Below are 46959 nucleotides of genomic sequence, written 5' to 3' on the forward strand. Positions count from 1 at the left end.
ACCCGGCGGGGCGATCTCTTTTCTGTCGACCCGAGGGTCTGACTCCAACACGCCGCGAGACGGCTCGAGACGCCCCGCCCCACAAACCCCTAATTCAGCAAGCTCCTAGGCGTTGAGCACCCGCTCGCCGATTACCCGCCGGTGACGCAGGTCGGCCACCTCGGCCTCGGACAGGCCCAGCTCGCGCAGGATCTCGTCGTTGTGCTGGCCGAGCGTCGGCGGGGCGGTGCGGTGGTGGCGCTGCGGTCCGGGCGTGATCCGAAAGGGCCAGCCGGGATAGCGATGCGGTCCGGTGGTCGGGTGTGCGAGCTCCTCGTAGTATCCGCGGGCGTCGAGCTGGCCCCCGACGAGCTCCGGGTCATACATTTCGTCTCCGGTGATCACCCGCTCCGCAGCGATGCCCTGCGCCTGCAGGGTTGCGACGATCGTCGCGGCGGTCTGCGTGCACGTCCAGGCGGCGACGAGCTCGTCGAACACGTCATGATCGATCGGCTGATCCGGCACCGACAGCGCCACCCACACGTCGTCGTCGGTCGGGTAGACGCCCTGCAGCCGGCCGCGCCGCCGGTTGCCCTCCCGCGGGCGCACCACACCGTTCATCGAGTAGTCGATCACCGGTTCGGCGGTCACCGCGGCCGCCACCTCGATCTGCGCGATCTCGACGAGCTGACCGGCGCCGGTGCGGTGCCGGTGCTCGAGGGCGGCCAGCAGCGCTACCCCCGCATGCACACCGACGATCGGGTCGGCGGGGCCCTGCGGGTTGCACGGCGGCCCGTCGGCGTATCCGGTCACCGCCGACATGCCCGACGTCTGTTCGAAGCTCAGCGCCCAGCCGACATAGTCGCGCCACGGCCCCCGCAGCCCGTACCCGGGCATCCGGACCACGATCACGTCGGGGTTCAGCGACACCAGCGAGTCGTAGTCGAGGCCGAACTGCTCGACCACTCGCGGCGAGAAGTTCTCCACCACGACGTCGGCCTGCGCGGCCAGTCGCCGGGCGATGTCGAGGCCGCGCGCCGACGTGAGGTCGAGGGTGAGGTCGCGCTTGTTGAGGTTGGTGCCCTGCCAGACGGGGCTGCGCTCGTACCAGTCGTCGCCCTCGTAGGCGAAGGCGCCCGAATAGCGGTGCCCGTCGGGCCGCTGGATCGACTCGACCTTGACGACGTCGGCGCCGAACGCCCCGAGGTAGCAGGTCAGATACGCCCCGGCCCAGAACGTGGTCAGATCCAGCACCCGCAGACCGGTGAACGGCAGCGGCCCCGGCGTATGCCGCAGCGATCGGCCGGCACCGGCCCATGTTGCGGGCCGCCTTCCCAAGCCGGGCGCCGGACAGGGTTGCGCCGCAGTGGTTTTCGAGAACCGAAACGGCGCCCCTGGGCGCCGGAATGACCCGGTTTCGACGAAGAACCCCCGCGCGGCGTATTGGGGACAATCGAGCACGGTCGCGCCGTCGTTGACCGGCGCGGCCGGAATGCGCAGGGCCTGCGCGAGTTCCACGATCTCGGCGACGGTCTGACCGGCCAGCACGGGCTCGGCCTTGGCGAAGAAGTCGTCGCGCTCCGGCCCGCCCAACATGATTGCGATCTGATGCTCGCCGAACTCGGGCAGGCCGAGCATGGCGCAGACGTCGAGCCAGTGCTGACCCGTCAGGCAGTTGATCCCCACCCAGCCGTCCGCGGCCCGGACGACACCCAGCATGGGCGCCGAGCGCAGGTTGGCGGGCAGGCCCAGGCGCCGCATCCGCTCTGCCATCAACATCGGGTAGGGCAGCGTCGAAAGCAGCGATTCCAACTGTGCGACATCCACTTCCGTGACCCGTCCGACGGCCGGCCGGCGCAGCGCGGTCAACGCGCCCAGCGCGCCGTAGGCGCCCGCCACGTACTCGGCGATCCGCGCGCCGACCTGAACCGGCGGGCGCTGCGGATCCCGGGCGCTGACCCACCCCGATGTCGCCTGCAGGGTGAGCGCCGTCGCGGACCGATGGCGCCACGGACCGGACTGACCGAACGCAGAAATGCGCAGTACCACCAGGTTCGGGTTGATCCGCTGCAGATCCTCGATGCCCAGTCCCCAGCCCTCCAACGTTCCGGGCGGGAAGTCTTCGATCAGAAGGTGCGCCCGCGCGATGAGCTCGCGCGCGGTGGCCGCGTCGCGGCTCGCCGAGAGATCAAGGGTGGCACCGCGTTTGCCGGCGTTGAGGTATCCGAACAAGCCGCCGCGGTCCGGGTCGACAACGCCGCCGGGAAACGGGCCCCAGCGCCGCAGCGGGTCTCCGGTAGGCGGCTCGACCTTGATGACCTCGGCGCCCAGGTCGACCAGGAGCTTTGCCGCGTAGGGACCCGAGATTTCCCTTGCGATTTCGACGACGTGCAGCCCCGCAAGGGGTCCCGTCACGCGGGGACCCCGATGGCCATCGGTTCCATGTATTGATGCAACCCGCCGATCCCGCCGCCCTCGCGGCCGAGCCCGCTGAGTTTGAAGCCGCCGAACGGCGCGCCACCGGGGCTGACGCCGTTGACCGCGATCTGACCCGTGCGGATCCGCCGCGCCACCCCGACGGCGCGGTCCACGTCCCCGCCCCACACCGCCCCGGACAGCCCATACTGCGAGTTGTTCGCGATGGCGACCGCGTCGTCGTCGTCGCGGTAGCGCAGCACGGTCAGCACCGGACCGAACACTTCCTCTTGCGCGATAGTCGAATTCGGGTCAACTTCGGACAGGATCGTCGGTTCGAAGTAGAAGCCGACGTCCAGATCGGCCGGCCGGCGCCCACCCGTCACCAGCCGCGCTCCGTCCTTCAGCGCGCCGGCGACGTGCGCTTCGACCCGGTCGCGCTGCGCCGAACTGATCAGCGGACCCATCTGCACCTCGGGGTCGGTGGGGTCGCCCACCTTGACCTCGCGGGCCAAGGCGGCGAGCCGATCGACGACGTCGTCGTGCAGCGAGTCGGGAAGCAGCAGCCGGCTGTGCAGGATGCACGCCTGCCCCGCGTGCAGCGAACAGGATTCGAACAGCATCTGGCGCAGCGTGTCGTCGGTGAGCTGCGCGTCGTCGAGGACGATGCTGGCCGACTTGCCGCCCAGCTCCAACAGGATTCGCTTCATCGTGTCGCCGGCGGCGGACATCACCTGGCGGCCCACCGCCGAGCTGCCGGTGAAGCTGACCATGTCGATGCGCGGGTCGGTGGTCAGCAGCTTGGCCGCCTCGACGCCGGATGGCGTGACGACGTTGACCACCCCGGGCGGGATGTCGGTGTGCTCGTCGATGAGCCGCGCCAACGCCAGCCCGGCCAGCGGCGTCAGCGGGGACGGCTTGAGCACGACCGTATTGCCCGCTGCCAGAGCGTGATTCAACTTCATAACGTTGAGGCAGTGCGGGAAGTTCCAGGGCGTCAGCACCGACACGACACCCAGCGGCGCGCGCCGCAACACGGTGGTCCCGGCGCTGATGCCGGTGACCTCCTGGTCGACCAGCTGGGTGGCGAGCTGGGCGGCGTGCATGGACATGAACCCGGCGCCGTCGATCTGCATGACGCGCTCGTTGGCGATGCAGCCCCATTCCGCCTGGGACAGGGCGAAGAAGTCGTCGGCGTGCTTGGTCAGCGCCTCGCCCAACTGGTTCAGGCACCCGGCGCGCTGCTCGGCGGTCATGGTGCCCCACGGTCCGCTGTCGAAGGCGCGGCGGGCGGCCGTGATCGCGTCGCCGACCTGGGCGACGGTCGCGTCCGGGGCGGTGGCGATGACGGCCTCGGTGGACGGGGACAGGTCGTCGTAGCGGCCGTCCTGCGGCTCGACCCAGTTGCCATCGATGTAGAGCTGATAGGTCTGGACAAGAGCGGGCGAATCGGCCATGTGCTTCCTCCGGTCATCTGATCACTTGGTGTACACCCCCGCGTCGCCCTCGTCAATCATCAACCAGCCGAATTCCAAGCTCGCACAATATTTGCGTGTCGTATTGACAGCGCGCGATCGCGCGGAGTAGACACAATCCGCAGGACAGATTGCGTCAATCTGTCGGATCGGTGTCCTGCGAGAGGGGCTTGCCGTGCAGACTCATCCGCCGCTGCGCTCGCCGAGCTTCCCGCTGCACTCCCCCGACTTCTACGCCGGCGATCCCTACCCGGCCTATCGAGAGCTGCGCGCCACCGCGCCGGTGTGCTGGAACGACGTCACCAACTTCTGGGCGCTGCTGCGCTACGAGGACATCCGGTTCGTATCGAGCAATCCGGCGCTGTTCACCTCGACCCGGGGCATCACGATCCCCGATCCGCAGCTGCCCAACCCGGTGCAGCTGGGCAGTCTGATCTTCACCGATCCGCCGCGGCACCGGCAGATGCGCAAGCTGATCAATTCCGGATTCACCCGGCGGCGTGTTTCGGTGCTCGGGCCGAAGGTCCGCGAGATCGTGCGTGGCATCCTCGACGGCATCGAACCCGGCTCCGTGCACGAGTTCGCCGAACACATCGCCGCCCCCCTGCCCACCCGGATGATCGCCGAACTGATCGGCGCCCCGCCCGACGACTGGGAGCAGTTCCGGGCCTGGTCGGACGCGGCCACCGGAACGGCCGACCCGGAGATCGAACTCGACCCGATGGTGGCGGCCGGGCAGCTCTACGAGTACTTCCAGAAGCTGATCGCCGATCGACGGGTGCGCCCGCGGGACGACCTGCTCTCGATGCTGGCCGAAGCCGAGATCGACGGACACCGGCTGACCGACGAAGACCTGCTCAACTTCGCCTTCCTGCTGCTGGTCGCCGGCAACGAAACCACCCGCAACCTCATCGCGCTCGGCACGCTGGCGCTGATCGCGCATCCCGACCAATACCGCCTGCTGGCCGAGGATCCCGCCCGCATCCCGCTCGCCGTCGAAGAGATGTTGCGGTGGAACAGTCCGGTGGTGCACATGGCCCGCACCGCGACCGCCGATGTCGACATCCGCGGCCAGCGGATCCGCGCCGGCGAGGTGGTGGTGATGCTGTATGGTTCGGCCAACCGCGACGAAGACGTGTTCGGCCCCGACTCCGAGGAGTTCGACGTGACCCGTCACCCAAACCCGCACATCGCCTTCGGTTGCGGTGAACATTCCTGCGTCGGTGCGCAATTGGCACGCCTGGAGGCGACGGTGATGTTCGACGAGCTGCTGCGCCGCTTCCCGACCATGGAACTGGTGGGCGACGTGGACCGGATGCGGGCCACCATGGTGCCCGGGGTGAAACGCATGCCGGTGCGGATGGGGGTCTGATGGATCTGGAGTACACGCCGGAACAATGCAAGCTGCGCGCCGAGATCCGCGCGACCCTACAGGCCGTGATGACGCCGGAACGTGTGGCCGCGGTCAGCGAACAGATGGAGGGCGGGCCCGCCGTGCGCGAATGCGTCCGCGCCCTGGCCGCGGCCAAACTACTGGGCGTCGGCTGGACGAAAGAATATGGCGGACAAGGGTTCTCGGTCATCGAGCAGTTCATCTTCGCCGAGGAAGCCCGCCGGGTCGGCGCACCCATCCCGCTGGTGACACTGAACACCGTCGGGCCGACGCTGATGCACCACGGCACCGACGAGCAAAAGCGGCAGTTCCTGCCGGCGATCCTGGACGGCACCGTGGAGTTCGCCATCGGCTATTCCGAACCCGGCGCGGGCAGCGACCTCGCCTCGGTGCGGACGACGGCCGTCCGCGTCGGTGACGAGTACGTGATCAACGGCCAGAAGATGTTCACCAGCGGCGCGGCCTACGCCGACTACATCTGGTTGGCCGTGCGCACCGATCCGGATGTCAAGAAGCACAAGGGCATTTCCATTCTGATCGTGCCGACCTCCTCGCCCGGATTCTCCTGGCAGCCGTTGCACACCATGCCGGGCATCTCGACCTTCTACACGTTCTACGACGACGTGCGGGTGCCGGTCAGCGCGTTGGTGGGTGCGGAAAACCAGGGCTGGCAGTTGATCACCACGCAGCTGAACTTCGAACGCGCGGCGCTGGGCAATCTCGGCGCGCTCGAGCCACTGTTCGAGAAGACCCTGCACTGGGCCGTCAGCACCGAGCTCGACGGCGGCCGCGTCATCGACCGGCCCTGGGTGCAATCGGCGCTGGCCCGGGTTGAAGCCCAAGTCGCCGCATACAAACTCGTCAATACGCGGGTGAACGCGGCGATATCGAAGGGGGTAGGTCGCGATGGGCTGCAGATGGGGCAAGCGTCGGCGGCCAAGGTGTTCGGCACCGAGCTCACGCAGCAGGTCGCCCGGGAGCTGCTCGAGGTGCTCGACGGCAGCGGCGTGCGGCGCGGCGCCGACGCCCCGCTGCGCGGCGCGCTGGAATCGGCTTATCGCCAGGCCGTCATCAATACCTTCGGGGGCGGGGCCAACGAGATTCAGCGTGACATCATCGCCATGGCCGGGTTGGGCATGCCCCGGGCACCACGCGACCTTCGGACCGCGACTTAGCAAGGAGGACAGACCGAGTGACCGACTCAGAAACCGTCAGCGCCAAGGTGCGGGCCCTCGTGGGCCAGCCGACCGGTGGCACCGGAAGGCCGTCGGTGGCGCCGGACCCGGTGAACCAGCCGATGATCCGGCACTGGGCGCACGCGATGGCCGACATGAATCCCGTTTACCTCGATCCGGAGTTCGCGGCGTCGTCTCGGTTCGGCGGCATCGTCTCGCCGCCGGTGATGTTGCAGACTTGGACCATGCCGTCGCCGAAGTTGGAGGGCATCGGCGAGCGCGGCGGAGCCCCCATCGAGATCACCAGCAACCCAACGGCGTTCCTCGACGAGGCCGGATACACCAGCACGGTGGCGACCAATTCGGAGTTCGAGATCGAGCGTTACCCCCGTTTGGGCGACGTGATAAGCGCGACGACGGTCTACGAGTCGGTCTCCGACGAGAAGAAGACGGCGTTGGGCACCGGATTCTTCCTGACCTGGCTGACCACCTACACCGATCAGAATGGTGAGGTGTTGGGGCGGCAGCGATTCCGGGTGCTGCGATTCAGGCCGGCCGGCTGATGGCGGCCCGTCTTGCCCCGGCGATCACCCGCGACACCGAGTTCTTCTGGAACGGGCTGCGGGAGAACAAGCTTTTGATCCAGCGCTGCGGTGGCTGCGGGCAGCTGCGTCACCCGCCCCGGCCGATGTGCCCGCACTGCCGCTCGCTGCGATGGGAGGCGATCGAGTCGTCCGGTCGTGGCACCGTCTACAGCTACGTCATGCCGCACGAGCCGAAGTTTCCGTTCTTCGAATACCCCTACATCGTCGTGCTGGTGGAACTCGAGGAGGGGGTGCGGCTGGTGTCCGACCTGACCGGCATCGATCCGGCCGACGTCAGGCCCGGATTGCCCGTCGAGGTCTACTACGGGACGTTCGACGGTTCCGGCTCCGAAGAACTGGTGTTGCACCAGTTCCGGCCGAGCACGTAGGCCCGTCATGGATTTCACCTTCACCGAAGAGCAGCAGACGATCGCCAAGCTGGCCCGCGACCTGTTGGAGCGCCGCGCCACGCCGGACCGGCTGGCCGAACTGGAAGCCGGCGACATCCGCTACGACGCCGCGCTCTGGCAAGAGCTGGCCGACGCCGACCTGCTCGGCACCGCACTGCCCGAGTCGGTGGGCGGCAACGGCGGCGGCTTTCTGGAACTCGGGGTGTTGCTGGCCGAGGTCGGCCACAGCGTCGCGCCCGTACCGGCGTACGCCACGCTGGTGCTGGGCGCCGACCCCATCGCCCGGCACGGCAGCGACGAACAGCAACGGCGGTTCCTGCCGGGCGTGGTCAGCGGATCCCGCATCCTGACAACGGGATTGGCCGAGCCCGGCCGCTCGGACCCGGCTCACCCGGTCACCACCGCGCGCCGCGATGGCGCGGATTGGCGCCTCGACGGCGTCAAGGAGCTGGTGCCGGCCGCTCAGGTCGCCGACACGATCCTGATTCCGGCCGCTGTCGACGACGGCACCGTGTGCCTGTTCCTGATGGGCGCCGACGCCGCCGGCGCCGAGATCCGCCGGGCGCCGACCACCAACGGCGAACCGCACGCGGACGTATTCCTGGATGGCGCAATCGTTTCCGAGGCGGACAGGATCACCGGCGACGGACTGGCCGAGTCGCTGCACACCCGGGCGTTGGTGGCGCTATGCGCGATCCAGCTCGGCGTCACCGAGCGCGCCCTGCGCATGGCCGCGGAATACACCACGACCCGCGAGCAATTCGGCCGTCCGATCGGCAGCTTCCAGGCGGTGCAGCAGCGAATGGCCGCCCCGCCGAGCGCGCCGCGCGGATCGCGAAATTCTGGGCCTCCGAGGCCGGCGCCCGGGTGGCCGCCACCGCCCAGCACGTCCACGGCGGCATCGGCATCGACGTCACCTATCCGCTGCACCGCTATTTCCTGTGGGCCAAGCACAACGAGCTGACCCTGGGCCCGGCTTCGGCGCAGCTGGCCCATCTCGGCGCAACCTATTCGGAAGGACACGCATGACGACGACCACCAACCGCACTTTGCAATGGCGAGACATTTCGGTCGGTGACGAGGTGACGCCGCTCGAAATCCCGATCACCACAACGATGATCGTCGCCGGCGCGATCGCCACCCGCGACTTCATGCCGGTGCATCACGACCGGGACTACGCCAAGCAGCAGGGTTCGCCCAACCTGTTCATGAACATCCTGACCACCAACGGCTACTGCGTGCGCTTCCTCACCGACTGGGCCGGACCCGAAGCGATGGTGAAGAACCTGTCGATCCGCCTTGGCGTGCCGTGCTTTCCGGACGACCCGCTGCGGTTCACCGGCAGCGTCACCGGCAAGACCGAAGGATCGGACGGCGAGAACTTCGTCGAGGTGACGTTCAAGGGCTCCAACAGCCTGGGCGACCACGTCTCGGGCACCGCGGTGTTCAGCCTGCTCGACGGGGCGACCGCGTGAGCCGGACGCTGCCGGGTGCCGCGGCCATCGTCGGGATCGGCCAAACGGAATTCTCCAAAGAATCCGGCCGCAGCGAGCTGCAATTGGCGTGCGAGGCGGTCAGCGCCGCCCTCGACGACGCCGGCCTGGCCCCCGCCGACGTCGACGGCATGGTCACGTTCACCATGGACTCCAGCGACGAGATCGACATCGCCCGCAACGTGGGCATCGGCGACCTTTCGTTTTTCAGCCGCGTCCATCACGGCGGCGGCGCGGCCGCCGGCACCGTCGTGCACGCGGCGATGGCCGTCGCCACCGGTGTCGCCGACGTGGTGGTGTGCTGGCGCGCCTTCAACGAGCGCTCCGGCTTCCGGTTCGGCGGCAGCGGACGCAGCATGGCCGAAACGCCGTTGTTCATGGCGCACTACGCGCCGTTTGGATTGCTCACCCCCGCGGCGTGGGTCGCGATGCACGCCCAGCGCTACATGTCGACGTACGGCGTCACCAACGAAGACTTCGGCCGGGTCGCGGTCGTCGACCGCAAGCACGCGGCGACCAACCCCGATGCCTGGTTCTATCAGCGGCCGATCACCCTGGAAGACCACCAAAATTCGCGCTGGATCGTCGAACCCGTACTGCGGCTGCTGGATTGCTGTCAGGAGAGCGACGGCGGCGTCGCGCTGGTCGTCACCAGCGCCGAGCGCGCCCGCGATCTGCGGCAGCCGCCGGCCATCATCACCGCGGCCGCCCAGGGCGCGGCCCACAACGGCGAGATGATGACCAGCTATTACCGCGATGAGATCACCGGGCTGCCGGAGATGGGCGTGGTGGCCCGCCAGCTGTGGCGTGATTCGGGCCTGCGGCCGCAAGACATCCAAACCGCCTTCATCTACGACCATTTCACGCCGTTCGTGTTCGCCCAACTCGAGGAGCTGGGATTCTGCGGGCGGGGCGAGGCCAAGGACTTCGCCACCGTCGAGCGGCTGTCGCTCGGTGGAGAGTTCCCCATCAACACCAACGGCGGATTGCTGGGGGAGGCCTACATCCACGGCATGAACGGCATCACCGAGGGAGTGCGCCAGGTGCGCGGCACATCCTACAACCAGGTCGACGACGTCGAACACGTGCTCGTCACGTCCGGAACCGGCGTGCCGACCAGCGGTCTGATCCTCGCACCGGCCGGCTGAGGGGACGTCATGCCCAGGCTCGCGCTGCTGACCGCCCACGGCGGGCCCATCGAGCTGGCCGAGTTCCCGTTGTCCACACCGGCGCCCGGCACCGCGGCGCTGCGGCTGCGGATGGCCGGCATCTGTGGATCCGATCTGCACATCTTCCGCGGTGAGCTGCCCCTGCCGTGCCCGTTCGCGATGGGCCACGAAATGGTCGGTGAGATCGCCGAACTCGGCGACGGGCTGACCACCGACGCGACCGGCAAACCGCTGGCCGTTGGCGATCGTGTGGTGGCGCCGTACTTCTGGTTCTGCGGCAGTTGTCACGCGTGCGCGCGGGGACGGGCGCACGCCTGCCAGAACCTGATGGCCGGCGAATACCGCACCCATGAAAAACCCCCGCACTTCGTCGCCGCCTATGGCGAGTACTACTACGCCAGCCGCCGGCAGCCGTTGTACAAGGTGCCCGCCGACCTCCCCGACGAAGCCGTCGCGCCGTTGAATTGCGCACTGGCGCAAGTGCTTTTCGCCTTGCGCGAGGTACGACTCGCAGACACGGTCGTCATCCAGGGCGCCGGCGGGCTGGGCATCAACGCCGCGGCCGTGGCCCGGACGGCGGGCGCCGCGGCGGTCATCGTCGTCGACAAGATCGCCGAGCGGCTCGACGTCGCGGCCGATTTCGGCGCGACCCACTGCATCGATGCCGGCGGGATCTCGGTGGCGGAGGTCACCGAGCAGGTGCGCAAGCACACCGACGGCATCGGGGCGGACTGGGTGCTCGAGGTCGTCGGCGTGCCGGGCGTCATCCCGGAGGGGATCGGGTTCCTCAACAACGGCGGGACGTTGCTCGAGGTCGGCAACGTCGGGATGGGACGGACCTTCGAGCTCGACCCCAGCTCGTTGGTCTACGGCAACAAGTCCGTGCGGGGCGTGATGCTCTACGACCCGGCCACCCTGGCCACCGGCCTGTCGTTCCTGCAGCACACCAGGTTTCCGTTCGAGCGGCTGATGCCCAAGCCGTTCCACCTGGCCGACGTCAACGCGGCGTTCGCCTCGGCCGACGCCGGGCTGGTGCCCCGGGGGGCGTTGATTCCGTGACGGCTCAGGCTTCTGCCTCCTTTCAGGAGACCTCCACGCGCGAGCTCATCGTGGAGTCGGCGTTCGCGTGCTTCGGCAAGCAGGGTTTGCAGAAGGCGACCATCGTCGACATCGCCAAACGCGCCGGCGTCTCCCGCAGCACGATCTACGAATACTTCTCCGACAAGGCCTCGATCGTCGAGGCGTGCGCCGAGCACGCGTCCGAACGGTTCTACCGAGAGATGACCAAGGCGATGGAGCGCGGCGGCACGCTGGAGGACAAGCTGTGTGCGGCGGCGGTTTTCGTCACCCAGGCGCGGCGGGTCATCGCCTCGGAAAAGTATTTTGACGAGGACGCCATTAGCCTGTTGCTGACCAAGGACGCCGCGGTGCTGCTGCGCGAATGCGTCGAGTTCTTCGCCCCCTACCTGGCCGCCGCCCGGCTCACCGGCGAGGTGCGCAGGGACCTCGACATCGAGGCCGCCGGTGAATGGTTCGCACGCATCCTCTTCTCACTGTTCAGCACGCCGTCCTCGACGCTGGACATGGACAATCCCGACGTGGCGGCGGAATTCGTTCGCGCCCACGTGGTGCGCGGCTTCGCCAGCGACCGGCCGCGGCCGCGACGCGGTTAACGGTTGCGTGTGAATCCTTGGCTTCGAGCGTGAATCCTCGGCGCATCTTATCGGCGTGTCACGGCCCGGCGTTCACACTCAAAGCCCAGCGTTCACACTCAACCGGCGCGCTGCGTCAGAGCCCGCAGGAAAAACGCGAAATTGGCCGGCCGCTCGGCGAGCCGCCGCATGAAGTAGCCGTACCACTGGGTGCCGAAGGGGACGTACACCCGCAGCTGGTTTCCGGCCGCGGTGAGGCGCCGTTGCTCGTCATCGCGAATGCCATACAGCATCTGGTATTCGAATTCGGCGCTGCGACGCCCGGTTTCACGCGCGATGGCGGGCACCGCGCCGATGATGTCCGGATCGTGGGAGGCCACCATCGGGTAACCGGAGCCGGCCATCAGTACCGAGAGGCAGGCCAGATACGAGTCGGTGACCTCGGCGGGTTTCCGGTAGGCCGCCGAGGCGGGCTCGTCGTAGGCGCCCTTGCACAGCCTGACCCGGGCGCCCGCGGCCGCGAATTCCGCGCAGTCTTCCCGGGTGCGCCGCAGGTACGCCTGCAAAACCAGGCCCAGCCGGGGAAACTCGGCCCGCAGGTCGCGCACGATAGAAAGCGTCGACTCGGTGGTGGTGCGGTTCTCGGCGTCCACGGTCACCCACACGCCCGCGCGCCGGGCGGCATCGCAGATCGACCACGCGTTGTCCCGGGCGATCTTTTCGCCGTCGCGTTCGAGCGACTGCCCCAGGGCCGACAGCTTGACCGAGACTTCCAGCGGCCGCACCGCAACGTCGGCCGCATCGAGCGCACCCAACCTGTCGATCAGGTCCAAGTAGTTCCGCACGGCCGCATCGGCGTCGTCGGCGTCTGCGACGTCCTCACCCAGATAGTCGATGCTGACAAGGCGTCCCGAGCCTCGCAGAGCGGCAACGGTGTTCAGCGCGGAATCCGTTGTCTCCCCCGGGACGAAGCGTCGCACCACACGACGGGTCATCGGTAAGCGCTCGGCGGTGCGGCGCAACCCTTCGCGACGGCTCGCGGCCATGATCGCCGGGCGCAGGGTGGTGGCGAACAGCCCGGTCATCAGTCGACGCCCATGTGCGGATAGGTGTGCTCGGTTGCCGGGATGAAGGTCTCCTTGATGGTGCGAGCCGACGTCCAGCGCAACATGTTCAGCATCGATCCGGCCTTGTCGTTGGTGCCCGACGCGCGCGAGCCCCCGAATGGTTGACGGCCTACGACCGCGCCGGTCGGCTTGTCGTTGACGTAGAAGTTCCCGGCGGCGAACCGCAGCCGGTCCTGCGCGGTCAGCACGGCCGCGCGGTCGTCGGCGATGACGGAGCCGGTCAGCGCGTACCGCGATCCGGTGTCGACCACATCGAGGATCCGCTCGTAATCGCCGTCGGGGTACACGTGCACCGACAGCAGCGGGCCGAAGTACTCCGTCGCGAACGACTCGTCGCTCGGGTCGTCGGACAGCAGCACCGTGGGGCGCACGAAATACCCCTCGCGGTCGTCGTATTCGCCGCCGACGGCGATGGTGACGTGTGGCGCGCCCTTGGCCCGCTCGATGGCGTCGACGTTCTTGATGAAGGCGCGCCGGTCGATCAGCGCTCCCCCGTAGTTGGTCAGGTCAGTGATGTCGCCGTAGCGCAGCGCGGCGGTCTTGCCCAGGAACTCGTCGCCCATACGGCGCCACACGGACTGTGCGACGAAGGCCCGCGACGCCGCCGAGCACTTCTGGCCCTGGTAGTCGAACGCGCCGCGAATCAGCGCGGTGCACAGCACATCCGGTCGCGCCGAAGCGTGGGCGACAACGAAGTCCTTGCCACCGGTCTCGCCGACCAGCCGCGGATAGCTCTGGTAGCGACCGATATTGGCGCCCACCCGCTGCCACAGGTGGGCGAAGGTGGCCGCCGACCCGGTGAAGTGGATGCCGGCCAACCGCGGATCGGTCAGCGCCACATCGGAGACGGCGAGCCCGTCGCCGGTCACCAGGTTGATCACCCCGGGCGGTAACCCCGCCGCCTCGAGCAGTTGCATGGTGAGGTAGGCCGACAACGTCTGGGTGATCGACGGCTTCCACACCACGGTGTTTCCCATCAGCGCCGGCGCGGTCGGCAGATTGCCGGCGATGGAGGTGAAGTTGAACGGTGTGATCGCATACACGAAGCCATCCAGGGGGCGGTAGTCGCTGCGATTCCATTCACCTGGCCCGCTGATCGGCTGCTGGGCCAGGATCTGTTGCGCGAAAGCCACATTGAAGCGCCAGAAATCGATCTGCTCGCACGGCGAATCGATCTCGGCCTGGTAAGCCGACTTGGATTGGCCGAGCATCGTGGCGGCGGCGATTTTCTCCCGCCACGGCCCGGCCAGCAGGTCGGCGGCGCGCAGGAACACCGCCGCCCGCTCATCGAACGGCATTGCCGCCCAGGCGCCTTTGGCGGCCATCGCGGCTTCGATCGCCGCCGCGGCATCGGCGTGCGTCGCGTTGGTCAAGCTGCCCAGCCTCGCGGCATGCCGGTGCGGCTGCACCACATCGATGCGCTCACCATCGCCCATCCGGTGGGTAGCGCCGATGACATGCGGGAGATCGATCGGGTTATCGGCCAGCAGGGCCAGCTCGGCGAAAAGGCGGGCGCGTTCCGGGGAGCGCGGCGCATAGTCGTGGACCGGCTCGTTGGCCGGCATCGGGACCTGAGTTATCGCATCCATGCTGCCCAGGGTCCTCGCGCACCCGCCCCAGAGATTTAGCCGACCGAACAATACCGCACATCATTCATAGTAAAATCGGACAACATGGCCGGTGTGGGTCTGGGACAGCTGCTACTGGCGCTGGACGCCACCCTGGTGAGTCTGGTCGACGCGCCCCGTGGCCTGGACCTGCCGGTGGCCTCGGCGGCGCTGATCGACAGCGACGACGTGCGGCTGGGGCTGGCCGCCGCGGCGGGTTCCGCCGACGTCTTCTTCCTGTTAGGCATCGCCGACGACGAGGCGCTGCGCTGGATGGACAAGCAGGCCCGCGACCGCGTGCCGGCGGCCGTCTTCGCCAAGGGACCGTCGAAGGCTCTGGTGGCCAAGGCCGTTGCGGCCGGCGCGGCCGTGGTGGCGGTCGACCCTCGGGCCCGCTGGGAGCGGCTCTATCAGCTGGTCAACCATGTCCTCGAACATCACGGTGACCGGGCCGACGACATGGATGACTCGGGCACCGACCTATTCGGGTTGGCGCAGTCGCTCGCCGACCGCATCCACGGCATGGTCAGCATCGAGAACGTGCAATCGCACGTCTTGGCCTATTCGGCGTCCAACGACGAAGCCGACGAGCTGCGCCGCCTGTCCATCCTGGGCAGGGCCGGCCCGCCCGAGCATCTCGAGTGGATCGGCCAATGGGGCATCTTCGATGCGTTGCGGTCGGGCGGTGAGGTGGTCCGCGTCGCCGAGCGGCCCGAGTTGGGGCTGCGTCCCCGGCTGGCCGTCGGCATCCACCAGCCCGCGCCCGATGTCCGGCGCCCACCCGTGTTCGCCGGGACCATCTGGGTGCAGCGGGGCTCGCAACCGCTGGCCGAAGACGCCGAGGAGATGCTGCGCGGCGCGGCGGTGCTGGCCGCGCGCATCATGTCGCGGCTAGCGGCCCGGCCCTCCGCCCACGCGCGCAGGGTGCAGCACCTGCTCGGCCTCGCCGACGCGGAAACCCTTGCGCACGTTGACGTGGCCGCGATCGCCCGCGACCTCGGCCTCGCCCCCGACGGCGACGCGGCCCTGATCGGTTGGGACGCGGCGGACGGCTCGCCCCGGCACGCCCGGCTCGCCGATGTCATTGCGCTGAGCTCCAGCGCTTTTCGACGCGACGCGCAGGTCGCCTCGTCCGGCTCGCGAACGTATGTGCTCCTGCCCCGGACCCAGAACCGCTCGGTCGCCTCGTGGGTCCGTGGCACCATCGGTGCCATGCGCGCCGAACTCGGCGTGCAGCTGCGGGCGGCCATCGCCGCGCCGATCGCGGGCCTGGCCGGGGTGGCCGCGGCCCGCGTCGAGGTGGACCGCGTGCTGGACAGCGCTGAGCGGCACCCGATTTTGTTCGGTCAGGTGACGTCGCTGGCCGAAGCCCGCACCACCGTCTTGCTCGACGAGATCGTCACGCTGATCGGCGGAGACGAGCGCCTGATCGATCCGCGGATCGTGGCGCTGCGCGAGGACGATCCGGTGCTGGCCGAGACGTTGCGGACGTATCTGGACGCCTTCGGGGACATCGCCGAGGCCGCCCAATCGTTGCGGGTGCATCCGAACACGGTTCGATACCGGGTGCGCCGGATCGAGAAATTGTTATCGACGTCGCTGGCCGATCCCGAGGTGCGGCTGCTGTTTTCGTTGGGGCTGCGCGTCCTGGACGCACAATGAGCGGTCGGCGTCGGGGACTCTTAGATGATTGGCTCGCTTCTGGACGAAGGGGATGCAACAATGCCACCCGTAAGGTGATGACGATGTAGGAAGCCGGTGTGAATCCGGCGCGGTCCCGCCACTGTCATCGGGGAGCGACCCTCAACGGCCACGGCTGGGAAGTCGGAAGGCGAGGCGAGCAGCGATCCGAGAGCCAGGACACTTGCGTCATTGCGTCCTGCGACCCGGGGCGGTGCACCCCGAGAGAGCTGCCAACGTCCATGTCTGTTCCGGCATGGGTGGCCGTTGATGCTGCCACCATTTCGGCGCCTTGTCGCCGCGGGTGTTTTGATCCCCCCGCGGCCGAGCCGGCCGACTCGATCCACTTCGCCACCCCGCCACGAGGTTTCGGCACGGCCGAGGGACGCGATCGATGACCGCGCCAATCTGGATGGCCTCCCCTCCGGAGGTGCATTCGGCGCTGCTCGGCAGCGGACCGGGGCCCGGCCCGTTACTGGCCGCCGCGGCGGCCTGGACCTCGCTGAGCGTGGCATATGCCGAGTCGGCGGACGAGCTGGCCGCGCTGTTGGGCGCCGCGCAAGCCGGAAGCTGGGACGGCCCGAGCGCCGCGGCATACGTGGCCGCGCACGCGCCGTATCAAGAGTGGTTGGCGCAGACAAGCGCCGACAGCGCGGCCATGGCCGCCCAACACGACATTGCCGCCGCCGCCTACACCGCGGCGCTGGCAGCCATGCCGACGCTGCCCGAGTTGGCCGCCAACCACGCCATGCACGCGGTCTTGACGGCCACCAATTTCTTTGGCATCAACACCATTCCGATCGCGGTGAACGAATCCGACTACGCGCGGATGTGGGTCCAGGCCGCCACCGTGATGAGCACCTATCAGAGCGTTGCGACGGCCGCGGTGACCGCCGCGCCGCAGGCCGAACCGGCACCGCAGGTCATGAAGGCCACCGCGCCGGCGGCCGGCTCCGAACGGTCCTCGTATCCCCCGGACACGCAGAACCAGTGGCTGGACTGGTTGCAGCGGACCGGGTTTGTCGACTTCTACAACACCTATATCCAGCCGTTGATCGACCAGCTGATGAACAACCCGTTCCTTCAGTCCCTGTTTTCCGGTTTCGACCCGTGGCTGCCGTCGCTCGGCAACCCGCTGAGCTTCCTGAACCCGTTCAACATCGCGTTCGCCCTCGGCTACCCGATGGACTTCGGTTCGTACTTCGGCTACCTGGCCCAAATGTTCGGCTTCGTCGCGGCGGATCTCGCGGCGGCGTTCGCCTCGGGTAACCCCGCCACGATCGCATGGACCGTGCTGTTCACCACCATCGAGGTGATCGGCACCGTCATCACCGACACCATCGCGTTGATCAAGACGTTGCTCGAGCAGATGATCGTGCTGATCCCGCTCATCGTGCCGCTGCTGACCGTCGCGGTGGTTCCGGTGGTCATCCCCACCTTGGTGGGGGGCCTGTCGGGCCTGACGGGTCTGGCCGGGCTGCACGCCATCCCGGTCGTGCCACTGATTCCGGCCCCGACGCTCGTCCCGCTGGCGCTAGCGCCCACACCGCCTCCGACGCCGGCCCCGGCGCCGGCTCCCGCCCCGGCGCCGGCCTCCGCACCGGCCGCGACACCCGCGCCGGCCGCGCCCGGGGCCCCGCCGCCCACACCGGCGGGCCCGCCGGTGGCCGCGATGCAAGGCCTTGGCTACATGGTCGGTGGCCTGACCGCGGACGCGCGCAGGGCGGCGAGCACCAGCGCCCGCGCGCGCAGGGCGGCGGCGGCCGGCGCCGCCGAGGCCGAGGCGGTGGCGCCAACTGAGGACGAGGCGACGACGAAGCGCCGGCACCGGGTCAAGGTCACCGAACTCGGCCGCGGGTACGAATACATGGATCTCGAGCCCGAGCCGTCGACGGCCTCGGGCCGGCCGGGGCCGACGATGGGATTCGCCGGCACCATGACTACGAAGGCCGCAACCGGACCGGTGGGATTGAGTGCGCCGGTCGCCGACGAATTCGACGACCGGCCGCGCACACCGTTGCTGCCCGGAACCTGGGACGCCTAACCCTATTGGCTATTGGCCGTCTGGGCTTCCTCGAGGAAGTGGTCCACCACGTCGGGGCCATTGGAGTGCAACTTGATGGACAGCTCGAGCAGCCTGTCCTTGACCTGCTTCGGCAGCAGCTCGATCGAGCGGGTGGTGGCCGAGTCGTACTTCGCCCCCGGAAAGCGATGCAGGAGAACATTTTTCTGCTCTTCGGTGGTGTAGATCTCGAGCAGCTTCATGCCGGCGAACGCCTCGATCGCCCGGTCCGCCATTCCGGCATTGGCCAGCGCTTCCAACCGTTCCTCGTTGATCCAGACGTTGACCTTGATCTTCTTTTCGGCAGTGCTCATGGGTTCTCCAATTGGTTCAGCGTGAAGACCGGCAGTCTGTCTTTCAGGTACTCCTCGGTGACGAACGGCGAACCCTGGCCGTACTTCGCGGCGCTGTCCATCACGATTTCGAACACCTCGTGCCGCATCACCTTTTGGGTCGGCTTGACCTCGTCGGTCAGGATGCTCCGAATCAGGCTGCCGCTGAAGCTCTGTGACCGATCGTCGTGTCCGCACAGTGCCGAGTTGGTGACCTCCTGGCAGACCGGGCAGTACCAGTTCTCCCGCAGGAACACCGGTTTGATCCCCAGCTTGCCCCGATATTGCTTGAGGATGTTCTGGGAATCGTAAGGGTGGTAGAAATCGCCCACCCCCGCATGGTCGCGCCCGAACATGTGATGCGTGCAGCCCAGGTTCGTCCGCAGGATCGCGTGAAAGATGGCCTCCCGCGGACCCGCGTAGCGCATGTCCCACAGTGTGAACGACACCAGGTGGACTTCGTCGCGGAAATATCCGCTGGCACGTAACTCGTTCTGCGCCAACAAGATGGCTTCGTCGATGTAATCCCCGACGCGCTTCTGGCCGATGATGGCGTTGACCAGCACGCCCGTGTTCAGGCTGTCGACGGGCTGGTCCTCGTTCGCCGCCAGCCACGCTTGCTTCATCAATGCCTCGTGGCCGGTGTGCGGAACGTTTCGGGTCTGATGGGCGACGGCGCGCTTCCAATCCTTTTTCGCCAGCGCGTCCTTGTGCTGCCGGGGCGTGAGCCAAAAGCTCTTGAACGGTTCGTTGAACACCGGCTCGTTGATGAGCGTGATGTCGCCGCCGATGAAACGATTCGCATAGGCAAGCGTCTTCTTGACGCCCGGATGCCGGGAATCGCTGGTGCCATAAGTCTTTTCGGCCATGCGTTGCAAGTCGTACTCGTAGATCTCGGAGACCTCGAACAGCGCCATCGGGGCGTCGAGATATTCGAGGACGACGCTTTTTCCCTCCGTCACCCCGAAATTCTCGACATCTTCGGCGGACAGATCGAAGACGATCGGGATGCTCCACAGCGTGCCGTCGGGCAGCTCGAAGTCGTCCAGCGTGCCATCCACTTCGCGCCGGCCCATGAACCCCGTCAGCGGGGTGAAGAAGCCGTAGGACAGGCTGATGACCTCGTGCGCGGTGGCCTTCGAAATCGGGATGCGCGGCAACCCGTCGATCCGGCTCGCCGCATTCTCGGTGGATACCCGCTCCACGATCGGCTTGCCGTTATGCCCTTGATAGCTCATGTGATTGACCTCGTTTCGCGTATCGGCGGTTGCCGGTGCGGTGGACGGCTCCCGACGCCGTCGTTGCCGAACCTGTCCGCTAGGCGTCCTGGACGGCGGCCGAGATGACGCCCACCCGCTCGAGATGGGCGATCACTTCCTCGGCCAGCGTGTCCGCATCTTTGTTGCCGCCTTCGAGCCGCAGCTCGGGCTGTGCCGGCGCTTCGTAGGGGTCGTCGATTCCGGTGAATCCTTTGATCTCGCCGGCCCGGGCCTTCTTGTAGAGGCCTTTGGGATCGCGCTGCTCGCATATCTCGATCGGGGTGTCGATGAAGATCTCGTGAAAATCGCCGTCGTTCAGGGTGGCCCGAATCGCGTCGCGATCGCGGACGTAGGGGCTGATGAAGGCCGTCAACGCGATGACACCGGACTCGCAGAACAGCTTCGCGACCGCGCCGATGCGCCGGATGTTCTCCTCGCGGTCCTGGGCGGAAAATCCAAGGCCGAACCGCTTCGCGAACTCGGAGCCGTGCCGCTCTTCGAGCAATTCCGGGCCGGCGTTCAGACCGTACCGGACGTTGTCGCCGTCCAGCAGAAAGCTACGGATGCCCCGCTCGTAGAGCTTCTGCTCGACGACGTTGGCCACGGTGCTCTTGCCGCTGCCGCTCAGGCCGGTGAACCAGATGACGCAGCCTTTGTGCCCGTTGAGGCTCTCGCGCTCGGCGCGGCTTATCTGATGTTCGTGCCAAGTGATGTTGTTGGCCACTTCCAGCTCCTGTTCACAACGTTGCGCGCGGGGACCTGTGCGCGCGGAATCACCCACCGCATCGAGCCTGGCCACACACACCTTCACCATATTGTTTAGCAATGAAATCGGAGTAGAACCAGTCCACGAGTAAAGATGGTCAACTTACGCCAGTTTGTGGCGCGGCTATCCCGCGCCCTGCCTTTATCCGCCCGCGTCGGCTGCCGGCCGAACGGCCGACGGGGCGCAAACCGCCCGGGCCATCGAAAAGCTTTTACCCACAAAGCAATTCGTTGCGCATCGGCCGGCCGGCTACGTGTCGCTGGTTTGTTCGGAGTCCTGCGACTCGGCGTCGTTGGCGGGATCCTCGATGATTTGATAGGCCGGATCGAGCATCGAGATGGCCCGGGTGCCGGCCTGGCGGGCCTTCCCGGTGATCCGCAACACCTGACCGGGCTGTATGTCGGCGCCGCCGTGGCCCGGGCGGAAGGTGACGGTCATTTCGCCGCTGCTGTCCCCGATGACGATCTGTCGGTGGGTGCGGCCGCGGGTCGTCACGTCTTGGACCTCGTTGACGCGCCCTTCGACGCTGGCGCGCTGCCCCGAGATCAGGCCGGCCACCATGACCACCGATCGCGGCCGCTGCGGGTGTTCGTAGGCGTCGACCGTGCGGTCCTCGTCCTGGGACACCCACGCCTCGAGCTTGTCGATCCCTTGCCCGATCCGCTGGTCCAAGGAGCCGGGGTAGGCCTCCCTGATCCGCGATTCGACGTCGTAGGGCACGATCGTCGCCGCGGCGTCGGGAACGAGGCTGACCGCTCGCGCGATCTTGTCGGCGGTGCGGTCGTGCAGCACGCGGCCCAGCAGCCGGGCGAATGTTCGTCGCGGCAGCAGCACCGTCACGTTGGTGCGCGCCTTCTCTTCACGCGCCTTGGCGACCAGCAGCTGAGCGGCCCGGCTGATCCGCCGGTCCGGGCAGTCCACGACGCGCAGCGGGGTGTCGAGTTCGAAATGGTCCCAACGCTTTCGCAGCAGGGCCGCGTGGGCGGGGTCGACCATGAAATGCACCGCGATCAGCTCGTCGGCCCGCAATCCCCTGCCGTAGCGCAACGCCTCGATCACCGCCAGATCGACCGAGTCGACCAACACGAACACCCGGTGCCGCGCGTATTTAACCAGCTCCGGGCGATCGGTGCGGAACATCTCGAGAATGGCCGCCTCGGCCCGATATTCGCGGTTGAGCCGGGTCAGCACGAACACCAATAGCGGGAACACGACCACCACCAGCCACGCGCCCTCGGTGAATTTCGCCACCGCGAAGATGCCCACCACGATCGTCGACAGGATCGCCGCGGACAGGTTGATCGCCAGTCGCCGTCGCCAGCCCGATTCCCGATGCGTCAGGTGGTGTTTGGTCATGCCGTAGCCGGCCATCGAGAAGCCGGTGAACACCCCGATCGCGTAGAACGGCACCAACGCATTCACCGAGCCGCCGGTGACCACCAGCAATGCCACCGACAACGCCGTCAGCGTGATGATCCCGTTCGAAAACACCAGGCGGTGGCCACGTTTGGTGAGTTGCCTGGGCAAAAACCGATCTTCGGCGACGAAATTGGCCAGCGCCGGAAACCCGTTGAAGCTGGTGTTGGCGCCGGTGAACAAGATGGCGGCCGTGGCCGTCTGGACCAGAACATAAAGGACGTCGCCGACCACGCCGTTGCCGAAGACGGCCCGCCCGATCTGCGACAGGACCGAGGGGTACTCGGTCAGGTACGGCGTGGCATGGGTGACGTGGGCCAGGTAGGCGACGCCGGCCAGCAACAAGCCCAGGATGGTCGCCATCGCGGTCAGCACTCGGCGCGCGTTGCGCCCCTGGGGCTTTCGGAAATACTCGACCGTGTTGGAAATGGCCTCGACCCCGGTCAGTGACGAACCGCCGTTGGCGAACGCGCGCAGCAGCACCAAGATGGTGGCGCCCAGCACCAACCCGTTGCCCTGGTGCACCGGCACGGCCCCGGCCATATGTGCGGGATCGTAGATCGGCAGGTTCCCGATGACCGCGCGCACGACGCCGACGACGATGGTCAGTCCGACCATGACGACGAAGGAATACGTCGCCACCGCGAACGGCAATCCCGCTTCCTTGAGGCCGCGCAGGTTGGCGTAACAGATGAGAAGCACTACGGCGACGGTGAGTTCGAGGCTGTAGGGGCCCAGCGCGGGGATCGCCGAAACCACCGCGACGGTCCCCGCCGCCGACTGCACGGCGACCGTGACCACGTAGTCGATCAGCAGCGCCGCGGCGGCGATCTGCGCGACCCGGGGCCCGAAATTGTCGCGCGCGACGATATACGAGCCGCCGGCCCGGGTGTAGGCCATGACCACCTGCCGGTACGAGGCGGCCACCAGCACCAGGATCAGCAGGATCACGCCGGTGATGGGCAGCAACAGCAAAAAGGCGGCCAGCCCCGCGTGGGGTAACAGCTCGATCAGGATCTGCTCGGGGCCATACGCCACCGAGGACACCGCGTCGGGCGAAAGCGCCCCCAGCGCAACCTCATTCGACAACTTCTCGGATGCGATGTCCTCGGTGATCAGCGGCTTGCCCAGGAACACCCGTCTGGCGATGTCCCCCGGCGAGGGTGGGATGCGCAGCTTGCCGGTCGAACTGGTCACGAGCACCGTCCTTACCCCGGGTCGAGAACGTGGAACGCCTGAAGATGCAACGCCTGAAGATGCATTGTGCACGCTCGGCCCGTCTCGGGCCCCGGGCGGTGCGAAAAGGCCGGGCCGGATGCCCGCTAGGCGAGTCGCCGCACGGCGGCGGCGATCCGCTCGTCGCCGGCGGTCAGCGCGACGCGCACGTGCCGCGCGCCGCGGGGGCCGTAGAAATCACCCGGTGCCACCAGGATGCCGCGCTGCGCCAGCCAGGCGACGCTGTCGTGGCACGGCTCGCCGCGGGTGACCCACAGGTAGAGGCCGGCTTCGGAATGGTCGACGGTGAAGCCGGCCGATCGCAGCGCGGGCAGCAGGGCCGCGCGGCGCCGCTCGTAGCGTTCCCGCTGAACCCGCTCGTGGGCGTCGTCGTCCAGGGCCGCCACCATGGCCGCCTGCACCGGCGTGGGCACCATCATCCCGGCGTGCTTGCGCACGGCCAGCAGCTCGTCGACCAGCTCGGGGTCCCCGGCGACGAATCCGGCCCGGTATCCGGCCAGCGACGAGCTCTTCGACAGGGAGTGGATCGCCAGCAGGCCGGTGTGGTCGCCGTCGCAGACCGAGGGGTGCAGGATCGACAGCGGCCGGTCGTCCCAACCCAACCCCAGGTAGCACTCGTCCGAGGCCACCAGGCAGCCCCTGTCGCGGGTCCACCCGACCACCTTGCGCAGGTGATCGATGCCCAGGACACGTCCGGTCGGGTTGCTCGGCGAGTTCAGGTAATACAGCGACGGCGATTGGGGACCCACCTGGGTCAGCGAATCCGCGCGCAGCACCCGCGCCCCGGCCAGCCGGGCCCCGACGCCATAGGTCGGATACGCCAGTTCGGGTACCACGATCACGTCCGCGGCGCCCAGGCCCAGCAAAGTAGGCAGCCAGGCGATGAGCTCCTTGGTGCCGATCACCGGGAGCACGGCCGCCTCGCTGAGCCCGGTGATGCCGAAGCGGCGGTCCAGCGCGGCGACCGCCGATTCGCGCAGCCGGGCGGTGCCGACGGTGGCGGGATAACCCGGCGCCGACGCGGCGGCGGCCAGCGCCTCCTGGATCACCGGGGCGACCGGGTCCACCGGGGTGCCGACGGAGAGGTCGACGATCCCGTCCGGGTGGGCGCGGGCCAGCGCCTTCGCGTCGGCGAGGGTGTCCCAAGGGAACTCCGGCAGGGCCGCCGACACCGCCGGCCGGCGCTTTTTGAGCTGGTGGGGCACCGTGCCGCTCAGTCGCCCTCGCCTTGCGGCGCCAGATCCTTGATCACTTGCGGGTCGTTCTCGGTCATGCCGACCTTGGCCGCGCCGCCGGGCGATCCCAACTCGGCGAAAAAGTCGGCGTTGATCTGCGTGTATTGGCTCCACTGGTCCGGCACATCGTCTTCGTAATAGATCGCTTCGACGGGGCACACCGGCTCGCACGCCCCGCAGTCGACGCATTCGTCGGGGTGGATGTAGAGCATCCGAGCGCCTTCATAGATGCAGTCGACGGGGCACTCCTCGATACAGGCTTTGTCCTTGATGTCGACACAGGGCTCGGCGATCGTGTACGTCACAGACGTCTCCTCCATGTACTAGCCCGTTTACTGGGCTCAACTGTGGGCTGCTGCTGTCCAGCTGGCACCGGTGCGCGTCCGACCGCTGCCGATGAAGCTCTCGGTTACTGATACTAGACGTTGCAGATACAGGTCAACCATTTAGCGCGTCCTCGAAACACCGATTTAAGACCGACAGTCTCGCAGCCCGCGACCGGGCCCCGTTTCGCCGACGGCGAACACCGCCGGCACGCCGCTGAGCTGGGAACTGTAACGCCCACGCGGTGGCCCGCGATACTCGTTGTGTTGCAGGCACCCTCGCGGGGCCTGGTAATCTGAACAACGAAGACGGCAACCGCTGGGCAGACTTTTCTCGCCGTAATAGCGGTGCAATAACTGGGGAAGGTGTCCACACATGAGGCTGTCGTTGAGCAAATTGGGCGTTGCGGTTGGCGGCGCGGCAATGGCGTTGACCGCCGCGGCCGGGGTGGCGTCTGCGGATCCCACCGACGCGATCATCAACACCACCTGCAACTACGGGCAGGTCATCGCGGCGCTGAATGCGACCGACCCGGCAGCTGCCCAACAGCTGAACTCGTCGCCGGTGGCGCAGTCCTACATCCGCAACTTCCTGGCTTCGCCGCCGCCGAAGCGCCAGCAGATGGCCCAGCAGATCCAGGCCATGCCGTCGGCGCAGAAGTACTACGCCGACATCAGCCAGGTCGCGGTCACCTGTAACAACTACTGAGCCGATCGCTTCGCACGAAGCGGTTCAGTAGCCGCCGAGCAGGCGGCGCACGCGCCCCAGGGTTTCCGGCCCGACGCGGTTACGAATGCGTGATATGTCGGCGGGCCTGCGCCCCCACAACAGCAGCACGCGCGCGGCCGCGTCGGTCTCCAAGGTGGCCGGGCCCTCCGGCTCGGCGAGCTCGATGGTGATCTGATCCGGGTCCGCTGCCAACACATCGTCGTCGGTGCCGTCGGCGCGCGGCCGGGAGTCCACGCGCTCACCCGGTTCTTGCTTGGCCCCCTTCATCAGCAGCGGCCTGCCGACCGGGAGCACGCTGTGGGTGGTCATCCACGGCTCGGCCAGCCGGGCCTGGGCGGCCGGTTCGTCCCCGGTGATGTCCCAGCTGTGCAGGACCAACTCTTCGCGCATGGTATACCCGCGGGCACCGCGCGTAAGGCATCAACTGTGAAACGTCGGCTTTGATTGTGCAGCCTGGGCGGAAATTTGCCCGAAATCCCGCCCTAGGCTCACACTCAAAGCCAACGTTTCACACCCAAAGCCAACGTTTCACACTCGCCGCTGCCGAAGCCGCCGTTAAGCCGCCAGCGTCGTGTAGTCGGTGGTGCGTTGGCGCGCCGGGCGGCCGATGCCCTCGGCGATCGCGACGAGCTCGGCCACCGTCTTGGCCGAACCGTGCTCGGAGCCGGCCATCCGGGAGATGGTCTCCTCCATCAACGTGCCACCCAGATCGTTGGCTCCGCCGTTAAGCATCACCTGCGTGCGCTCGACGCCGAGCTTGACCCAGCTGGTCTGGATCTGAGAAATCCGGCCGTGCAACATGATTCGGGCCAGCGCGTGTACCGCGCGATTGTCGCGATGGGTGGGGCCGGGACGCGACGCACCGGCCAGGTACAGCGGCGAGCTCTGGTGCACGAACGGCAACGGCACGAATTCGGTGAACCCACCGGTGCGGTCCTGGATGTCACGCAGCACGTTGAGGTGGCCGACCCAGTGCCGTGGGCTGTCGACGTGGCCGTACATCATGGTCGACGATGACCGCAGCCCCACCTCGTGTGCGGTGGTGACAATGTCGATCCAAAGCGACGTGGGCAGCTTGCCCTTGGTCAGCACCCAGCGCACTTCGTCGTCCAGGATCTCGGCGGCGGTGCCCGGGATGGTGTCCAGGCCCGCTTCACGCAGGCTGATCAGCCACTCGCGAATGCTCAAGCCGCTCTTGGTGACTCCGTTGGCGATCTCCATCGGGGAAAACGCGTGCACATGCATCGACGGCACTCGCGCCTTGACCGCGCGGACCAGGTCGGCGTAGCCGGTGACCGGCAGCTCGGGGTCGATGCCGCCCTGCATGCACACCTCGGTGGCGCCCTCGACGTGCGCCTCCCACGCGCGGTCGGCGACCTCATCGGTGGACAGCGAGTACGCATCGGCGTCGCCCTTGCGCTGCGCGAACGCGCAGAACCGGCAGCCGGTGTAGCAGATGTTGGTGAAGTTGATGTTGCGGTTCACCACGAAGGTCACGTCGTCGCCGACGGCTTCGCGTCGCAACGTATCGGCAAGGGCGGCAACCGCTTCCAGCGCGGGACCGTCGGCGGTGGCCAGCGACAGATATTCGCTGTCGGAGCAGCCGGCGGGGTCGCGTTCGGCGGAACGCAGCGCGGCCAGCACATCGGTGTCTAGGCGTTCTGGCGCTTTGGCGCCCTGCGCGGCCAGTTCGTGGACGTGCGCGCGGATCGATTCCCAGTCACCGAAGGCGCTGTCGATGTCGCTGCGGGTTTCGGTGTTGCGGCCCTGTATGTCGATGGCCGCGTTGAGGTCGACCCGGCCCGAGGAGCCGACGTCGTCGGGCTCCTGCCAGGGCAGCCCCGCCGGGTTGACGTCGCGAGCCAGACCGGTCGCCGGATCGGCCAGCGCCGTCACGTGTCCTTGCACCCGCGGGTCGATCCAGGCCGCCCCCGCCTGCACGTATTTCGGCTGCGCGGTCAGCCGCTGGACCAGCTCGTAACCGGCCTCGGCGGTGACGGCGGCCAGTTCGTCCAACGCCGGCCACGGCCGCTCGGGGTTGACGTGGTCCGGTGTCAGGGGCGAAACCCCACCCCAGTCGTCGACGCCGGCGCGCAGCAGCGCCAGGCACTCGTCGCGCGACACCAGGTTGGGCGGCGCCTGGATCCGCATCCCGGGACCGAGCACCAAACGCGCGACCGCCACCGTCGCCAGGTAATCCTCGATGCCGGCGTCGGGAACGGCGGCCATCGCGGTGTGCTCCTTGGCCCGGAAGTTCTGCACTATCACTTCTTGCACATGACCGAACTCCTTGTGCGCCTTGCGAATCGCGTGCAGGGTATCGGCGCGCTCGGTGAGGGTCTCGCCGATGCCGACCAGCAGGCCGGTGGTGAACGGTATCGACAACCGGCCCGCATCGGTCAGAGTGCGCAGCCGCACGGCCGGATCTTTGTCCGGGCTGCCGTAGTGCGCAAGCCCTTTCGTCTCGAACAGCCTCCGTGACGTCGTCTCGAGCATCATGCCCATCGAGGGAGCTACCGGCTTGAGCCGGGCCATCTCCGACCAGGTCATCACGCCGGGGTTCAGGTGCGGCAGTAGCCCGGTCTCTTCGAGCACCCGGATCGCCATCGCGCGCACGTAGGACAGCGTGGAGTCATAACCCCGTTCGCTCAGCCACTCGACCGCCTCCGGCCACCGATCCTCGGGCCGGTCGCCGAGGGTGAATAGCGCCTCCTTGCAACCGAGTTCGGCGCCGCGGCGCGCGATGTCGAGGATCTCGTCGGGTTCCAGATACATGCCGGCGCCCCGCGCCCGCAGCTTGCCCGGGACGGTGACAAAGGTGCAGTAGTGGCAGGTGTCCCGGCACAGGTGGGTCACCGGGATAAAAACCTTGCGCGAGTAGGTGATCGGCAGCCCGCCGCCCGGGCCGCGGCGCCCGGCCGACTCCAGACCCGCATCGCGCACCCGTGCCGCACTGGCGCACAGATCGGCGAGGTCCGCACCGCGCGCGGTCATGGCGACCGCCGCTTCGTCGATGTTCAGCGCGACGCCGTCGCGAGCCCGTCGCAGCACCCGACGCAGCACAGATGAACCGGCCCTCGGCGAAGCTTCCGGAGAAACCTTGGCCGGCACCACAGGGTTAGGCAGAGCGGTAGGCTCCTCGCCCGGAGTCAAAGGCACCTTGGTGTAACTTCCCCACGATCGAATTTCATCCGCGGTCCCAACAAAAATCGCGGCACCCGTTGGCGGGTCCCTTATGGGCAACAGTCAACAGTAGCGGCACCCCCGCGCCGGCAAGCGGGCGCCATCCCGGCCGAGCGTCAGACGCCCCGCCCACGTCGCCACAGCACCCATACCGGCGGTACGACCCCCAGAATCAGCAGCAGTAAGGCCCCATAGGCCATCAGGCCGCGGCCCCCCAGGATGACGTCGTCGGCCGGGCCGCCCATGCTGATCACCGCCACGGTCAGCAGCCACGTCCACAGCGGCAACGCCGTCAACCGGGACGAGCGGGTCCAGCGGCCGGCGGCCCACACCAGCGCCGCGTTGACGAACCCGGAAATCAGTCCGCTGATGGGAAACGGAACGGTCCCGATGTAGAGAGGCAGCAGCAGAGCTCCGGCAAGTGCGGAGAACACCCCGTCGACCGCCAAGAGGGCCAACACGACGAAACGGATCGCGGGGTCGGTCGCGCCGCTGTCGTCGACGGAGGCGACGCGTGGCTTGGTTTCGGTCAGGTCGGGACGCTGTCGATGTTGGACATGATGGAGCCGATAACCCACTGAAAGCTGTCCAGCCGGTCCTGCCAGTGCTGCAGATTAGGGTCCAGGTCGGGGTCCATGCGAATTCCTTCCGTGGCTGCCTGATTGGCAGCCTACCGCGTCGGGGGAGGCGAGAACTCAAGCCCTGCGAGCAGGTCCGATTCCCAGCCCCGCTCGTCGCGCTCCCCCGCCGCGCCGCCGGCCAAGACGTAGTGCTCTTGCCCCAGAATCGGTATGGCCGCGTTGTTGGACAGCGCGCAGGCGCGACCGGTCGGTCCGACCACCACCTGCGTCGCGTGTGCGGCGAGCGCCGCCCGCTTGGCGGCCACGGCCTCCGGGGCGGTCTCGACGACGGCGTCGATGTCCTCGTCGGCGTAGCCGAAGGTGAACTCGTCTTTCGGCGGGATCGACCATTCCGGCCGCAGATCCTCGGTCGTCAGCGCGTCCATGGCCGCCTCGAAGGCGCTCGTCGCGAAGACCGACCAGTAGAACTTCGGCACGGCCCAGGGCTCGCCGGGAAAATCGGCGCCGGCTCCGGGGCCGGCCGCCGCCACGGCGGCCACCGTCACCCGGTGCGCGTGGACGTGATCGGGATGGCCGTAGCCGCCGCCCGGATCGTAGGTCACCACGACGTGCGGACGCTGCTCGCGGATGACGGCGACCAGCGCGCCGACGGTTTCGCGTTCGTCGGCGTCGATGAAGCGTTGCCGGTGCCGCGTCGGCGTGCCGCTCATACCCGAATCGCGCCATCGTCCGGCGCCGCCGAGGTAGTGGGGCTCGCCCACGCCCAGCGCACGCAGCGCGGCGGTCAACTCGCCGATTCGGTAGCCGCCGAGTTGATCCGCGCGATCGACGGCGAGTCCGGCCCACCGATCGCCGATCACCTCGCCCTCCTCGCCCAGCGTGCAGGTGACCACCCGGACATCCGCCCCTCGGGCGGTGTAGTGGGCGATGGTGGCGCCGGTGCCGAGGCTTTCGTCGTCGGGGTGCGCGTGGACGAACAGCAGCCGCGGCGTCTCAGGCATGGACGGCACCCTACCGGCAGCCGCAACGATTTCGGCAGCCCGGCGGCTACCCACCGGTAAAGCGGCGGGTAGGAACGCACACGGCTACTATCGAGGAGTGCCCCAGCTCACGGACGCAGACCGTGCCGGCAGCCGAAGCCGCCGCCGCGGTGAGGTCCTCGAACGCGCCCTTTACGAAGCCACCCTGGCCGAGCTGACCGAGGTCGGTTACGGCGGCCTGACCATGGAGGGAATCGCGGCGCGCGCCCATACCGGCAAGGCCGCCCTGTACCGGCGGTGGGATACCAAGTGCGAGTTGGTGCACGACGCTCTGGTGTTCGCGCTACCGCCGCTGCCCGAGCTGCGTTCCGGCCGTTCGGCCCGGGAGAACCTGCTGGCGATGTTCACCGCGCAGCGCGACCTGTTGGCGGGAAAGACCGGTTTTCCGGGTCTGGACGTCATCCATCAGCTGCTGCACGAGCCCGAGATGCGGGCCATCTTCGCCGACGCGGTGGTGCGGCCGCGAATGAAAATCGTCGAATCGATCCTGCAGGCGGCCATTGCCGACGGCGACCTCGATCCGGAGACGGTCACCCCGCTCACCGCCCGCATCGGGTCGGCTCTGATCAACCAGCACTTCCTGCTGAACGGGTCGCCGCCGAACCGGCGCGAGCTGGCGCTGATCGCCGACACCGTGATCCCGCCGCGAACAGCGCGGCCCGGCGACTGACGACGCGGGCGTTACGGCCCGGTCTTGATCCACTTGCCGGCGTCGCCGACGATGCCGACGGGCACCGCACCGGACAAGCTGACGTTCTGCACGCTGGGTCCGGCGCCGACGATCGTGGTGTCCTGCAGGATCGGCAGCACGGTGGACATGTTCCACAGGCGCGGTTCGACCGCGGTGATCACGTCGTTGATGTTCTTGGTGCCGGCCAGCGCGGCGTCGATGTTCGACTGGATGCTGCGATCGCAGATCCCGGTGAGGTTCGACGGCGCCTGCACCAGGGCGTTGGGATCGGCCGGCCGGCTGGGCGGCGGCGTGGTCGTCGGTGTCGTCGACGCGGCGGGCGGCGCGGTCGACGGCGGGGGACCGGCGGGGGCCGACCGCGCGGGCGCCGGCCCGCTGGAGGTGGGCACCTGGGTGGATTCCAGTGCGGGACAACCGTATCGGGAGGCGAGCCGGGTCGCGAGGTTTCCGCCCGCCTGGTGCCAGCCGACGATCGCGTCCACGCGATTGTCGTTCAGCGCATCGTGATAGAGGGTGACCGGGTCCAGCGCCAGTACGGTCGCGGCGATGCCGACGTTGCGCAGCCGGTCGGCGGCGGTGTTGGCCACCGCGACCGACGTTGGGTCGTTGGCCGCGACCCCGATCACCAGTGAAAGCTGTTGGCCGTCTTTGCTGATCCGGCCGCGAATGACCTCGGGCGGCTCGGTGGTCGGCGGGGCTGATGGCGGCGGCGCCGCCGAAGCCGAAGTGTTGGGGTCGACCTTGTATCCGGCCCCCTCCAGCAACGCCAGCGCCGCCGGAGTCGTCATCGCCGGCGGCGCGGTCGGCTCGTAGCCCGGGTCGCTCGGCGCGCGGATCTGGGCCTGGTCAAGCGTGACGGTGTTGTCGCTGCCCGCGCCCACAGCCGCGAGCAGGTCGACGTCGAGCAGTCCCAGGATCGCCTTACGAACTTGCGTGTCGGCCAGTTTGGGCTGGGTGGCCCGCAGCGTGAGCTGCATGACCCGCGGCGTCACGATCCGGGCGGTCCGGACATCGGGAATCGCCGACAGCTGCGCGAAGGCCGCCGAGCCGCCATGCACCTGCGCCACCTGCGTGTCGCCATTGCGCACGGAATCGGCCAGCGCGGCCGGCGCACCGGCGCGGCGGAACAAAATGAGCGCGGGTTTGGCCGGCGGTCCCCAGTAGCGGTCGTTGCGGGCCACCAGGATCTCGTCGCGCTGCGGGTCGATGCTTTCCACTCGGAACTGGCCGCCCGTGACCGGAAGCGCCCGGGCCAGGCCCGCGGCGAAACCGCCGGGTACGTCCTTGACGATGTGCGCCGGAAGGATGTTGCTGAACAACTCCTTCCACGCCGGATACGGTTCGGCGAACGTGACCACCGCCTGCTTGCCGCCCTCCAGGGACTGCACGCCGGTGATGAGGTCGTACCCGGCCGGGTCGACGACCCCGGGCTGGCTGACCATCTGGTGCCACAGGTACCAGAAGTCGTCGGCGGCGATGGGCGCGTTGTCGGTCCACTGCGCCTCCGGCCGGATCTTGTAGGTCACCGTGAACGGGTTCTGGCTGGTCACGTCGGCCGACACCAGCAGGGTCGGGTCCATCTCCCAGCGGGAACCGGTCGGCATGTTGGGGTCGGGGACCGGCCGAAAGGCGCTCGGCAGCACCAGCGCGCTGATCGCCGCGTTGACCGGGGACAGGTCGGACAGCAGGTGCGGGTTGAAGCCGGCCCCGATCGAGTCGATGCCCATGATGATCTCGGTGGGCCGGGGCGGTGGCGGCACGGAATTGTGCGGCGTGTCGGTGCTCTGCGGCGCCGGCGGCGGGTTGACCGTGCAGGCCGACAGCACCAGTCCGACCAGGAAGATCAGTCCGCCCAGCACCATGAACCAACGGCGGACTCGTCTCGGCACGCTGATCAGGGTATCGAGCAACCGCACAGCGGCCCGGCCGACCACCCGGTGCTAACCCCGGGCCTTGGCGCGCGACCGGCTGCGGGCCCGGGAGGTGGCGTCCAGCTCGACCTTGCGCACCCGCACGATCTCCGGGGTCACCTCGACGCATTCGTCTTGCGCGCAGAATTCCATGGCCTGCTCGAGATCGAGTTCGAGCGGCCTGGCCAGCGTTTCGATGACATCGGCGGTGGACGACCGCATGTTGGTCAGCTTCTTCTCGCGGGTGACGTTGATGTCGAGATCCTCTGCGCGCGGGTTGATTCCGACGACCATGCCCTCGTAGGTGTCCTGGCCGGGTTCGACGAAGAACTGGCCCCGGTCGGCGAGCTGGATCATGGCGAACGGCGTGATGGTGCCGGCGCGGTCGGACACCAGCGAGCCGGTGTGACGGGCGCGGATCTCCCCCGCCCACGGCCGGTACCCGTCGAACACCGCGTTGGCGATGCCGGTGCCGCGGGTGACGGTCAGGAAGTCGGTGCGGAATCCGATCAGGCCGCGGCTGGGCACGATGAAGTCCATCCGGACCCAGCCCGCCGCGTGGTTGGTCATCTCCTCCATGCGGCCCTTGCGGGCGGCCATCAGCTGGGTGATGGCGCCGACGAACTCCTCGGGGCAGTCGATGGTCATCGCCTCGAAGGGCTCGTGCAGCTTGCCGTCGATCGTCTGCGTGACGACCTGGGGTTTGCCGACGGTCAGCTCGAAACCCTCGCGGCGCATCTGCTCGACGAGCACCGCCAGCGCGAGCTCGCCGCGGCCCTGCACCTCCCAGGCGTCGGGCCGGTCGATATCGACGACCTTGATGGAGACGTTGCCGACGAGTTCGGCGTCGAGCCGCGCTTTCACCATCCGGGCGGTCAGCTTGTGGCCCTTCACCTTGCCCGCCAGCGGCGAAGTGTTGGTGCCGATGGTCACCGAGATGGCGGGCTCGTCGACCGTGATGCGCGGCAGCGCGTGCGCGTGGTCCGGATCGGCCAGCGTGTCGCCGATCATGATCTCCGGAATGCCCGCGACGGCGACGATGTCGCCGGCGACGGCCTCATCGGTGGGCGTGCGTTCCACGCCCTCGGTCACCAGCAGTTCGGTGATCTTCGCTGCTGTGATGACGGGATGCCCGTCGACCTCGCGCATCCAGGCGACCTGCTGGCCCTTGCGGATCCGGCCCTTGTAGATGCGGATCAGCGCGAGCCGTCCGAGGAAGGCCGAGGCGTCGAGGTTGGTGACCAGGGCCTGCAGCGGCGCCTCGGGATCGCCCTGCGGCGGCGGGATGTGCTCGAGCAGAACATCGAACAGCGGATCCAGGTTGTCGCCCTCGGGGTTTTCGCCATTGGCCGGTTCGGTCGTGCTGGCGATGCCCGCCCGGCCCGAGGCGTACAGCGTCGGCAGGTCCAGGGCGTGCTCGGCGGCCTTCTGCGCGTCCCCGTCGAGGTCGGAGGCCACGTCGAGCAGCAGGTCGTGGCTTTCCGAGACGACCTCGGAGATCCGGGCGTCCGGCCGGTCGGTCTTGTTGACGACCAGGATCACCGGAAGGTGGGCGGCGAGGGCCTTGCGCAGCACGAACCGGGTCTGCGGCAGCGGCCCCTCCGAGGCGTCGACCAGCAGCAGGACCCCGTCCACCATCGACAGTCCGCGCTCCACCTCGCCACCGAAATCGGCGTGCCCCGGGGTGTCGATGACGTTGATGACGGTCGTCGTTCCGTCCGCATTCTTGCGATGCACGGCCGTGTTCTTGGCCAGGATCGTGATGCCCTTTTCCTTCTCCAGGTCCCCGGAGTCCATCAGGCGCTCGACCGCGTCGTCCCCCCGGTGGTGCAACGCGCCCGACTGCCGCAGCATCGCGTCGACCAGCGTGGTCTTTCCGTGGTCGACGTGGGCGACGATGGCGACGTTGCGGAATAGCACGTCGGTGATTGTGGCAGCGGGGGCCTTTCAAAGCGAACTGGCTAGCGAACCGGCTGGTGACCGGGCGCCGTTGGCCGGCCGCTACCAGCCCCGCCGGCGCGGTGCGGTGCCGACGAGTTGACCCTTACCGGCCGCCTCGCGGCTGCGGTAGACGATATAGGGCCGGAACAGGTAGACGACCGGGGCGCTGAACACATGCACCAGCCGGGTGAACGGCCACAGCGTGAACAACACCATGCCGATCAGGGCGTGCAGCTGGTAATCCAGCGGCGCGTTGATCATCACCTCACCGTGCGGCTGGAAGATCCAGATCCGGCGGAACCACAACCCGACCGTGTAGCGGTAGTGGAACTCCCCGCCGTGCGGGCCGGTACCGATCAGGTCGCAGTACAGGCCCGCCACGATCGCCAGCACCAGCACCGTATACATCACCTTGTCGCTGCGGGTGGTGGCCATGGAGACCGCCGGGCGGGTGAACCGCCGGTAGATCAGCAACCCGATGCCGACCAGCGTCGCGACGCCGGCCATCGACCCGGCGATGACGGCCTGCAGGTGGTAGAGGTGGTCGCTCATCTTCATCATCTGGGTGACCTTCGGCGGAATGAACAACCCCATCACGTGTCCGAAGAAGACCGCCAGGATGCCGAAATGGAAGATGGGGCTGGCGATGCTCAGCAGTCGTGACTCGTAGATCTGCGACGACCGCGAGGTCCAGCCGAATTTGTCGTAGCGGTAGCGCCACCAGGTGCCCACGATCAGCACCGACAGCGTGACGTAGGGTGCGATGTCCCAGAAGAGGACGTTGCTAAACACTTGGCGATCCTTTGCGGGGTGGCACGGTCAAGGTAAACGGTTGCAGTCCAACGGCTTCCGCGGGCGGTCCGGCCTGCGCCAGCCGCTCGGCGCGGCGCACTTCCTGATCGGTCGCGTCGGGCAGGGTCTCGCAGACCGCCGCCACCGTCGGTTCGTAGGGCGACCCGGCGTCGGCCAGCGCGCCGCGCAGCACGTCGATCGGCACACGGTGCTGGTTGAGCAGATGCCGCCCAGCGTCGGGATCGACGGTGGCGGCGAATTCGAGCACCACGGCCAGATGATCGGGCGCCTCACCGCCCGGCGGCTGCACCCCCGCCTCCCGGTAGGCGGTGGCGAATGCCAGCATCTCCCGGCCGCGGTTGCGGGTGTCCCCCGCGGTCCAGTAGGTCAGGTACATGGTGCAGCGCCGGCGCATGTCGAACGTCGCGACGTAGTCCATCGCCGCGGGCATCGGCTCGACCGCACGCAGCGCCGCGACGGTCCGCCCCAACAACGCCTCCGGTGGGCCGCTGACGTGGCTCAGCAGCTCGTCGACCGTGTCAAGGCGCCCGGCCAACCCGTCGTCCGGGTAGGCCAGCAGCAGCGAGGCCGCCTGCCACACCAGGCGATCCTGCATCGCCCGGGTGGTGGAACGCTCGCGCAGCGCCGAAAGCAGCCTCATCGCTGCCGCCCTTCGGGGAACATGCCGGCGGGCACCTGGCCGCCGTCCCAGTTGAGCAGGTTCACCCGCGCCGACCGCCGCGCGTTGCCGGGATCGTCCCCGCGCCGCTTGAGGGTGTGGAAGGTCTCGACGGACACCGGCACGGGATCCGACTCGTACATGCCCGGCCCGCCATCGCCGGTCAACGAGCAGCCGGTCATCTCCTCCAGGTCGCGGGCCTGCGGCGCGAAGGCGGTCGGAATGACATAGCGCTCTTCGTATTTCGCGATGGCCAGCAGCCGGTACATCTCGTAGATCTCTTCCTCGGTCAGGCCGACCGAATGCGGGATGTGCGGCTGAGTTTCCCGACCGAGGTTGATGTCACGCATGTAGGAGCGCATCGCCGCCAGCCGGCGCAACACGTCTTCGACCACGACGGTGTCACCGGCGGTGAACAGTTCGGCCAGGTACTGCATCGGAATACGCAGCGCGTCCAGCGCCCCGAACAGGTTGCCGAGGTCTTCCCCGTCGTGCCCGTCGCGGCTGACCGCGTCGACCACCGGCGAGAGCGGCGGGATGTACCAAACCATCGGCATGGTCCGGTATTCGGGGTGCAGCGGCAGCGCCACCTTGTAGGTGTGGATCAGCGCGTAGACCGGGGAACGCTGGGCGGCCTCGATCCACTCGTCCGGGATTCCCTCCGCCCGCGCACCGGCGATGACGTCCGGGTCGTTGGGATCGAGCAGGATCTCACACTGCGCGGGATAAAGATCGGTGTCCTTTTCCACCGACGCCGCTTCCAGCACCCGGTCGACGTCGTAGAGGACCACGCCCAGGTAGCGCAGGCGCCCCACGCAGGTCTCCGAACAAATGGTCGGCAGGCCGACCTCCATCCGCGGGTAGCACAGCGTGCACTTCTCGGCCTTGCCCGTCTTGTGGTTGAAATAGACCTTCTTGTAGGGACATCCGGACACACACATCCGCCAGCCGCGGCAGCGGTCCTGGTCGACCAGCACGATGCCGTCCTCGCTGCGCTTGTACATCGCGCCCGACGGGCACGACGCCACGCAGGACGGGTTGAGGCAGTGCTCGCAGATCCGGGGCAGATAGAACATGAAGGTCTCTTCGAGCGAGAGCTTCACCTCCTCGCTGACCTTCTTCAGGATCGGGTCGTTGGCCAGGATCTCCGGCGACCCGGCCAGGTTGTCATCCCAGTTCGGCCCCCACGAGACCTTCATCGGCTCACCGCTGATCAGGCTGCGGGGCGCGGCCGTCGGGAAGGTGTCACCCGCGGGGGCGGTGGTCAAGTTTTCGTAGTCGTAGGTCCATGGCTCGTAGTAGTCACCGATGACCGGCAGCTTCGGATTGGCGAAGATGCGCAGCAGCTTTTGCAGCCGCCCGCCGTCGCGTAGCCGCAGCCGGCCCTTCTGGTCCCGAATCCAGCCGCCGCGCCACTTTTGCTGGTCTTCGTAGGTGCGCGGATAGCCTTGTCCGGGACGGGTTTCGACGTTGTTGAACCACACGTACTCGGTACCGGATCGGTTGGTCCACGCCTGCTTGCACGTCACCGAACAGGTGTGACAACCGATGCATTTGTCCAGGTTCATCACCATCGCCAACTGCGCCATGACCTTCATCGCGTCCCCCCATCCCGCGTCGTGTCGGTGCGCATCAGTACTGCACCTCCTGACTACGGCGGCGCACGACGGTCACCTCGTCGCGCTGGTTGCCGGTCGGACCCAGGTAGTTGAAGGCGAATGCGTGTTGGGCGTAACCGCCGGCCAGGTGGCTGGGCTTGATGCGGACCCGGGTCAGCGCGTTGTGGTTACCGCCGCGCTTGTTGTTGGTCTCGGAGCGCGGGGTGTCCACCGTGCGCTCCTGGACGTGGTAGACGTACACCACACCGTCGGGCATTCGGTGCGAGACGATCGCCCGGCACACGTAGATGCCGTTGACGTTCACCGCCTCAACCCAATCATTGTCGCGCACATTGATTTTCGCCGCATCACCCGGACTCATCCACATCGTCGGGCCACCGCGGGACAACGAGAGCATGTAGAGGTTGTCCTGATAGGTGGAGTGGAACGACCACTTCGAGTGCGGGGTCAGGTAGCGCACCGTGAGCCCGATGCCGCCGTCACCGTCCGGGGTCGGGCCCAGCTGTGGCTGGCCGAACAGTCGCGCCATGTCCAGCGGCGGCCGGAACACCGGCAGGTGCTCGCCGAGTTCCTCGACCCAGTCGTGGGCCAGGTAGAAGTGCATCCGCCCGGTCAGGGTGTGGAACGGCTTGAGGTTCTCGATGTTGATGGTGAACGGCGCGTAGCGACGCCCGCCCGTTTCGCTGCCCGACCATTCCGGGCTGGTGACCACGGGAACGGGCCGGGCCTGGGTATCGGCGTAGCTGATGCGCTTGTCCTCGCTGCCTTCGGCCAGATGCACCAGCCGCTGACCGGTGCGCTTCTCCAGTTCGTGGAATCCCTCGACCGCCAGTCGCCCGTTAGTCGTGCCGGACAGCAGCAGCAGCACGTCGGCCATCCGCGACGCGGTCGTGACGGCCGGACGACCGGCCGCCACACCGGATTTCAGCACACCGAACTTGGCGGCCAGCTCCTCGACCTCACGGAAGGGGTGCACCGTGACGCCCTTGGTGGTCAAGCCGAACTTGTCGACCAGCGGCCCCAGGGTCAGCCACTTGTCGTAGATCGCGCCATAGTCGCGCTCCACCACGGTGATCTTGCCCATCGTCCGGCCGGGCACCGGCGTCGCGCCCGAGTGCAGCCAATCGGATTCGGTGCCATCGGGACAGGCCATCGCGTCCGGGGTGTCGTGCTGCAGCGCGCTGAGCACGACGTCGGTGCGGGTGCCCAGATGGTCCTTGGCCATGACGCTGAAGGCGCGGGCGATCGCACCGAAAGCGTCGAAGTCCGAACGGGTTTCCCACGGCGGATCGGTCGCGGCGCTGAACGCATGCACGTAGGGGTGCATGTCCGTGCTAGAGATGTCGGCCTTCTCGTACCAGGTGGCCGCCGGCAGCACAACGTCGGACACCAGCGTCGTCGAGGTCATCCGGAAGTCGATCGACATCATCAGGTCGAGCTTGCCCTCGGGGATGTCGCCCTCACACGTCACGTCGACGGGCCGCACCCCGTCCGCCGGCGGCCGCGCCGAAGCGTTGGAATCGGTGCCCAGCAGATGACGCAGGAAGTATTCGCCGCCCTTGCCCGACGAGCCGATCAGGTTGGCGCGCCAAACGGTAAGCACCCGTGGCCAATTCACCGGGTTGTCGGGATCGGTCACGGCCAGCTTGAGCTTGCGCTGGCCCAGCTGTTCGGCGACGTACTCGGCGACGTCGCGGTCGGCGGCGCGCGCCTCGTCGGCGACGTCCAGGCTGGATCGGTCGAACTGGGGGTAATACGGGCTCCACCCCATGGCCACCGCGGACGCCAACAGGTCCATGGTGTGCTTGCCCGCGAACCTGCCCCGGCCCACCGGGCTGGCCAGTTTGTCGGCGCCGTATCCGTCGTAGCGCCATTGGTCGGTGTGTGCGTACCAGTAGGAGGCGCCGGGCACCTGCCGCGGTGGACGCACCCAGTCGGTTGCCATCGCCATCGTCTGGAATCCGGTGAGCGGGCGGACCTTTTCCTGGCCGACGTAGTGGGCCCAGCCACCGCCGTTGCGGCCCATCGACCCGGTCAGCATCAGCAGCGCCAGCACCGCACGATAGATCGCATCGCTGTGGAACCAGTGACAGATGCCGCCACCCATGATGATCATGGAACGGCCGCCGGATTCCTCGGCGCTGTGCGCGAATTCCCTTGCCACGCGGATGGCCTGGGCGGCGGATACGCCGGTGATCGCCTCCTGCCACGCCGGGGTGTTCTGCTGGGTGGCGTCGTCATAGCCGGTGGGCCATTCGCCGGGCAGGCGGGGGCGTGCCACACCGTATTGGGCGAGCATCAGGTCGAAGACGGTGCACACCAGGTGCTTGCCGATCCGGCGCACCGGGACCCCGCGCGCCACCGTCGTGCCCTCGCCGTCGATCGTGTCGAAGCTGGGCAGGTGAACGAGCGCGGTGTCGCCAGGGTCGTTGCGGCCCTGGGCGTCTCGCACACTGAGCGCGGGCGTCAGGTCGCCCAGATCAAGGTTCCACTTTCCGACGCCCGACTCGCCGTACCGGAACCCCAGCGAACCGTGCGGCACCACAACCGAATCGGTGGTCTCGTCCAGCACCGCTGGCTTGAGTGCGGCGTTCTCGGAGCTTTTGAAGGCCTCCCCCAGGTCCGCGGCCGTGAGGTTCTTTCCCGGCACCACCATGTCACCGCGCTGTTCGAGTTTGATCAGGAACGGCAGGTCGGTGTAGCGACGGGAGTAGTCGGTGAAGAACGGAACCTGCTTATGCACATAGCATTCCGAGAGGATGACGTGGCCCATCGCCATGGCCAGCGCACCGTCGGTGCCGGCCGCACAGGGCATCCACTCGTCGGCGAACTTGGTGTTGTCGGCGTAGTCCGGGCTGACGGTCACCACCTTGGTGCCGCGGTAGCGGGCCTCGGCCATCCAGTGCGCATCGGGCGTGCGGGTGATCGGGACGTTGGAGCCCCACATCATCAAATACGCTGCGTCCCACCAGTCCCCGGATTCCGGCACGTCGGTCTGGTCACCGAAGACCTGCGGCGAAGCGACCGGCAGGTCGGCGTACCAGTCGTAGAACGACGTCATGGGGGCGCCGATCAGCTCGAAGAACCGCGAGCCCGCCGTGTAGGACACCATCGACATCGCCGGGATGGGCGAGAACCCGGCGACGCGATCGGGTCCGTAGGTCTTGATGGTGTGCACGTGGGCGGCGGCGATCAGCTCGGTGGCCTCGGCCCAGGTGACCCGAACCAGGCCGCCCTTCCCGCGGGCCCGCTGATAGCGACGACGTCGCTCGGGATCGGCCTGGATGTCGGCCCAGGCCAGCACCGGGTCGCCCAGCCGCGCTTTGGCCTCCCGGTACAGCTCGATCAGCGCCCCGCGGGCGTAGGGGTAGCGCACCCGAGTGGGCGAGTAGCTGTACCACGAGAACGAGGCGCCACGGGGACAGCCGCGCGGTTCGTATTCGGGCCGGTCCGGGCCCACCGACGGGTAATCGGTCTGCTGGGTCTCCCAGGTGATGATCCCGTCCTTGACGTAGATCTTCCACGAGCACGATCCGGTGCAGTTCACCCCGTGCGTCGAGCGAACCACCTTGTCGTGGCTCCACCGGTCGCGGTAGAACACGTCGGCTTCACGGCCGCCCTCCCGGGTGACCGTGCGCAGGTCGGCCGAGATCTCGCCGGGGGTGAAGAACCGCCCGCTGCGCTCCAGAAGCTCCTCGAGCACTCCGCCGATGTGAGGTGTGACAGTCAAGAGGTACTCCTCCGATTCGGTAGCGTCGCGCCTCGTGACAGGGCCGTGCGTTCGGCCCCGCGTGTGTTGTGTCTGGCAGTCAGCCCGCGGGTCCACCCGCCCGCGCCAGCCCGGATCGGCTCAGCGCTCGGCACGCTGGGCCCGCGGGCTGGGCGGCGATACAGCACCAGCATAGATCTGGCTCGAAGGCGAAATCAGGTTCGCCGCGCGCGGGCGATCATTCGGAAAAGGCGTCATGAGCAGTGGTTTTTGCGCACCGTTAAGCCGCCCGTCCCGGCACCGGGGCCGCACGGGTTGAACAGGCATTCGGCTCGCTATCGGCACGCACATCCAGGGCAGCCTCGTGTGGCGTAGTTATTACAAGTCATATTGTTCTATTCAGAACACCGCGAACCTGCAACGCGGCTGTACACAAGCTGCCGGATCTCTGTGGATTTGTTATGAGGTAGGTCCTAGAGAGCTTTGGTCAGGTCCGCCAACCAGCCCCGATCCGCCGGCACCCAGTCGAGATCGTGCAGCTCGGCGGCGGTAATCCAGCGCAACGCCCGATGGTCGCGCGCATCGGGTTCGCCCCGCACCAGGCGCACGCGGTAGGCGCGCAGCGTGAAGCCGCCGTCCACCACGATGTCGTCGCCGAGCCGGCCGCCCACCGCGACGTCGCCGACCCGAAGACCCAACTCCTCGGCCAACTCGCGGGCCAGCGCGTCGCGCTCCGTTTCACCGGGCGAGACCTTGCCGCCGGGCAGCTCCCAGCGGCCGGCCAGCTCCGGCGGACGGACGCGTTGTGCCACCAAGACCTTGGCGTCGCGGATGAGGGCGCCGGCGACGACGATCTGGATCGGCATGGCCAGTCACGGTATACGGCGCCCATTGCGACGCACCCACCGCTCGGCGATGCCGCCGACGCCGGCGGGATCCGGCGGGGACCGCATGCGAGGGCAAACGCCTCCCCCCGCATCGCGGTGAGGGCCGTGCGGCCTCACCCCGAGACAGCCATAGCGGTCAATGCTCTATCGAACTCCTTTGGGACACAACGGCTCTCTTACGGTTTGGCCACCGTCGTGGAATACTTGAACCCGGTCGGTCACGACCACTACAGGCACTTCCAAAAGGCACTTCCAAATGAAGGGAGTTGGCAATGATCACCGAACCCACCAAGTCGTTCACTCGGATCTTTCGGGGTTATGACCCGGCTCTGGTCGACCCCTACATCGAGGCGTTGCTGGCCAAGGAGAAGTTGCTGATCGACGAAGTCCTGAACCTGCGGACCCAGCGGGACGAATCCAGCAATGAAGCGGCCGCGCTGCGGATCGAGGTCGCCTGCCTCAAGGATGAGGTGGCCGCCCTGTCGGACACGTCACCGACCCCCTACGCGATGCAACATCGGATGGCGAAGCTGCTGCGGCGCGCCCTCGATGAGGTTTCCCGGATGCAGGACGAGGCGCGCGCCGAGGCAGACGCGCTGATCGCGGATGCCGCCGCCGAGGTGGAGGCGGCGCGGCGAGAACACCGAGAGTTGTTGGAGCACATGGCCGCGCAGCGGAAGGCTCTCGAAGTGGAGTGTGACGAAACCAGGAAAAAGCTCGAGGCCGACCTCGCCGAGATGCGGGCCGAAGCCCAGTCGTTGATCGATGAGGCGTGGCAGCGCGCCCAGGATGAACGTGAGCAGTTGCTCGCCGAGGCAAAGCAGAAAGCCCACGAAATGGATGAGCGGGCCCACCGGGCGATGGACGAGGCGAACCAGCAGCGAATCATGATCCTGGAGGAACTGATGGGCGTGGCCCGCGACCTGCAGGGAATCCCTGCCAGCCTGGAGTCCGCTTACCAGCAACGACAGCACCTTCCCGAGGCCGGGGTCGTGGTGGCGTTGGACCAGAAAAATCAAGCGCCGGGTAATCCCGCAGTAGCCTCGTAGGTGACCACCTTCGCGGGGAGGTCAGATACATCAGGGCCGCCCCTCGATCAAGCCGTTATCCGAGAGGACGAGTCCGGTATGGCCGTGTTAACGGATGAGCAAGTGGACGCCGCACTGCCCGAGCTGGACGGATGGGAGCGGGCCGACGGCGCCCTGCGCCGCTCGATCAAATTTCCGAGTTTTCTCGCCGGTATCGACGCCGTGCGCCGGGTGGGCGAGCACGCGGAGAGCAAGGACCACCATCCAGACATCGACATTCGTTGGCGGACAGTGACATTCGCCCTAATCACCCACTCCGAGGGCGGCATCACCCAAAACGATATCGACATGGCCCGCGACATCAACGGCATCGTCGACAGCTAATTCTTGGTGCCATCGCCTCCGTCGGCGGTCACGCCGGCGTGCCGCTGGGCGTCGGCGGTGTCGCCGGCGTGACGCTCGGTGCGGTCCCCGCGGCTCGGCGCGCGGCTGAGCGCGATCCACAGCAACGTCGCCACCGCCGCGACGGTATAGATCAACCCGGCCCACGCCAGGTACCACGGGCGGCTTATCTGCCAGATGGTCGGTTGGGCGAAGCTCAGCAACCACGGAACGCCGATCATCGTGAGGGCCAGCCAGCCCCAGCCCACGAGGCGAGCACCTCGAAGTTCACGCACGGGGCCGTGGATCGCCCAGATCATCAACGGCACCAGCCACACCCAGTGATGGGTCCAGGAAATCGGTGAGAGCAGCAACCCGAACAGCTGCACCACCAAAAGCCGGCCCAGCCGATCGGCGGGATCCAGGGCCCGCCACGCCAGCACGGCCAGCACCGCGGTGACGGCGAGGGCGGCCACCAACAGCGGGCCGAATCCCACGTCGTGGCCCAGGATCCTTGAGATGCCCCCGCGCCAGGACTGATTGAACGACGTGGCGATGGGACCCACCCGGTGGGCGTCGCCCAGCAGGTCGGTGAAGTAGTAGCGCGTCTGATCGCCGACGACCGCAACCGAAACCCCAACGGTCGCAACGAAAACGACCGCCGAGCACACCGCGGCACCCCACCGGCGCGCGCCCACCAGATACGCGCCGGAGATCGCCGGTGTCAGCTTGATTCCGGCTGCCACGCCGACCAACAACCCCGACAGCCACCACCGCGTGCTGCACACCGCCCACAGCACCGCGGTCATCAGCAACACGTTGACCTGCCCGTAGTCGAAGGTGCTGCGCAGCGGCTCGATCCAGACGGCGACCGCCGTCCACAGCAGCGCGACACGCCGGTCGGTGACGTTGGCCGCCGGCCCGATCAGGCGCTGGCTGAGCCGGATCGCGCCATACAGCGCCGCCATGGTGGCGATCTGCCACAAAAACGCCACGAGGCCGAACGGCAACAGGTGCAACGGGTAGAAGACGACGGCCGCGAACGGCGGGTAGGTGAACGGCAGCGGGAAGTCCGGCGTCTGGTCGGCGTAGACGTAGCTGTACAAGCTGCCCGGGTGGTCGATCGCGGCGGATCCGCCGAGATACACGTGCAGGTCGACGAAGTTCGCGCCGTTGGGGGCCAGATACGTCCAGGCCAGCCGCGCGGCGATGCTCGCGATGAACAGCATCGGCGAGACCGCCTGGAGCAGACTCGCCAACCGCTGCGTGTTGGGTGCCGCCGGAGCGGCCGAGGTGGTGTCTATCCGCCCGACTTTAGCGAGCACGAGGGCCGCGCCGGCGCCGTCGGTCCTCACATCACCCCTAGGAGCGCCTATTTCGTGCGTTCGGTCACCGGTCTCACTCGTATCAGTAACGAGTTCATAAATGCCACACGTGTCACTTGAGTCCCATCTGCATCAAAGTAACTTCAGCGTCGAACCTGTAATCGATCAATCAGGGAGAGTCATGCCAACCATCTGGACTTACATGCGTGCAGCCGCCGTCGTGGTCGGTTCGTCCGCAGCGCTATTGACGGGCGGTATCGCCCACGCCGATCCGGTGCCGGCCCCGGCCGTGCCGAACATTCCGCAGCAGCTGATCAGTTCGGCGGCCAACGCGCCGCAAATCCTGCAGAACCTCGCGACCGCACTGGGCGCCACGCCGCCGGCGGCGCCGGCTTCTCCGGGCATCAGCTTCCCGGGTGTCCCGGCGGCCACCTCGCCGGCCTCCCCGGCGGCCCCGTCGGCGGGTCTTCCGTCGATTCCCGGACTGACCGCGCCGAGCAACCCCGCCGCCCAGGCGCCTGCTGCGGCGGCCAACCCCTTCCTTCCGGGGCTGGCGCAGTCGGCGACGCCCGCTGCGCCGTCTTCGGCGACCGGGGGCATTCCGGGGATGATCCAGGGCCTGACGGGTGCGCAGCCGGCGGCCGCGGGTCCCGCCGCACCGGCCGCTCCGTCGATCCCGGGCCTCCCGACGATCCCGGGTCTGTCGGCACCCGCGGCACCGGCCACCCCGCCGGCCCCGCAGATTCCGCAGGCGCAGGTCAACATGCCGGCGATGCCGGCCGGCCTGCCGGTCAGCGTGCCCCCGAAAGTGACGCTCCCGCAGGACCTGCCGGCGCTCGCCTCGGGACAGGCTCCGGCCGCACCCGCGGCGCCGGCGGCCAGCCCCGCCGGACCGGCAGCGCCGTTGCTGGCCGCCCTGCCCTGATCAGTTTCGTAACCGGCTAAACCACTACTGACAACCGGAGGACACCGTGGCAACCACTTGGAATCTGTCCAAAGGTTTGGCCGCCGCCGTCACAGCGTCGGCTGTCGCGTTCGGGCTCTGCCCGAGCGCGGCAGCCGACCCGGCGGCGCCGCTGCCGATACCGCAGCCGAATGCGGCCCAAGGGCTGCCGGGTCTACCTGCCCTGTCGCAGCTGAGCCCGCTCATCCAACAAGCCGCCACCGACCCGCAGCAAGCGACACAGCTGCTGATGGCCGCGGCGCAAGCCTTCGCCCACAGTCCGAGCACGCCCAACGAGTCGAAAAACGTTGCGGCGGCGGTCAATCAATTCGTTGCCGAGCCCGGCGCGCCGGTGCAACACGTGCCCGCGGCGGGGGCAGAGCCCGGTTTGCAGGCCCACCTGCCGGCCGGCATCGACCCGGCGCACGCGGCCGGCCCGGCCCCTCAGGCGGCACCCGCCGCGGCTCCGGCACCCTCGGCCGCTCCGGCACCCGCCGCGGCTCCGGCACCCTCGGCCGCTCCAGCACCCTCGGCCGCTCCGGCACCCGAGGCGCACCTGCCGGCCGGCATCGACCCGGCCCACGCGGCCGGCCCCGCACCCGCGGCGGCACCCGCCGCGCCGGCGCCCGCCCAACTGGCCAACGTGCCCGTCGCGCCGGCGCCCGCCCAACCGGCCAACGTGCCCGTCGCGGCACCCCTCCCGGCGCCACCGGCCCCGGTCGCGGCCCCTAC

General features: G+C 68.0%; 36 protein-coding genes, 3 pseudogenes and 1 riboswitch. Of the genes and pseudogenes, 17 read left to right on the top strand and 22 right to left on the bottom strand.

Annotated elements, in window-relative coordinates; all coding sequences use genetic code 11:
- Nucleotides 1-105 precede the first annotated feature (105 nt).
- Together BST14_RS14580 and BST14_RS14585 are read right to left on the bottom strand one after the other, a co-directional pair.
- Nucleotides 106-2394 carry a CaiB/BaiF CoA transferase family protein gene (locus BST14_RS14580; RefSeq protein WP_083065066.1) on the bottom strand — a complete coding sequence of 763 codons (2289 nt, stop codon included), beginning with the start codon at nt 2392-2394 and terminating at the stop codon, nt 106-108.
- Complete coding sequence (locus BST14_RS14585; RefSeq protein ID WP_083065067.1) at nt 2391-3851, bottom strand: aldehyde dehydrogenase family protein; 1461 nt, start codon at nt 3849-3851, stop codon at nt 2391-2393. The genes BST14_RS14580 and BST14_RS14585 overlap by 4 nt, the downstream gene beginning before the upstream one ends.
- 193 nt (nt 3852-4044) lie before the next feature.
- Between BST14_RS14585 and BST14_RS14590 the strand changes: the two genes are divergently transcribed.
- The 9 genes and pseudogenes from BST14_RS14590 to BST14_RS14630 all read left to right on the top strand — a co-directional run bounded on the left by BST14_RS14590 (nt 4045) and on the right by BST14_RS14630 (nt 11766).
- Complete coding sequence (locus BST14_RS14590; RefSeq protein ID WP_083065068.1) at nt 4045-5241, top strand: cytochrome P450; 1197 nt, start codon at nt 4045-4047, stop codon at nt 5239-5241.
- On the top strand, nt 5241-6437 hold the full coding sequence (locus BST14_RS14595; RefSeq protein WP_083065069.1) for an acyl-CoA dehydrogenase family protein: 1197 nt from the start codon (nt 5241-5243) through the stop codon (nt 6435-6437). The genes BST14_RS14590 and BST14_RS14595 overlap by 1 nt, the downstream gene beginning before the upstream one ends.
- Nucleotides 6438-6454: 17 nt before the next feature.
- Complete coding sequence (locus tag BST14_RS14600; RefSeq protein WP_083065070.1) at nt 6455-7000, top strand: FAS1-like dehydratase domain-containing protein; 546 nt, start codon at nt 6455-6457, stop codon at nt 6998-7000.
- Nucleotides 7000-7410, top strand: coding sequence for a Zn-ribbon domain-containing OB-fold protein (locus BST14_RS14605; RefSeq protein WP_083065071.1), 411 nt, complete (start codon nt 7000-7002; stop codon nt 7408-7410). The genes BST14_RS14600 and BST14_RS14605 overlap by 1 nt, the downstream gene beginning before the upstream one ends.
- 7 nt (nt 7411-7417) lie before the next feature.
- Nucleotides 7418-8460, top strand: a pseudogene (locus tag BST14_RS14610) (acyl-CoA dehydrogenase family protein).
- Nucleotides 8457-8906 (top strand): MaoC family dehydratase, encoded by a 450-nt coding sequence (locus tag BST14_RS14615; protein WP_083065072.1) that lies wholly within the window; start codon nt 8457-8459, stop codon nt 8904-8906. The pseudogene BST14_RS14610 and the gene BST14_RS14615 overlap by 4 nt, the downstream one beginning before the upstream one ends.
- Nucleotides 8903-10072, top strand: coding sequence for a lipid-transfer protein (locus tag BST14_RS14620; protein ID WP_083065073.1), 1170 nt, complete (start codon nt 8903-8905; stop codon nt 10070-10072). Before BST14_RS14615 ends, BST14_RS14620 begins: the two co-directional genes overlap by 4 nt.
- Before the next feature lie 9 nt (nt 10073-10081).
- Nucleotides 10082-11152: a zinc-binding dehydrogenase gene (locus tag BST14_RS14625; RefSeq protein WP_083065074.1), complete on the top strand. Its 1071-nt coding sequence runs from the start codon at nt 10082-10084 to the stop codon at nt 11150-11152.
- The gene (locus BST14_RS14630) at nt 11149-11766 is read left to right on the top strand and encodes a TetR/AcrR family transcriptional regulator (protein ID WP_083065075.1); all 618 of its coding nucleotides are present in this window, start codon (nt 11149-11151) and stop codon (nt 11764-11766) included. Before BST14_RS14625 ends, BST14_RS14630 begins: the two co-directional genes overlap by 4 nt.
- A gap of 98 nt (nt 11767-11864) precedes the next feature.
- On the opposite strand, the gene BST14_RS14635 is transcribed toward BST14_RS14630, so the two are convergent.
- Both BST14_RS14635 and pruA read right to left on the bottom strand, forming a co-directional pair.
- Nucleotides 11865-12830, bottom strand: a complete 966-nt coding sequence (locus BST14_RS14635; protein ID WP_083065076.1) for a proline dehydrogenase family protein — start codon at nt 12828-12830, stop codon at nt 11865-11867.
- On the bottom strand, nt 12830-14461 hold the full coding sequence (gene pruA, locus BST14_RS14640) for an L-glutamate gamma-semialdehyde dehydrogenase (RefSeq protein WP_083065077.1): 1632 nt from the start codon (nt 14459-14461) through the stop codon (nt 12830-12832). The genes BST14_RS14635 and pruA overlap by 1 nt, the downstream gene beginning before the upstream one ends.
- A gap of 84 nt (nt 14462-14545) precedes the next feature.
- Between pruA and BST14_RS14645 the strand changes: the two genes are divergently transcribed.
- Together BST14_RS14645 and BST14_RS14650 are read left to right on the top strand one after the other, a co-directional pair.
- The gene (locus BST14_RS14645; RefSeq protein ID WP_083065078.1) at nt 14546-16141 is read left to right on the top strand and encodes a PucR family transcriptional regulator; all 1596 of its coding nucleotides are present in this window, start codon (nt 14546-14548) and stop codon (nt 16139-16141) included.
- Between the two features lie 43 nt (nt 16142-16184).
- Nucleotides 16185-16365: riboswitch (cobalamin riboswitch) on the top strand.
- Between the two features lie 188 nt (nt 16366-16553).
- Nucleotides 16554-18203: a PPE family protein gene (locus tag BST14_RS14650; protein WP_083065079.1), complete on the top strand. Its 1650-nt coding sequence runs from the start codon at nt 16554-16556 to the stop codon at nt 18201-18203.
- A 2-nt stretch (nt 18204-18205) separates the two neighbouring features.
- Here the strand turns inward: BST14_RS14650 and BST14_RS14655 are convergent, their stop codons facing one another.
- From BST14_RS14655 to fdxA, 6 genes are all read right to left on the bottom strand, one after another.
- A complete protein-coding gene (locus BST14_RS14655; RefSeq protein WP_083065080.1) occupies nt 18206-18535 on the bottom strand; it encodes a DUF6955 family protein in 330 nt (109 codons plus the stop codon).
- Nucleotides 18532-19791, bottom strand: a complete 1260-nt coding sequence (gene sat / locus BST14_RS14660; protein WP_083065081.1) for a sulfate adenylyltransferase — start codon at nt 19789-19791, stop codon at nt 18532-18534. Before sat ends, BST14_RS14655 begins: the two co-directional genes overlap by 4 nt.
- Nucleotides 19792-19870: 79 nt before the next feature.
- The gene (gene cysC, locus BST14_RS14665; protein ID WP_083065099.1) at nt 19871-20536 is read right to left on the bottom strand and encodes an adenylyl-sulfate kinase; all 666 of its coding nucleotides are present in this window, start codon (nt 20534-20536) and stop codon (nt 19871-19873) included.
- A gap of 291 nt (nt 20537-20827) precedes the next feature.
- A complete protein-coding gene (locus BST14_RS14670; RefSeq protein WP_083065100.1) occupies nt 20828-23191 on the bottom strand; it encodes an APC family permease in 2364 nt (787 codons plus the stop codon).
- Between the two features lie 125 nt (nt 23192-23316).
- Nucleotides 23317-24402 carry a succinyldiaminopimelate transaminase gene (gene dapC, locus BST14_RS14675; RefSeq protein ID WP_142279411.1) on the bottom strand — a complete coding sequence of 362 codons (1086 nt, stop codon included), beginning with the start codon at nt 24400-24402 and terminating at the stop codon, nt 23317-23319.
- Between the two features lie 41 nt (nt 24403-24443).
- Nucleotides 24444-24770, bottom strand: a complete 327-nt coding sequence (gene fdxA / locus BST14_RS14680; RefSeq protein ID WP_083065101.1) for a ferredoxin — start codon at nt 24768-24770, stop codon at nt 24444-24446.
- A gap of 394 nt (nt 24771-25164) precedes the next feature.
- Between fdxA and BST14_RS14685 the strand changes: the two genes are divergently transcribed.
- A complete protein-coding gene (locus BST14_RS14685; RefSeq protein WP_083065083.1) occupies nt 25165-25497 on the top strand; it encodes a hemophore-related protein in 333 nt (110 codons plus the stop codon).
- Between the two features lie 24 nt (nt 25498-25521).
- Here the strand turns inward: BST14_RS14685 and BST14_RS14690 are convergent.
- From BST14_RS14690 to mshB, 4 genes and pseudogenes are all read right to left on the bottom strand, one after another.
- Nucleotides 25522-25908, bottom strand: a pseudogene (locus BST14_RS14690) (maleylpyruvate isomerase N-terminal domain-containing protein); the annotation flags it as partial.
- 165 nt (nt 25909-26073) lie between these two features.
- Nucleotides 26074-28677 (bottom strand): bifunctional FO biosynthesis protein CofGH, encoded by a 2604-nt coding sequence (locus BST14_RS14695; protein WP_083065084.1) that lies wholly within the window; start codon nt 28675-28677, stop codon nt 26074-26076.
- A 140-nt stretch (nt 28678-28817) separates the two neighbouring features.
- A complete protein-coding gene (locus tag BST14_RS14700) occupies nt 28818-29279 on the bottom strand; it encodes a hypothetical protein (protein WP_083065085.1) in 462 nt (153 codons plus the stop codon).
- A gap of 92 nt (nt 29280-29371) precedes the next feature.
- Nucleotides 29372-30283, bottom strand: coding sequence for an N-acetyl-1-D-myo-inositol-2-amino-2-deoxy-alpha-D-glucopyranoside deacetylase (mshB, locus tag BST14_RS14705; RefSeq protein ID WP_083065086.1), 912 nt, complete (start codon nt 30281-30283; stop codon nt 29372-29374).
- Between the two features lie 97 nt (nt 30284-30380).
- On the opposite strand from mshB, the gene BST14_RS14710 reads away from it, so the two are divergent.
- Entirely contained in the window at nt 30381-30992 is a 612-nt protein-coding gene (locus BST14_RS14710) for a TetR/AcrR family transcriptional regulator (protein WP_083065087.1), read from the top strand.
- An 11-nt stretch (nt 30993-31003) separates the two neighbouring features.
- Here BST14_RS14710 and BST14_RS14715 read toward each other — a convergent pair whose 3' ends face one another.
- The 7 genes from BST14_RS14715 to BST14_RS14745 form a co-directional block, all read right to left on the bottom strand.
- Nucleotides 31004-32908 (bottom strand): ABC transporter family substrate-binding protein, encoded by a 1905-nt coding sequence (locus BST14_RS14715; RefSeq protein ID WP_169926090.1) that lies wholly within the window; start codon nt 32906-32908, stop codon nt 31004-31006.
- A gap of 45 nt (nt 32909-32953) precedes the next feature.
- Nucleotides 32954-34843, bottom strand: coding sequence for a translational GTPase TypA (gene typA, locus BST14_RS14720; RefSeq protein WP_083065089.1), 1890 nt, complete (start codon nt 34841-34843; stop codon nt 32954-32956).
- 81 nt (nt 34844-34924) lie between these two features.
- Nucleotides 34925-35656 (bottom strand): respiratory nitrate reductase subunit gamma, encoded by a 732-nt coding sequence (gene narI, locus BST14_RS14725; protein WP_083065090.1) that lies wholly within the window; start codon nt 35654-35656, stop codon nt 34925-34927.
- The gene (gene narJ, locus BST14_RS14730; protein WP_083065091.1) at nt 35649-36317 is read right to left on the bottom strand and encodes a nitrate reductase molybdenum cofactor assembly chaperone; all 669 of its coding nucleotides are present in this window, start codon (nt 36315-36317) and stop codon (nt 35649-35651) included. The genes narI and narJ overlap by 8 nt, the downstream gene beginning before the upstream one ends.
- On the bottom strand, nt 36314-37933 hold the full coding sequence (gene narH / locus BST14_RS14735; RefSeq protein WP_083065092.1) for a nitrate reductase subunit beta: 1620 nt from the start codon (nt 37931-37933) through the stop codon (nt 36314-36316). The genes narJ and narH overlap by 4 nt, the downstream gene beginning before the upstream one ends.
- A 34-nt stretch (nt 37934-37967) precedes the next feature.
- The gene (locus BST14_RS14740; protein ID WP_083065093.1) at nt 37968-41684 is read right to left on the bottom strand and encodes a nitrate reductase subunit alpha; all 3717 of its coding nucleotides are present in this window, start codon (nt 41682-41684) and stop codon (nt 37968-37970) included.
- Nucleotides 41685-42136: 452 nt separating this feature from the next.
- Nucleotides 42137-42529: a (deoxy)nucleoside triphosphate pyrophosphohydrolase gene (locus BST14_RS14745; protein ID WP_083065094.1), complete on the bottom strand. Its 393-nt coding sequence runs from the start codon at nt 42527-42529 to the stop codon at nt 42137-42139.
- A gap of 293 nt (nt 42530-42822) precedes the next feature.
- Between BST14_RS14745 and BST14_RS14750 the strand changes: the two genes are divergently transcribed.
- Together BST14_RS14750 and BST14_RS14755 are read left to right on the top strand one after the other, a co-directional pair.
- Complete coding sequence (locus BST14_RS14750; RefSeq protein WP_083065095.1) at nt 42823-43599, top strand: ATP synthase subunit B family protein; 777 nt, start codon at nt 42823-42825, stop codon at nt 43597-43599.
- Nucleotides 43600-43677: 78 nt separating this feature from the next.
- Nucleotides 43678-43962 carry a 4a-hydroxytetrahydrobiopterin dehydratase gene (locus tag BST14_RS14755; RefSeq protein ID WP_083065096.1) on the top strand — a complete coding sequence of 95 codons (285 nt, stop codon included), beginning with the start codon at nt 43678-43680 and terminating at the stop codon, nt 43960-43962.
- Here BST14_RS14755 and BST14_RS14760 read toward each other — a convergent pair.
- Nucleotides 43959-45314, bottom strand: a complete 1356-nt coding sequence (locus BST14_RS14760; protein WP_142279410.1) for a mannosyltransferase — start codon at nt 45312-45314, stop codon at nt 43959-43961. The two genes, BST14_RS14755 and BST14_RS14760, sit on opposite strands and share 4 nt — an antisense overlap.
- A 151-nt stretch (nt 45315-45465) precedes the next feature.
- Here BST14_RS14760 and BST14_RS14765 point away from each other — a divergent pair, with 151 nt between their 5' ends.
- Both BST14_RS14765 and BST14_RS14770 read left to right on the top strand, forming a co-directional pair.
- A complete protein-coding gene (locus BST14_RS14765; protein WP_083065098.1) occupies nt 45466-46209 on the top strand; it encodes a hypothetical protein in 744 nt (247 codons plus the stop codon).
- 46 nt (nt 46210-46255) lie between these two features.
- Nucleotides 46256-46959: pseudogene (locus BST14_RS14770) on the top strand (Rv1157c family protein); the annotation flags it as partial.

Origin of the sequence: Mycobacterium arosiense ATCC BAA-1401 = DSM 45069 (genome assembly GCF_002086125.1) — a bacterium.
In the GTDB taxonomy this organism is placed as follows: domain Bacteria; phylum Actinomycetota; class Actinomycetes; order Mycobacteriales; family Mycobacteriaceae; genus Mycobacterium; species Mycobacterium arosiense.

Bases quoted from the DNA above. Each gene is read 5' to 3' on its own strand.
- BST14_RS14585 (WP_083065067.1), bottom strand. From the start codon at position 3,851: ATGGCCGATTCGCCCGCTCTTGTCCAGACCTATCAGCTCTACATCGAT.
- BST14_RS14595 (WP_083065069.1), top strand. From the start codon at position 5,241: ATGGATCTGGAGTACACGCCGGAACAATGCAAGCTGCGCGCCGAGATC.
- BST14_RS14605 (WP_083065071.1), top strand. From the start codon at position 7,000: ATGGCGGCCCGTCTTGCCCCGGCGATCACCCGCGACACCGAGTTCTTC.
- BST14_RS14615 (WP_083065072.1), top strand. From the start codon at position 8,457: ATGACGACGACCACCAACCGCACTTTGCAATGGCGAGACATTTCGGTC.
- BST14_RS14625 (WP_083065074.1), top strand. From the start codon at position 10,082: ATGCCCAGGCTCGCGCTGCTGACCGCCCACGGCGGGCCCATCGAGCTG.
- BST14_RS14635 (WP_083065076.1), bottom strand. From the start codon at position 12,830: ATGACCGGGCTGTTCGCCACCACCCTGCGCCCGGCGATCATGGCCGCG.
- pruA (WP_083065077.1), bottom strand. From the start codon at position 14,461: ATGGATGCGATAACTCAGGTCCCGATGCCGGCCAACGAGCCGGTCCAC.
- BST14_RS14645 (WP_083065078.1), top strand. From the start codon at position 14,546: ATGGCCGGTGTGGGTCTGGGACAGCTGCTACTGGCGCTGGACGCCACC.
- BST14_RS14650 (WP_083065079.1), top strand. From the start codon at position 16,554: ATGACCGCGCCAATCTGGATGGCCTCCCCTCCGGAGGTGCATTCGGCG.
- BST14_RS14655 (WP_083065080.1), bottom strand. From the start codon at position 18,535: ATGAGCACTGCCGAAAAGAAGATCAAGGTCAACGTCTGGATCAACGAG.
- sat (WP_083065081.1), bottom strand. From the start codon at position 19,791: ATGAGCTATCAAGGGCATAACGGCAAGCCGATCGTGGAGCGGGTATCC.
- BST14_RS14685 (WP_083065083.1), top strand. From the start codon at position 25,165: ATGAGGCTGTCGTTGAGCAAATTGGGCGTTGCGGTTGGCGGCGCGGCA.
- mshB (WP_083065086.1), bottom strand. From the start codon at position 30,283: ATGCCTGAGACGCCGCGGCTGCTGTTCGTCCACGCGCACCCCGACGAC.
- narJ (WP_083065091.1), bottom strand. From the start codon at position 36,317: ATGAGGCTGCTTTCGGCGCTGCGCGAGCGTTCCACCACCCGGGCGATG.
- narH (WP_083065092.1), bottom strand. From the start codon at position 37,933: ATGAAGGTCATGGCGCAGTTGGCGATGGTGATGAACCTGGACAAATGC.
- BST14_RS14745 (WP_083065094.1), bottom strand. From the start codon at position 42,529: ATGCCGATCCAGATCGTCGTCGCCGGCGCCCTCATCCGCGACGCCAAG.
- BST14_RS14750 (WP_083065095.1), top strand. From the start codon at position 42,823: ATGATCACCGAACCCACCAAGTCGTTCACTCGGATCTTTCGGGGTTAT.
- BST14_RS14755 (WP_083065096.1), top strand. From the start codon at position 43,678: ATGGCCGTGTTAACGGATGAGCAAGTGGACGCCGCACTGCCCGAGCTG.
- BST14_RS14765 (WP_083065098.1), top strand. From the start codon at position 45,466: ATGCCAACCATCTGGACTTACATGCGTGCAGCCGCCGTCGTGGTCGGT.